General features: G+C 52.0%; 51 protein-coding genes, 3 tRNA genes and 1 other annotated feature (2 of these 55 only partly in view). Of the genes, 31 read left to right on the top strand and 23 right to left on the bottom strand.

From position 1 onward, the window contains the following. Together ETV65_RS13375 and ETV65_RS13370 are read right to left on the bottom strand one after the other, a co-directional pair. On the bottom strand, positions 1 to 311 hold the beginning of the coding sequence (locus ETV65_RS13375) for a diguanylate cyclase (RefSeq protein ID WP_129953299.1). Its footprint begins 970 nt before the window's first position; 311 of the gene's 1,281 nt are visible here — the first part of the coding sequence; the start codon lies at positions 309 to 311; the stop codon falls past the left edge of the window. 2 nt (positions 312 to 313) lie between these two features. Beyond that, a complete protein-coding gene (locus ETV65_RS13370; RefSeq protein WP_238483146.1) occupies positions 314 to 901 on the bottom strand; it encodes a YfiR family protein in 588 nt (195 codons plus the stop codon). Between the two features lie 582 nt (positions 902 to 1,483). Between ETV65_RS13370 and ETV65_RS13365 the strand changes: the two genes are divergently transcribed. The 3 genes from ETV65_RS13365 (at position 1,484) to ETV65_RS13355 (ending at position 6,049) form a co-directional block, all read left to right on the top strand. Then, entirely contained in the window at positions 1,484 to 2,767 is a 1,284-nt protein-coding gene (locus ETV65_RS13365) for an HAAAP family serine/threonine permease (RefSeq protein ID WP_129953297.1), read from the top strand. A gap of 104 nt (positions 2,768 to 2,871) precedes the next feature. Continuing rightward, on the top strand, positions 2,872 to 4,239 hold the full coding sequence (locus tag ETV65_RS13360; protein ID WP_129953296.1) for an L-serine ammonia-lyase: 1,368 nt from the start codon (positions 2,872 to 2,874) through the stop codon (positions 4,237 to 4,239). A 157-nt stretch (positions 4,240 to 4,396) separates the two neighbouring features. Further along, positions 4,397 to 6,049, top strand: a complete 1,653-nt coding sequence (locus tag ETV65_RS13355; protein WP_129953295.1) for a dihydroxyacetone kinase subunit DhaK — start codon at positions 4,397 to 4,399, stop codon at positions 6,047 to 6,049. A 73-nt stretch (positions 6,050 to 6,122) separates the two neighbouring features. Here ETV65_RS13355 and ETV65_RS13350 read toward each other — a convergent pair whose 3' ends face one another. Continuing rightward, a complete protein-coding gene (locus ETV65_RS13350) occupies positions 6,123 to 7,598 on the bottom strand; it encodes a solute carrier family 23 protein (RefSeq protein WP_129953334.1) in 1,476 nt (491 codons plus the stop codon). A 428-nt stretch (positions 7,599 to 8,026) separates the two neighbouring features. Here ETV65_RS13350 and ETV65_RS13345 point away from each other — a divergent pair, with 428 nt between their 5' ends. After that, positions 8,027 to 10,201, top strand: coding sequence for a YgiQ family radical SAM protein (locus ETV65_RS13345; protein WP_129953294.1), 2,175 nt, complete (start codon positions 8,027 to 8,029; stop codon positions 10,199 to 10,201). On the opposite strand, the gene rhaM is transcribed toward ETV65_RS13345, so the two are convergent. From rhaM to rhaB, 5 genes are all read right to left on the bottom strand, one after another. Then, on the bottom strand, positions 10,176 to 10,490 hold the full coding sequence (gene rhaM / locus ETV65_RS13340) for an L-rhamnose mutarotase (RefSeq protein WP_013577125.1): 315 nt from the start codon (positions 10,488 to 10,490) through the stop codon (positions 10,176 to 10,178). The two genes, ETV65_RS13345 and rhaM, sit on opposite strands and share 26 nt — an antisense overlap. A 93-nt stretch (positions 10,491 to 10,583) precedes the next feature. Next, entirely contained in the window at positions 10,584 to 11,732 is a 1,149-nt protein-coding gene (gene fucO / locus ETV65_RS13335) for a lactaldehyde reductase (RefSeq protein ID WP_129953293.1), read from the bottom strand. Between the two features lie 136 nt (positions 11,733 to 11,868). Continuing rightward, positions 11,869 to 12,693, bottom strand: a complete 825-nt coding sequence (rhaD, locus tag ETV65_RS13330) for a rhamnulose-1-phosphate aldolase (RefSeq protein ID WP_129953292.1) — start codon at positions 12,691 to 12,693, stop codon at positions 11,869 to 11,871. A 52-nt stretch (positions 12,694 to 12,745) separates the two neighbouring features. After that, positions 12,746 to 14,002 carry an L-rhamnose isomerase gene (locus tag ETV65_RS13325; protein WP_129953291.1) on the bottom strand — a complete coding sequence of 419 codons (1,257 nt, stop codon included), beginning with the start codon at positions 14,000 to 14,002 and terminating at the stop codon, positions 12,746 to 12,748. Then, positions 13,999 to 15,483: a rhamnulokinase gene (gene rhaB / locus ETV65_RS13320; RefSeq protein ID WP_129953290.1), complete on the bottom strand. Its 1,485-nt coding sequence runs from the start codon at positions 15,481 to 15,483 to the stop codon at positions 13,999 to 14,001. Before rhaB ends, ETV65_RS13325 begins: the two co-directional genes overlap by 4 nt. A 339-nt stretch (positions 15,484 to 15,822) precedes the next feature. Between rhaB and rhaS the strand changes: the two genes are divergently transcribed. Both rhaS and rhaR read left to right on the top strand, forming a co-directional pair. Continuing rightward, the gene (gene rhaS / locus ETV65_RS13315) at positions 15,823 to 16,650 is read left to right on the top strand and encodes an HTH-type transcriptional activator RhaS (RefSeq protein ID WP_129953289.1); all 828 of its coding nucleotides are present in this window, start codon (positions 15,823 to 15,825) and stop codon (positions 16,648 to 16,650) included. Positions 16,651 to 16,733: 83 nt separating this feature from the next. After that, complete coding sequence (gene rhaR / locus ETV65_RS13310) at positions 16,734 to 17,606, top strand: HTH-type transcriptional activator RhaR (RefSeq protein ID WP_129953288.1); 873 nt, start codon at positions 16,734 to 16,736, stop codon at positions 17,604 to 17,606. A gap of 28 nt (positions 17,607 to 17,634) precedes the next feature. Here the strand turns inward: rhaR and rhaT are convergent, their stop codons facing one another. Further along, positions 17,635 to 18,669, bottom strand: coding sequence for an L-rhamnose/proton symporter RhaT (gene rhaT, locus ETV65_RS13305; RefSeq protein ID WP_129953287.1), 1,035 nt, complete (start codon positions 18,667 to 18,669; stop codon positions 17,635 to 17,637). A gap of 587 nt (positions 18,670 to 19,256) precedes the next feature. Then, on the bottom strand, positions 19,257 to 20,351 hold the full coding sequence (locus tag ETV65_RS13300; RefSeq protein ID WP_129953286.1) for a GGDEF domain-containing protein: 1,095 nt from the start codon (positions 20,349 to 20,351) through the stop codon (positions 19,257 to 19,259). Between the two features lie 301 nt (positions 20,352 to 20,652). Between ETV65_RS13300 and ETV65_RS13295 the strand changes: the two genes are divergently transcribed. After that, positions 20,653 to 20,937 carry a DUF1435 domain-containing protein gene (locus ETV65_RS13295; RefSeq protein ID WP_129953285.1) on the top strand — a complete coding sequence of 95 codons (285 nt, stop codon included), beginning with the start codon at positions 20,653 to 20,655 and terminating at the stop codon, positions 20,935 to 20,937. Positions 20,938 to 21,049: 112 nt separating this feature from the next. Here ETV65_RS13295 and ETV65_RS13290 read toward each other — a convergent pair. The 4 genes from ETV65_RS13290 to ETV65_RS13275 all read right to left on the bottom strand — a co-directional run bounded on the left by ETV65_RS13290 (position 21,050) and on the right by ETV65_RS13275 (position 22,518). Next, positions 21,050 to 21,136 (bottom strand) — tRNA-Leu (locus ETV65_RS13290). Between the two features lie 41 nt (positions 21,137 to 21,177). Next, a tRNA-Leu gene (locus ETV65_RS13285) sits at positions 21,178 to 21,263 on the bottom strand. Positions 21,264 to 21,299: 36 nt separating this feature from the next. Further along, positions 21,300 to 21,385: transfer RNA gene (locus ETV65_RS13280), tRNA-Leu, on the bottom strand. Between the two features lie 194 nt (positions 21,386 to 21,579). Continuing rightward, entirely contained in the window at positions 21,580 to 22,518 is a 939-nt protein-coding gene (locus ETV65_RS13275; protein ID WP_129953284.1) for a LysR family transcriptional regulator, read from the bottom strand. Positions 22,519 to 22,642: 124 nt separating this feature from the next. Here ETV65_RS13275 and ETV65_RS13270 point away from each other — a divergent pair, with 124 nt between their 5' ends. Next, the gene (locus ETV65_RS13270) at positions 22,643 to 23,635 is read left to right on the top strand and encodes an aldo/keto reductase (RefSeq protein WP_129953283.1); all 993 of its coding nucleotides are present in this window, start codon (positions 22,643 to 22,645) and stop codon (positions 23,633 to 23,635) included. 4 nt (positions 23,636 to 23,639) lie between these two features. Here the strand turns inward: ETV65_RS13270 and rsmC are convergent, their stop codons facing one another. Further along, positions 23,640 to 24,686: a 16S rRNA (guanine(1207)-N(2))-methyltransferase RsmC gene (gene rsmC / locus ETV65_RS13265; protein ID WP_015698767.1), complete on the bottom strand. Its 1,047-nt coding sequence runs from the start codon at positions 24,684 to 24,686 to the stop codon at positions 23,640 to 23,642. A 113-nt stretch (positions 24,687 to 24,799) separates the two neighbouring features. On the opposite strand from rsmC, the gene ETV65_RS13260 reads away from it, so the two are divergent. The 12 genes from ETV65_RS13260 (at position 24,800) to deoD (ending at position 36,145) form a co-directional block, all read left to right on the top strand. After that, positions 24,800 to 25,213 carry a DNA polymerase III subunit psi gene (locus ETV65_RS13260; protein ID WP_129953282.1) on the top strand — a complete coding sequence of 138 codons (414 nt, stop codon included), beginning with the start codon at positions 24,800 to 24,802 and terminating at the stop codon, positions 25,211 to 25,213. Then, the gene (gene rimI / locus ETV65_RS13255; RefSeq protein WP_129953281.1) at positions 25,182 to 25,625 is read left to right on the top strand and encodes a ribosomal protein S18-alanine N-acetyltransferase; all 444 of its coding nucleotides are present in this window, start codon (positions 25,182 to 25,184) and stop codon (positions 25,623 to 25,625) included. The genes ETV65_RS13260 and rimI overlap by 32 nt, the downstream gene beginning before the upstream one ends. A 4-nt stretch (positions 25,626 to 25,629) precedes the next feature. Then, the gene (locus tag ETV65_RS13250; RefSeq protein ID WP_240782837.1) at positions 25,630 to 25,791 is read left to right on the top strand and encodes a hypothetical protein; all 162 of its coding nucleotides are present in this window, start codon (positions 25,630 to 25,632) and stop codon (positions 25,789 to 25,791) included. Between the two features lie 165 nt (positions 25,792 to 25,956). Continuing rightward, positions 25,957 to 27,546 (top strand): peptide chain release factor 3, encoded by a 1,590-nt coding sequence (prfC, locus tag ETV65_RS13245; protein WP_129953280.1) that lies wholly within the window; start codon positions 25,957 to 25,959, stop codon positions 27,544 to 27,546. A 432-nt stretch (positions 27,547 to 27,978) separates the two neighbouring features. After that, on the top strand, positions 27,979 to 28,572 hold the full coding sequence (gene osmY, locus ETV65_RS13240; protein ID WP_129953279.1) for a molecular chaperone OsmY: 594 nt from the start codon (positions 27,979 to 27,981) through the stop codon (positions 28,570 to 28,572). 321 nt (positions 28,573 to 28,893) lie between these two features. After that, a complete protein-coding gene (locus ETV65_RS13235; protein WP_013577105.1) occupies positions 28,894 to 29,055 on the top strand; it encodes a DUF1328 domain-containing protein in 162 nt (53 codons plus the stop codon). Positions 29,056 to 29,268: 213 nt separating this feature from the next. Further along, entirely contained in the window at positions 29,269 to 30,501 is a 1,233-nt protein-coding gene (locus tag ETV65_RS13230; RefSeq protein ID WP_240782836.1) for a patatin family protein, read from the top strand. Continuing rightward, complete coding sequence (locus tag ETV65_RS13225; protein ID WP_129953277.1) at positions 30,498 to 31,283, top strand: TatD family hydrolase; 786 nt, start codon at positions 30,498 to 30,500, stop codon at positions 31,281 to 31,283. Before ETV65_RS13230 ends, ETV65_RS13225 begins: the two co-directional genes overlap by 4 nt. A 548-nt stretch (positions 31,284 to 31,831) precedes the next feature. Beyond that, the gene (deoC, locus tag ETV65_RS13220) at positions 31,832 to 32,611 is read left to right on the top strand and encodes a deoxyribose-phosphate aldolase (protein ID WP_129953276.1); all 780 of its coding nucleotides are present in this window, start codon (positions 31,832 to 31,834) and stop codon (positions 32,609 to 32,611) included. A gap of 90 nt (positions 32,612 to 32,701) precedes the next feature. Further along, positions 32,702 to 34,030, top strand: coding sequence for a thymidine phosphorylase (deoA, locus tag ETV65_RS13215; RefSeq protein ID WP_129953275.1), 1,329 nt, complete (start codon positions 32,702 to 32,704; stop codon positions 34,028 to 34,030). Between the two features lie 88 nt (positions 34,031 to 34,118). Further along, positions 34,119 to 35,342 (top strand): phosphopentomutase, encoded by a 1,224-nt coding sequence (deoB, locus tag ETV65_RS13210; RefSeq protein WP_129953274.1) that lies wholly within the window; start codon positions 34,119 to 34,121, stop codon positions 35,340 to 35,342. An 83-nt stretch (positions 35,343 to 35,425) separates the two neighbouring features. After that, complete coding sequence (deoD, locus tag ETV65_RS13205; RefSeq protein ID WP_015698752.1) at positions 35,426 to 36,145, top strand: purine-nucleoside phosphorylase; 720 nt, start codon at positions 35,426 to 35,428, stop codon at positions 36,143 to 36,145. Between the two features lie 204 nt (positions 36,146 to 36,349). On the opposite strand, the gene ETV65_RS13200 is transcribed toward deoD, so the two are convergent. Continuing rightward, the gene (locus tag ETV65_RS13200) at positions 36,350 to 37,138 is read right to left on the bottom strand and encodes a YtjB family periplasmic protein (protein WP_129953273.1); all 789 of its coding nucleotides are present in this window, start codon (positions 37,136 to 37,138) and stop codon (positions 36,350 to 36,352) included. A 246-nt stretch (positions 37,139 to 37,384) separates the two neighbouring features. Between ETV65_RS13200 and serB the strand changes: the two genes are divergently transcribed. The 3 genes from serB to nadR all read left to right on the top strand — a co-directional run bounded on the left by serB (position 37,385) and on the right by nadR (position 41,216). Next, positions 37,385 to 38,350: a phosphoserine phosphatase gene (gene serB / locus ETV65_RS13195; RefSeq protein WP_129953272.1), complete on the top strand. Its 966-nt coding sequence runs from the start codon at positions 37,385 to 37,387 to the stop codon at positions 38,348 to 38,350. 151 nt (positions 38,351 to 38,501) lie between these two features. Further along, complete coding sequence (radA, locus tag ETV65_RS13190) at positions 38,502 to 39,884, top strand: DNA repair protein RadA (protein ID WP_129953271.1); 1,383 nt, start codon at positions 38,502 to 38,504, stop codon at positions 39,882 to 39,884. A gap of 72 nt (positions 39,885 to 39,956) precedes the next feature. Next, complete coding sequence (gene nadR, locus ETV65_RS13185; protein WP_129953270.1) at positions 39,957 to 41,216, top strand: multifunctional transcriptional regulator/nicotinamide-nucleotide adenylyltransferase/ribosylnicotinamide kinase NadR; 1,260 nt, start codon at positions 39,957 to 39,959, stop codon at positions 41,214 to 41,216. 118 nt (positions 41,217 to 41,334) lie between these two features. Here nadR and ETV65_RS13180 read toward each other — a convergent pair whose 3' ends face one another. Then, on the bottom strand, positions 41,335 to 42,336 hold the full coding sequence (locus ETV65_RS13180; RefSeq protein WP_129953269.1) for a zinc-binding alcohol dehydrogenase family protein: 1,002 nt from the start codon (positions 42,334 to 42,336) through the stop codon (positions 41,335 to 41,337). Positions 42,337 to 42,436: 100 nt separating this feature from the next. On the opposite strand from ETV65_RS13180, the gene ETV65_RS13175 reads away from it, so the two are divergent. Beyond that, a complete protein-coding gene (locus tag ETV65_RS13175) occupies positions 42,437 to 43,345 on the top strand; it encodes a LysR family transcriptional regulator (RefSeq protein WP_129953268.1) in 909 nt (302 codons plus the stop codon). 63 nt (positions 43,346 to 43,408) lie between these two features. Here ETV65_RS13175 and ettA read toward each other — a convergent pair whose 3' ends face one another. From ettA to ETV65_RS13160, 3 genes are all read right to left on the bottom strand, one after another. Continuing rightward, complete coding sequence (ettA, locus tag ETV65_RS13170; protein WP_129953267.1) at positions 43,409 to 45,076, bottom strand: energy-dependent translational throttle protein EttA; 1,668 nt, start codon at positions 45,074 to 45,076, stop codon at positions 43,409 to 43,411. A 203-nt stretch (positions 45,077 to 45,279) separates the two neighbouring features. After that, the gene (gene rcsA, locus ETV65_RS13165) at positions 45,280 to 45,960 is read right to left on the bottom strand and encodes a transcriptional regulator RcsA (RefSeq protein WP_129953266.1); all 681 of its coding nucleotides are present in this window, start codon (positions 45,958 to 45,960) and stop codon (positions 45,280 to 45,282) included. Positions 45,961 to 46,293: 333 nt separating this feature from the next. Further along, entirely contained in the window at positions 46,294 to 49,032 is a 2,739-nt protein-coding gene (locus ETV65_RS13160; RefSeq protein WP_129953265.1) for a cation-transporting P-type ATPase, read from the bottom strand. Positions 49,033 to 49,616: 584 nt separating this feature from the next. Between ETV65_RS13160 and sltY the strand changes: the two genes are divergently transcribed. Next, complete coding sequence (sltY, locus tag ETV65_RS13155) at positions 49,617 to 51,545, top strand: murein transglycosylase (protein WP_129953264.1); 1,929 nt, start codon at positions 49,617 to 49,619, stop codon at positions 51,543 to 51,545. A gap of 56 nt (positions 51,546 to 51,601) precedes the next feature. Next, a complete protein-coding gene (gene trpR / locus ETV65_RS13150; RefSeq protein ID WP_129953263.1) occupies positions 51,602 to 51,937 on the top strand; it encodes a trp operon repressor in 336 nt (111 codons plus the stop codon). A 22-nt stretch (positions 51,938 to 51,959) separates the two neighbouring features. Here the strand turns inward: trpR and yjjX are convergent, their stop codons facing one another. Further along, the gene (yjjX, locus tag ETV65_RS13145) at positions 51,960 to 52,493 is read right to left on the bottom strand and encodes an inosine/xanthosine triphosphatase (RefSeq protein WP_047609789.1); all 534 of its coding nucleotides are present in this window, start codon (positions 52,491 to 52,493) and stop codon (positions 51,960 to 51,962) included. A 51-nt stretch (positions 52,494 to 52,544) separates the two neighbouring features. On the opposite strand from yjjX, the gene gpmB reads away from it, so the two are divergent. After that, complete coding sequence (gpmB, locus tag ETV65_RS13140; RefSeq protein ID WP_129953262.1) at positions 52,545 to 53,192, top strand: 2,3-diphosphoglycerate-dependent phosphoglycerate mutase GpmB; 648 nt, start codon at positions 52,545 to 52,547, stop codon at positions 53,190 to 53,192. Positions 53,193 to 53,204: 12 nt separating this feature from the next. Here the strand turns inward: gpmB and robA are convergent, their stop codons facing one another. Continuing rightward, a complete protein-coding gene (gene robA / locus ETV65_RS13135; RefSeq protein WP_129953261.1) occupies positions 53,205 to 54,068 on the bottom strand; it encodes an MDR efflux pump AcrAB transcriptional activator RobA in 864 nt (287 codons plus the stop codon). A 208-nt stretch (positions 54,069 to 54,276) separates the two neighbouring features. Between robA and creA the strand changes: the two genes are divergently transcribed. Then, on the top strand, positions 54,277 to 54,759 hold the full coding sequence (gene creA / locus ETV65_RS13130) for a protein CreA (protein ID WP_129953260.1): 483 nt from the start codon (positions 54,277 to 54,279) through the stop codon (positions 54,757 to 54,759). Positions 54,760 to 54,850: 91 nt separating this feature from the next. Here the strand turns inward: creA and arcA are convergent, their stop codons facing one another. Then, complete coding sequence (arcA, locus tag ETV65_RS13125) at positions 54,851 to 55,567, bottom strand: two-component system response regulator ArcA (RefSeq protein WP_013577079.1); 717 nt, start codon at positions 55,565 to 55,567, stop codon at positions 54,851 to 54,853. A gap of 665 nt (positions 55,568 to 56,232) precedes the next feature. On the opposite strand from arcA, the gene ETV65_RS13120 reads away from it, so the two are divergent. The 3 genes from ETV65_RS13120 to thrA all read left to right on the top strand — a co-directional run. Then, complete coding sequence (locus ETV65_RS13120) at positions 56,233 to 56,919, top strand: tRNA/rRNA methyltransferase (RefSeq protein WP_129953259.1); 687 nt, start codon at positions 56,233 to 56,235, stop codon at positions 56,917 to 56,919. 215 nt (positions 56,920 to 57,134) lie between these two features. Continuing rightward, positions 57,135 to 57,203: a thr operon leader peptide gene (gene thrL, locus ETV65_RS13115; protein WP_071823645.1), complete on the top strand. Its 69-nt coding sequence runs from the start codon at positions 57,135 to 57,137 to the stop codon at positions 57,201 to 57,203. Then, positions 57,142 to 57,258 (top strand) — a sequence feature (Thr leader region). (Overlaps the previous gene by 62 nt.) Before the next feature lie 34 nt (positions 57,259 to 57,292). Then, positions 57,293 to 57,671 carry the beginning of a bifunctional aspartate kinase/homoserine dehydrogenase I gene (gene thrA, locus ETV65_RS13110; protein ID WP_129953258.1) on the top strand. It continues 2,081 nt past the right edge of the window, so 379 of the gene's 2,460 nt are visible here — the first part of the coding sequence; its start codon is at positions 57,293 to 57,295; its stop codon lies beyond the right edge, outside the window.

The raw sequence follows: 57,671 nt of genomic DNA, 5'->3' as shown, positions 1-57,671 counted from the left end.
CCGGCAGGCGTCAGAATTTTAGCCTGGGTGAAATCGCCTCTTTTGGCGATGAACTCCAGCGAATCATGCGCGGCAGCAGGGTCGTTAAACACCAGCGCAGCTTCGGTGGTGTAGCTGATGGCACGCGCGGTCAGTTGCAGATTATTTTCGGCATGCGAACGCAGGGCGATCAGGGCCAGCAAAATCAGTAAAAAACCGGCAAGGCCAATCGCGGTCAGAATCACAATCATATGGATTCTGTTCAGTGCGGCGCTTAGCGTCGGGCGCTGGCGCGGCTGTTCTTTGTCAGGAACAGGAATTTGATTTTCCATAGTTACTCCTTTTCCCTGGCAAGTTGTAATACGGCGGGATTAACCCGCACACCGCTGCGGGACAGCGTGTCCAGATTCAGTTTGAATCCGGTATGAAGGGGCGTGATCACCAGACAAAATGCGTTCAGTAATGCGCAGGCATCGTCCTGCTCACTGAGGGTCAAAATGGCGTGGCCTTCCAGACGCAGATGCAAATCGTTTTGCTGCTCTGTCGTTGTACTGCCGGAATAAATCGCATCGCATTGCGTCGTCAGCAGCGGACTCTCAAAAGGCAACGTCATCACTTTGAGCGGCCTGCCGGTAAAAGCGCTGCCATCGGGCGTGAGTAATGCGGCGTATTTGACTGGCGGAATGATGCACAGCGTTAAAGAAGAAGAGGCCGTTTTGTCAGGCCAGCGCGAATAACTGAGGATTCCGTTAACGGTCTGGGCGACGGCGGCATCAGGTGACGTCTCGCTGGTTTCGGCGATAACCGGTTTTAACGGCGCGATCAGAAGCACCGTTAGTAGCGCAAAGCCATACGCGGCCTTAAACAAATGGCCGGCAGGTATCCTCCCTGACAGGTAAAAAGGTGATCGGGCTTTTTCCATTGCGTCGCTCTGCGTTTCTTCCGGTTGAAAGTGTTTCACCGGAATAAGAATAACTTTATCGGCATAACTTCGGAAAGCGTCAATAAAAAATTTTCGCCCTGAAAACGCATGCCTTTTGTGTCGATTTTTTTACAGGAAACAGAAAAGTTGCGAATACTAAAGGAAAACTAATGGATTGTGTAATTTCGGCGAGATTTTTTTTGAGCAGAGGCAGGCGAGGGGCGCCGATAAATAACTCACATTGTCGGTATTTCAACCGTTATTTAAATAATAGTCACGGTGATAACAAAATATGACAAAAAATAAATGTTATCGTAATCACTATTTGATGAATTTAAATTACAGGAAATGTTAATAGATTGGAATTTAAAGGAATAATAGACGCCATTTTATCAATATTCGTGACCATGATCTCAAAGCCACACCGTTAGGCAGATTTTTATGCTGCTGATAGGTATCATGCCCGCATTAATGGTATGTTTTAACCGTCAGGATGGTTTTTTCGATGACGGGTGCAGTAAAAAAACATCAACCATTCCTGGGGAAAACGGAATTATTTTTATAATTAGGTACTGAGGAATCATGGATAATACAACAATCGGGACACTGTCTAAAAAATCAGTAAGTTCCTGGCGTAAAACTGACACCATGTGGATGTTAGGTTTATATGGAACGGCAATTGGTGCAGGCGTTCTTTTCCTTCCTATTAATGCGGGGATTGGCGGGTTAATACCGTTAATTATTATGGCCATCCTCGCTTTCCCAATGACTTTCTTCGCTCACCGCGGCTTAACCCGTTTTGTTTTATCGGGTAAAAATGCCGGTGAAGATATTACGGAAGTGGTGGAAGAACATTTTGGTATTACAGCCGGTAAATTAATTACACTGTTATATTTCTTCGCCATTTATCCTATTTTACTGGTTTACAGCGTGGCGATCACGAATACGGTTGAGAGTTTTATTACTCATCAGATGCATATGAATGCGCCGCCGCGTGCGTTGCTGTCTCTGATCCTGATCCTCGGATTAATGACGCTGGTGCATTTTGGCCAGGATATCATTGTGAAGGCGATGAGCATTCTGGTGTTCCCGTTTGTGGCGGTATTGATGGCGCTGGCGCTTTACCTTATTCCTAACTGGAATACGTCAGTGTTTGAAAACGTCTCGCTGTCCGGGAACGGCGTGGGTCACGGTATGCTGATGACGCTGTGGCTGGTGATCCCGGTCATGGTGTTTTCGTTCAACCACTCGCCAATTATCTCCTCTTTTGCTGTAGCAAAACGCAAAGAATACGGTGATGACGCGGAGAAGAAATGCTCGCGCATTCTGGCCTTTAGCCACATCATGATGGTACTCACGGTGATGTTCTTTGTCTTCAGCTGTGTCCTGAGCCTGTCTCCGGCCAACCTGATGGAAGCCAAAGCACAAAACGTGTCTATTCTGTCTTATTTAGCTAATCACTTCTCTAATCCGGTGATTGAATATATCGCGCCGTTTATTGCCTTTATCGCCATTACCAAATCTTTCCTCGGCCATTATCTGGGGGCGCGTGAAGGTTTTAATGGCATGGTGATTAAATCTCTGCGCAGCAAAGGCAAAACAATTTCCCTGCCAACGCTGAACCGTTATACCGGTATCTTTATGTTATTAACCACCTGGTTAGTCGCAACCCTGAATCCAAGTATTCTGGGTATGATCGAAACGCTGGGTGGTCCGATTATTGCGATGCTGTTATTCCTGATGCCAATGTATGCCATCCGTAAAGTCCCTGCGATGAAAAAATACAGCGGCCATATCAGCAACGTCTTCATTGTTATTATGGGTTTGATTGCGATGTCAGCCATTGTATTCAGCCTGATGGGCTAATTATTAACGTTATCTGAAATAAAGTGAGCGGGAATATCCCGCTCCTTTCTCTCCCGTTTCCCTTTTTATTCTGCCCGTAAATAATTTCACATGGAGTGCCCACCGTGATCAGCGTCTTCGATATTTTCAAAATTGGTATTGGTCCATCCAGTTCGCATACTGTTGGTCCGATGAAAGCCGGGAAAATATTCACTGATGAGCTTATCTCTTCAGGTTATATAACCCAAACGACCCGCGTGGCGGTTGATGTTTACGGGTCATTATCATTGACCGGTAAAGGACACCATACTGATCTGGCTATCATTATGGGGCTGGCGGGTAATATGCCGGATGATGTAGACATCGATGCGATCCCGGCGTTTATCCGTCAGGTAGAAAATACCGGACGTCTGATGCTGGGCAAGGGCGTAAAAGAAGTGGATTTTCCGGCCGGTTCAGGCATGAATTTCCATTCCGGCAATCTGCCGTTGCATGAAAATGGTATGAAAATCAGCGCATTCAGCGGTGATGAACTGCTGTATACGCAAACTTATTATTCTGTCGGCGGTGGCTTTATTGTCGAAGCCAGCAAGTTTGGTGTGCAGGATGAAAATCCGGTGCTGCGTCCGTATCCGTTCCGCTCGGCCAGCGATTTGCAGAAACATTGTACGGACACCGGTCTGTCATTGTCGGCACTGATGCTGCAAAACGAACTGGCGGGGCATACACGCACAGAAATCAGCGATCACTTTGCGGCCATCTGGAATGTGATGAGCGAAGGCATTACGCGCGGTATCCATACCGAAGGTTTGCTGCCGGGGCCGATGAAAATCAACCGCCGTGCTGCCGCGCTGCGCCGCATCCTGGTAACGCAGGATAAAAATAATGTCGATCCGATGGGCGTCGTGGACTGGATCAATATGTACGCGATGGCGGTTAACGAAGAAAATGCGGCGGGCGGCCGTGTGGTTACTGCTCCCACCAACGGCGCGTGCGGCATCATCCCTGCCGTGCTGACATATTATGATCAGTTTATCCGCCCGGTCAGTCCTGACTCTTACAGCCGTTTCTTCCTGGCTTCCGGCGCGGTCGGCATTCTGTTCAAAATGAATGCGTCGATTTCCGGTGCGGAGGTGGGCTGTCAGGGTGAGGTCGGCGTGGCCTGTTCGATGGCGGCGGCAGGCCTGACAGAACTGCTGGGCGGCAGCACCGCGCAGGTATTTATGGCGGCAGAAATCGCGATGGAACATCACCTCGGGCTGACCTGCGATCCGCTGGCCGGGCAGGTTCAGGTGCCATGCATCGAGCGCAACGCCATTTCGGCCGTGAAAGCGGTCAATGCATCACGTATGGCATTACGCCGCACCAGCGAACCGCGTGTGTGTCTCGATAAAGTCATCGAAACCATGTACGAAACCGGCAAGGACATGAACTCGAAATACCGTGAAACCTCGACAGGAGGTCTGGCGATTAAAGTTCTCGCCTGCAATTGATTTCTTTTCTCATCCTTTCCTAAAAGGCGGGAAACCGCCTTTCTCGTCTCCTTCCTGATTTTTGTCCTGTGCTATGTTTTCAGATACCTGCATTACGCAGAGGTATGTTTTTTCTGCCTCACAACACCTGGAAAACAGTTAAAAGGAAAGGTTCGGTATGTCTAAATTCTTCATGAATGACCGCAAGACTCTGATTAACGATGTTATCGAAGGGGTGATCCTGACCTCTCCCTATAAAAACCTGGCAAAACTGGATATCGATCCGGCCATCCGTGTGGTCGTACGGCGTGACTGGGATAAGAAAAAGGTTGCACTGATTTCAGGGGGTGGCTCGGGTCATGAACCGGCGCATGTGGGGTTTGTTGGCAAAGGCATGCTCACGGCGGCAGTGTGCGGCGAAGTGTTTGCTTCCCCGAGCGTGGACGCCGTGCTGAATGCGATTGTGGCGGTCACCGGTAAAGCCGGCTGTTTGCTGATCGTCAAAAATTATACCGGCGACCGTCTGAACTTTGGTCTGGCTGCTGAGAAAGCGAAAGGCATGGGCTATGACGTCGAGCTGGTGATGGTCTCCGACGACATTTCCCTGCCGGACAACAAGCAGCCGCGCGGCATCGCCGGGACGGCGCTGGTGCATAAAATTGCCGGTTACGCGGCTGAGCAGGGCAAATCTCTGAAAGAGGTCGCCAAAATTGCTCAGCAGGCGATTGATGCCACTGCCAGTATCGGTGTTGCGGCGGCGGGGTGCAGCCTGCCAGCTGGCGGTGAAGATGAGGAAGAACAACGTATCGAATCCGGCCACGTTGAGCTGGGCTTAGGCATTCACGGCGAACCGGGTGTGTCGACCCTGAAAACCCAGAACAGCAAAAAAGTGGTGGATACGCTGGTTGGTAAGCTTGCGGAACACGTGAAAAAAAGCGACAAGCTGGCGGTACTGATCAATAACCTCGGTGGCGTTTCTCCGCTCGAGATGAATCAGATCACCAAAGAACTGGTGCATTCGGCGCTGGGCAGTTCGATCCGTTATCTTATTGGCCCGGCATCGCTGGTCAGTGCGCTGGATATGAAAGGTTTCTCGCTGTCGGTAATTGCCCTTAAAGGCGGTATTGAAGAAGCCCTGCTGGCAGAAGTGGAAGCGTCCGGCTGGCAGCCTCTGGTGAAGCTGGAAAAACTGGCGACCAAAAAAGGCAAGAAAATCAGCGATAAAAAAGCGGTGAAAGCGTCTTCGAACGCGCAGGTCGGCAAAATCGTTGAAACCATTACTCAGACACTGTCTGATCTGGAAGATGAGCTGAATAAACTTGATGCCAAAGTCGGTGACGGTGATACCGGTTCGACCTTTGCCACCGGCGCGCGTGATATTCAGAAAGAAAACAAAGGCAATAAATTACCACTGAACAATGTGGCCGATCTTCTGAGCGTAGTCGGTGATCGTCTGGCGACCGTGATGGGAGGATCCAGCGGTGTGCTGATGTCGATCTTCTTTACCGCCGCCGGTAAGAAAGTCGGCGAGGGTGAAAAATTACCGAAAGCGCTGTTGTTCGGCCTCGAACGCATGAAGCATTACGGCGGGGCTGATCTCGGCGATCGCACGATGATCGACGCACTGCAACCGGCGCTGGAAGCCCTTGGCAAAAAAGATGCGCTGAAAGGGGCGGCTAAAGCGGCGGCTAAAGGGGCCAAAGACACGGCCAGCATGAAGAAAGCCAATGCCGGGCGTTCTTCTTATCTCAGCAGCAACAGCCTGAAAGGGGTGAAAGATCCCGGCGCGGTGGCCGTTGAAAAAGTGTTTGAGGCGCTGGCGAAGAAATAAGATTTACGCCAGCAAAAGAAGAAAGGCCTGCGGGAAACCGGCAGGCCTTTTTATTATTCTCAGCCCTTTGAAATCAATGTCCGACCGGCCAGCGATCCAGCGTGATATTGCGCTCCGGTGCTTTCGCCACGAAATCTGACAGCACCGCTTTCACATCAGGGTCGATATAACCGACATTCTCACGTTCGACACGGACCACGCTGTTATCGGGGATTTCCGCCAGCAGGCTCTGTAAACGCGGGTTATGCAGGAACGTCAGGTTTTGGTGAAAACGCATCACATAATGATTTTCGTCGCGTGTAAGCTGCATCGCATTGTGATGGCTTTTGTAGGTGCTCGACAGCAACTGCGCGAGCAACCCGATGCCGATCCCGGCCAGCATACCGAAGAGCAGAATACCCGCCAGCGTGGCGATAAACGGCAAAAACTGCGGCAGGCCAAGCCGCCACTGGGTCAGGAAAAGTGCCGGTGAGGCCAGTTTATAGCCGGTATACAGCAGCACCGCTGCCAGACAGGCCAGCGGAATGGTGTTAAGCATATCGCTGAAAAACATGCCGCACAAAAGCAATAACACACCGTGAAGCAGGATCGATACCTTACTGCGCGCGCCGGTATTCACATTCACCGAACTGCGTACGATCACAGCGGTGATCGGCATGCCGCCGAGAAATCCGCTGATCAGATTCCCGATCCCTTGCGCGCGCATTTCTTTATCGGGCGAAGGCGCGGGTGTTTGCTCTTTCAGCTTCTTCAGCGCTTCCTGGCTAAGCAGCGTTTCCAGGCTGGCGACCAGCGCCAATGTCGCGGCAATCACATAAATCTGCGGATTGTTCCACGCGCTCCAGTTCGGTTTTTCCAGCTGCGAGGTCACTTCATCTACGCTGTCGAATTTCGGCAGCGCAATACGCGGCATGGCCTGTATCGAATCCGGTACGATACGGTCACCGAAAATCACCGCCAGGCTTCCCCACAATACCGCCACCAGCGGGCCGGGCACATAAGTCATCAGCTTGATGCGCTTAAACGGCGGCGTCGTCCATAGCCACAAAATCAGCAATGCCACAGCCGGGACGATCAACGCTGTGGGCGACAAACTGAAGGCCGGATCGCTGAAAATGCCGCGTAATCCCTCTTCTCCCTGATAGCCCAGTGCGACCGGGATCTGCTGCATGATCAGTAAAATACCGATCGCTGCCAGCATGCCCTGGATCACCGAACCAGGGATCAGCGAGACAAAGCGTCCGGCTTTAATGATCCCAAAGACGATTTGCAGAACGCCCGCCAGCATCAGCGCCAGCAACAGAGAGGAAAAGGATCCGAGTGTTTCCATCGCGCCAACCACAATCGTCACCAGCCCGGCAGCCGGTCCGCTGACTGCAAAACGCGACGGACTGAGCAGGGTGACGATCACGCCGCCGATAACGCCGGTCAGCAGGCCGACAAAAGGTGGCAATCCGCTGGCCTGCGCAATGCCAAGACTCAGCGGCAGCGCAACCAGAAACACGACAATCCCGGCCGGGATATCGTAACGCAGAAAATTCATGTTCAGATTTTCAGGGGATTTCATCGTCATGAAGCGCTCTCCACTGCGTATGAGGGGGTGAGGACGGGGCGTGGGAATAATGCGGTCACAATAGGCTTCTCTCTGTCAGGGGGCGGCGAAAATGCGCGATGGCCCGGTGGCGGTCAACGTCTAAAGTTAGAAATTCTTTAGTTACGATTTGAAGCTTTCTGATGCACTTTCTAACATGGTAGTCGGCAATTCCGCATAAGGAAAATCTTAGAGTGTTGCGGTGGTGATCACGGAAAATGGGATTTACGGCCTGAAAAGCTTGATCTGACGCATGACAAACCCACTTGTCGCAGCAGCCGTTTTTTCGCCCAAGTATAATCTCCGGCCTTGATTTTCTGGCTGCGAAATCACGATGTATTAGCCGTGCTTAAGCAAAATTCCTCTTTTTTCAGCGAAAACTCTTTATGCCAATCAGCCTGATCCAACCCGAACGCACCCTGTTTTCTTATCCGCGCTACTGGGCCGAATGCTACGGCACGGCACCGTTTTTCCCGATGAGCCGGGCGGAAATGGATGAACTTGGCTGGGACAGCTGTGACGTGATCGTGGTGACCGGCGATGCGTATGTCGATCATCCGAGTTTCGGCATGGCGATCATTGGCCGCATGCTGGAAGCGCAAGGTTTTCGTGTCGGGATCATTGCGCAGCCGGACTGGAGCAACAAAGAGGATTTCATGCGGCTCGGGAAGCCGAATCTGTTTTACGGCGTGACCGCCGGCAATATGGATTCGATGATCAACCGCTATACTGCCGACCGGAAATTGCGTCATGACGATGCCTATACGCCAGGTAACGTGGGCGGTAAACGTCCCGATCGCGCCACGCTGGTCTACACCCAGCGCTGTAAAGAAGCCTACAGCGATGTCCCGGTTTTGCTCGGCGGTATCGAAGCCAGCCTGCGTCGTATCGCACATTACGATTACTGGTCCGATACCGTGCGCCGCTCGGTGCTGGTGGATTCCAAAGCGGACATGCTGATTTACGGCAATGGTGAAAGGCCGCTGGTGGAAGTGGCGCACCGCCTGGCCGCGGGGGAATCCATCAGTGACATTCATGATGTGCGTAACACCGCCGTGATGCGCAAAACGGCGCTGACCGGCTGGAGCGGTGTCGATTCCACACGCCTTGATAAACCGGGGCGCATTGAGCCGATCATGAACCCGTACGGTGAGGATCTGCCGTGTTCAGAAGGGGAATTACCTGCGCCGGATGCCCCGCAGCCGGTAACGGTGCGCGCGCCAAAGCCGAAACCGTGGGAGAAAACCTACGTTCTGCTGCCGTCATTTGAAAAAGTGAAGGGCGATAAAGTGCTGTACGCGCATACTTCGCGCATTCTGCATCACGAAACCAACCCCGGCTGTGCGCGTGCGCTGATGCAAAAACACGGCGACCGCTATGTGTGGATCAATCCACCGGCTATCCCGCTGTCTACCGAAGAAATGGACGATGTATTTGGCCTGCCGTTCCAGCGCGTACCCCATCCGTCTTACGGCAAGGCGAAAATTCCGGCATATGACATGATCCGTTTCTCGATCAATATTATGCGTGGCTGTTACGGCGGTTGTGCGTTTTGTTCGATCACCGAACATGAAGGGCGGATCATTCAGAGCCGCTCTGAAGCGTCGATCGTCCGGGAAATAGAAGAGATCCGCGACAATGTTCCGGGATTCACCGGTGTGATTTCCGATCTGGGTGGCCCGACCGCCAACATGTATATGCTGCGCTGTCAGTCGCCGAAAGCGGAGCAAAGTTGTCGCCGCGCGTCCTGTGTGTATCCGGAAATTTGTACACACATGGACACTAACCATGAGCCGACGATCAACCTTTACCGCCGTACGCGCAGTCTGAAGGGGATCAAGAAAATCCTGATCGCGTCAGGCGTACGTTATGATCTGGCGGTGGAAGATCCGCGTTATATCAAAGAGCTGGCCGAGCATCACGTGGGCGGGTATCTGAAGATCGCGCCGGAACATACCGAAACCGGGCCGTTGTCCAAAATGATGAAACCGGGGATGGGCAGTTATTACCGGTTCAAAGAGCTGTTTGACAGTTATTCGAAACAGGCCGGGAAAGAGCAATATCTGATCCCGTATTTCATTTCTGCGCATCCGGGCACACGCACTGAAGACATGATCAATCTGGCGCTGTGGCTGAAGAAAAATCGTTTCCGGCTGGATCAGGTGCAGAATTTTTATCCGTCGCCGCTCGCCAGTGCCACCACTATGTATTACAGCGGTAAGAATCCGCTCGGCAAAGTGGATTATAAAAGTGAAGATGTGGTCGTGCCGAAAGGCGATCGTCAGCGGCGGTTGCATAAAGCCTTACTACGCTATCACGATCCGGTGAACTGGCCGGTGATCCGTGAGGCACTGACTGCGATGGGTATGCGCCGCCTGATAGGGATTCGCCCTGATTGTCTGGTGCCCCCGGACGGTTTTGATCCGCAATTTGCGGCCTCACGTTCAGGCAAAGCGAAACCGGCTGCCACACGTTTTACCCCCGCAAAAACGCAAAATCCGGCGGCCGCAAAAGCAAAACCCGCCGGACAGAGGGTTAATCGAGGTAAAAGACCGGTTTAAGGTCGTTGCTGACCGGACTGTTATCGGCATTGGCAGGCATTACGTCTGCCATATGCTTCCACCATTTCTGGCATATTTCCGTTTTCGCCACCGCGTTCCATCTTTCTTCTGATTCAATTTCCACATAGCCAAACAGCAGATTACGTTTTTCATCGAGGAAAATGCTGTAGTGATGCGCCCCGTGGGCTTTCAGGGTTTCCGCCAGTTCCGGCCAGATTGGCGAGTGTCGGCGCTGATATTCATCGTGTGCATTTGCATTAACCTGCATCACGAAGGATTTACGGATCATATTTTCTCCTGTTGGGTAACGTCCCCCTGCGAAGGGGAGGAGTAAAGAAATGACAACTGCTTTCTTCCCCTTCACAGAGGCAGAAGCTAAAAACTACATGGCTTTCAGATACAACTCGCGCACTTCTTCACGGGTTGCGGTGCGCGGATTGCACGGCGCACATGGGTCAGCGAGAGCCTTGTCGAGCCAGCCTTCGATATCCGCTTCACAAATGCCCAGTTCTTTGAAACCGGAAGGGATCCCCACACGGGTGGACAATTGGCGAATAGCGTCAATGGCCGCAATACTGGCCTGCGTTTCGCTGATACCTTGCGTCTGTACGCCCATCGCGCGGGCAATGTCGGCAAAGCGGTGAGGCGCACTCGCGCGGTTAAACGCTTCGACGACCGGCAGCAGGATCGCATTACAGACGCCGTGCGGCAGATTATGTGTCGCGCCAGGCTGATGCGCCAGTGCGTGAACCAGCCCCAAACCTGCGCTGTTAAATGCCATACCGGCCAGATATTGCCCCTGCGCCATTTTCTCGCGGGCTTCGATATCATCGCCGTGATCGACGGCTTTTGGCAGCCATTGCGTGATCGTTGAAATCGCGGCAAGTGCTGTCGGGTCAGTCAGCGGATGCGCGCCGACGGAAACATAGGCTTCGATGGCGTGGGTCAGCGCATCCATGCCGGTCGCGGCGGTGACACTGGCCGGAATTTTGAGCATCACTGCCGGATCGTCCACGGCGATATCCGGGATCAGACTGGTGTCGATGATCACTTCTTTCACCTGACGCTGGCTGTCGATGATCACCGCATTACTGGTGAGTTCTGCCGCTGTGCCTGCCGTAGTATTAATCGCCACCAGAAAGACACCCGGTTTACTGACTTTGCCGATACCGGAATACAGGGTGGCAGGGCCCGGATTGGCGGTCAGAATTTTGATGCCTTTTGCGGTATCAATCGGGCTGCCGCCACCGAAAGCAATCAGATAATCGCACTGGTTTTCCTGATACAGACGGAAGCCTTCATCAACATGGGCGGAGGTTGGATTCGGCACTACGCCGCCGTAAATGGCATAAGGCAGTCCGGCCTGTTTGAGTGCGGAGAATAAATTGTCGAGCAGACCCAGTTCGATTAACTGACCATCGGTCACGATAAGGGCTTTACCCTGTGGTTTAGTCGCCAGCATTGCAACCATATCTTCGATTGCGCCCTGACCGTGGAGGCTGATTTTAGGTAAGGCCAACATGAAACTCATAAAAATTCCCTCTATAGAGTAAGTAAAATAGGTGTTCTGCTGCCTGCTGCTCCGGGGTCTTTGCCATTTCCTGCTACGGGGAACATCCGCTGTCCCCCGTGCATGATTTATGATGTCAGGAGCATAAAGTGCCTGATCAGGCTTTTAATGCGGCCTCGAAAGGTGTGACTTCAAAACGTTTGCCGAGGGCAATCAGCTCTTCAGTCTGGATAGTTTGTTTCATCCCCCCCATGGAAATCACTTTCACCAGGATCTCCGCTGATTTTTCGGCGGTGTCGATCAGGCCAAAAGCGTCGTCCAGCGTCGGGCCGCAACCGAAGATACCGTGGAACGCCCACAGCACCAGGCTGTGATGTTGCATCCGGTCGGAAGTCGCTGCTCCGATACCATCGGTGCCCGGCACCATCCACGGTACAATCCCCACGCCGTCGGGGAAGACCACCAGACATTCCGTGCTGCATTCCCACAATTTGCGGGTGATCTTGGCGCTGTCGAGTTCAAGCACGTACGTCAGTGCGATCAGGTTGGTCGCATGGCAGTGCATGATGACGCGATCCTGACCGTTGGTGACACGTTTACGTACGGCATGAGATTGCAGATGGGAGGCCAGCTCCGAAGTTGGCAAGCCGCCTGCGGTCAGACCCCACAGGATTTTGTAACTGGCACCTTTATCATCGAGCTGAATAACGGTCAGCGCTTCTGACGGGGCCAGTTGCACATTACGGAAAAACTTACCGGAGCCGGTCACGATGAAATATTCGTTGGCCAGATCGGGCGCGTGCTGAGTCAGCTCAACCTGACGTGGCTGCGCGTAAAAATCATTTATATAAGGTGCGACGTCTTCCGGTAACAGACGCATGCTGACGTTGCCGCCGTTACGTTCATCCCAGCCTTTCAGCCACATATCGGTGGTCGCCTTGACCATACCTTGTACAAACCACGAGCTAAATAATGTTTTCATCGGTGCTTTCCTGCGAATAAGGTGAATGCGTTTCTGGTGTGTTCAGCGGCACTTAACGTTTTGCCAGCACGCTGGTTTCGTAATGACGAATGGTATCCAGCCACTGACCGCCAACCGGTACGTCGTGACGCTGGCAATACATGTCCCATACGGCCTGCCACGGCAGGGATTTTTGTTCTTCCAGCAGGGCCAGACGCGCGGTGTAATCGCCTTCTGCTTCCAGCTGTTTCAGTAAACTGGTTGGTTCGAGCAGGGCTTTCAGCAGGGCTTTTTTCATATTGCGGGTGCCGATAACCCAGGCTGCGATGCGGTTGATCGAAGCATCGAAGAAATCCAGGCCGATATGCACGCGGTTGAACAGATTATGGCGCACGATTTCGCTGGCGATGGCTTGTGTCTCGTCGTCCAGCAGCACCACGTGATCGCTGTCCCAGCGTACCGGACGGCTGACGTGCAGCAGCAGGCGGGGCACATATAGCATCGCCGCAGAGATTTTGTCGGAAATCACTTCGGTTGGATGGAAGTGACCGGCATCGAGGCACAGCGCAGTGCCGCGACTGGCAGCGTAACCGAGATAGAATTCGTTTGAGCCGACGGTGTAGCTTTCAGAACCGATGCCAAACAGTTTGCTTTCGACGGCATCGATGTGTTCGGTGATATCAAACTTCTCAGAAATCACTTCATCAAGTGCGCTCATCAGGCGCTGGCGCGGTGCCAGACGGTCTACGGTGATGTCTTTCATGCCATCCGGCACCCAGATATTCATCACTGACGGTGTGCCCAGTGCACGGCCAAACGAGGCGGAAATGCGGCGGCTGGCCTGGCAATGTTCAATCCAGAACTGACGAATTTCCGGGTTCGCGTGTGACAACGTGAAGCCGTCTGCGCTCATCGGGTGTGAGAAACAAGACGGGTTGAAGTCCAGACCCAGTTTGTTTTTCTTCGCCCAGTCAACCCAGCCGGTGAAGTGCTTCGGCTCGATTTCATTACGGGCTACGGGTTGATCGGACTCCAGATAAATCGCATGCAGATTCAGACGGTTAGGGCCGGGTATCATGGAAACTGCCAGTTCCAGATCAGCGCGGAGTTGCTGAGCGTTACGCGCTTTGCCGGGATAATTACCGGTCGCCTGAATGCCGCCGGTCAGGCTGCCTTCAGGGTTTTCGAAGCCAGCGACATCATCCCCCTGCCAGCAATGGATAGAAACGGGCAGGGTATCAAGTTGTCTGATTGCAGCTTCGGCATCAATACCCAGCTGTGCAAAGCGTTCTTTGGCAAGTGTCCATGCTTGATCGATAGATGAAGTCATACTGCGAGTTCCTCATTGGCGTGACAGAGCGCCTGAAAGCGGCGCCAGTGAATAGCGAAATCCGCGTGAATACGGGGAAGGTAATGGTGTTGCTCAAAATTCGTGGCAACAATGCGACGAAATTCAGCGGTATCGTTGACGGCGTTCAGCGCCATCAGCTGGCAACCGATATTGCCCAGCGTTGAGGCCTCGACCGGGCCTGCGCTGACGCGTACCTGACAGACATCAGCACAAAGCTGGTTCAGGAACTGGTTCTGGCTGCCGCCGCCAACGATATGGATATCTTCCAGCGGTGCCCCTTGTAACTGAGCAAGTTGCAATGCAATTTTGCGGTACAGCATGGCAAGGCTGTCGAAAATACAGCGAGCCAGTTCAGCCGGGGACTCCGGTACCGGATCACCCGTTTGACGGCAGGCATCACGAATGGCAGCGACCATGGAGGGAGGATTGATAAAGCGATCTTCATTCGGGTTAATCAGATAAGTGAACGGCGTGACGTTTTTAGCCAGCGTGATGAGTGACGGTAAATCCTGGATGTTCAGTTCGCGGCAAACCCGCTGAAACAACCATAATCCCATGATATTTCTTAATACACGATAGCTGCCATCAATGCCGCCTTCGTTAGTGATATTGTCGTGAAGTGCCTCAGCATGGTTAAAGGCTTGCGGGCTTTCAATGCCCATCAGCGACCAGGTGCCGGAACTGAGGTAGGCGCTGTGTGAACGGGTCAGCGGGGCGGCAACCACCGCGCTGGCAGTATCGTGCGTCGCGACGCTGAATACCGGCACGCTGCGGCCGCGGGGGCTTTTCCACACTCCCCGGGAATGACCCGGCTGGGTGGGTTTTTGTAACCAGCGGCGTGGTACACCCGCCAGTTTCAGCAAGTCTTCGTCCCAGTCACCGGTGGCGAGATTGAGCATTTGCGTGGTGCTGGCGTTGGTGTATTCCCAGTTCAGTTTGCCGGTGAGGCGGTAAAAGAAATAATCCGGGATCATCAGCATGTGAGCCGCTTTATTGACGATGTCAGGCTGCTGTTCGCTCAATGCACGCAGTTGGTAAAGTGTATTAAACGGCATGAACTGGATGCCGGTTTTCTGGTACAAATTTTCACGGCCAAATTGCTGTTCCACCCGCGCCATCACGCCTTCCGTGCGGTTGTCACGATAAGCAACCGGCAAACCGACCCGCTGCCCCTGAGCATCAAGCAGGACGTAATCCACCCCCCAGGTATCAATCCCGATACCGTCAAGCTGAACACCGGACGCATCAAGGCGATTCAGCCCTTCAAGAATGTGTTTTTCCAGCGCATCAAGGTCCCAGGTATCGTGACCATCAACGCGGATCAGGTTATTAGGAAACCGGTGGATTTCTTTCAATGTCAGCGTTGCTGCCGGATCGGGATCCTGACGGGTAAATGTCGCCAGCATCACCCGGCCGCTGGAAGCGCCGAGGTCAATAGCGGCAAGATGGTGAGTTGTCATAGCGGCCATTCCTTATCGAAGATATGGCCAGTGTAGGAGGAGCGCCTGAAAGGCACCTTCCGGTGATTGCCACCGGTTTTGGCAGGATGGCAGCATTAAAAAGGTAGATGCGAGGCAGATCACATAATGCTCCAAAGCTGGCTGAAACAGGGCTATCCGCAGCTGAGTAATGCGGCATAAGCGATTGTGATCTTTGCCGCAGATCTGCATCAGGGCAGAGGGAATCTTTGAAATATGACCGTTTATGATGCTTTTACTGCCGTGGTTTGAAGGCAGGAAAGCAGGCCGCAGGGTAGGGTTGTTCCCCGAAGCACAGTGATTTTGAACCGGAGGTGATACATGACGTTACTGAGAGGTGATGATTATTTTGCGGCGCCTGAGCTGACCGTGACGGTTGAGCGCCGGCTCCCACAAGATGTATTCCCGGAGCACTACCATGATTTCCATGAAATTATGCTGGTGGAAAGCGGATCAGGTGTGCATATCTTTAACGACAACCCTTATACACTGACGGCCGGTGCGGTCTGTTTCGTGCGAGCCAGTGATCATCATCTGTTTGAAAATGTTGATAACTTACGTCTGACCAATGTGTTGTTCCGCTCACCAAAGGCGTTCCGTTTCATTCAGGACGTCAGCCACTTCCTTCCTCAGGAACATCACTATCAGTCGCAGATCCACTGGCAGCTCAGCCCGTGTGTACTTTCACAGGTGCTGAACTGCATTACACAACTTGAAGCACTGCCGGACAGCGTTGAAATGGAACATATCGCGACCCGTGAAAGTCTGTTTTTACAATTGCTGATCCTGCTTTATCAGGATTGTTTCCAGCCACAATTGCGAGATACCTCGGAAAACAGGGTCAATCAACTTTTGCAATGGCTCCAGTCGCATTACAGTGAGGAAGTCAACTGGACCGAAGCTGCAGAACGCTTCTCACTGGCGCTGCGAACATTACATCGTCAGATGAAGCATTACACTGGCATGACGCCGCAGCGGTATCTTAACCGGCTGAGGTTGCTGGAAGCGCGCCGTCGTTTACATCATAGCGATCAAAGCATTACCGATATCGCTTATGCCTGCGGGTTCAGTGACAGTAACCACTTCTCGACACAGTTTCGTCGGGAATTTTCGGTGTCGCCAAAACTCATGCGTGATCAGTTGCGTTAAACGGCACCTCTCGCAGTTTCCGGTATGTTTACCTGAGTACTGCCTCGTTTATTTTGTCGTCAAACGGGTGAGAGATTGCAAATATGTCGTTGAAATTGAATAAAAATGATTTCTTTCTGACCGACATGAATTCGGTGGTGGTGGCTGAACGCCATCCCCAGGCCGACTTTCCGAGTCATGACCATGATTTTGATGAACTGGTTATTGTCTGGCGCGGTAATGGTCTGCATGTCTGGAACGATATCCCTTATCCCATCACCTGCGGTGACCTGTTTTATATTAATTCACGGGACCGGCATAGCTATGAGTCAGTCAACGAACTGGCACTGGATAATGTGCTGTTTTGCCGTGAGCGTTTCGGGCTGGCGGCCGACTGGTCGCAATTATTGCCGGGCGAGAATGTCAGCCAGGAACAACGTTACTGGCGGCTGAGTACGCTTGGCATGTCAGTTTTGCGTGATAAAGTGGATGAGCTTGCTAAAGAGTGTATGAAATCGGAGCCGCTTTCGGTGCAACTGAGCGAAGCCCTGCTGATGCAGCTGGCACTCTTGTTATTACGCTTTCGCCAGCGGCCGGACAGTGGCGCGTTACCGGATGCGCATCAGCTGGATTTATTGCTGATGGCCCTGCGGGCAAATATCGCCGCTCCCTTCCACCTTGAAACGTTTTGCCTGCAACATCAGCTTAATCCGCGTGCTTTACGTTCGCTGTTCAAGCAGCACACCGGCATGAGTGTGACCCATTATTTACGTCAGCTGAGGCTTTGCCGGGCGATGAGTTTGCTGCGTTATGGCAACATGACAATCAGTGATGTGGCCGCTGAATGCGGCTTTGATGACAGTAACTATTTTTCTGTGGTGTTCAGTCGGGCAAGTGGTGTTTCGCCGCGTGACTACCGGCAACGTTTTACACAGCAGGCCGGTAAAATCCTTTTATCCTCAATGACCGCAGAATAAATTCTGCGGTCATTAAGCGATGCAGCGCTTACAGTGCCATACCCAGACCGACAATATTTGCCGCCAGAATAATCACCAGCGCACCGATGCAAAGCACACGTACCGGTTTTTTGCCTACACCGAGCCATTCTTTCAGCACCAGACCGACGATGCCCCCGCACAAGACGTAGAAACTCATGTGCAGCATCCAGCTCATGTAATCATATTCTGCCGGAATGCTGGCATGACCCCAGGCGTAGAAGAAGAACTGCAGATACCACATTACGCCGCCAATAATGGAGAAGATCGCATTCGTAAGCAGCAGGGATTTCGCCACCGACATATCGGCGCGCAAAGAGAGGGTTTTACGTGTTGCCAGACGGATAAAGCAGAAGCCGAGGTTAACTACCGCACCGCCGCCCATGATCACCACATAACTCGGCAGGGCGACATACAGCGGATCAATCCCGAGCGCGCGCGCCGCTTCGTGCATGGGCACTGCAGCGCTCATGGCGAAAGACATCCCCGCAGAGAAAATTCCGCACATTACAGCCAGAATCAGCCCTTTACGCAGATTGAACTCTTCAGCTTTAATACCTAATGCTTTTTCTTTCAGGAAGCCCGCATAGCTGACAATGGCTACACCAATGACCGCAACAAATACGCCGAGCAGGGTGAGCTGGCCACCTAAGGTGCCAAACAGAATGCCAATTTTGCCCTGCAAAACAGGCGTCATTAGCGTCCCGATAATCAGGGTAATGCCAATGGCGATGCCTATCCCCATCGACATGCCGAGATAGCGCATGGTCAGACCGTAATTGATGTTACCGATCCCCCACATGGCGCCAAACAGAAAAACGGGCAACAGAGTGGCAAAACTGAATGAACCGTAATAGGCCCGGAAATCAGGCAATAGCACGTAGCTGACCGCCCAGGGCAGAATGATCCAGGAAAAAAAGCCGCCAAGCGACCACATGGTTTCCCATGACCAATGTTTCACTTGTTTGAATGGCGCATAGAAGCAAGCTGCGCTGGCTGCCCCTATCAGATGCCAGATGATCCCTAACACTATCGAACTGTTCATACACCGGACCTTTTATTATGTAGAGTAATGGGTAAGCAAAAGCGCTGCTGTTAGCTGATCCTGCAGAAATCCGGGCAGCGGGTGGCGGTAGTGTAAGAAGTGTCCGGCAGGGGAGCCTTCCGGTCAGTGCCACCGGAAAATCAGCGCTGGCACTCGCCGGAAGATGCACATGAGTCAGTTCACAAATCCGGTGGTCGAATTAATAATCACATTAAATCAACAAATTAAAGAATTTTATGAGATAGAGAGAGACCGTTTACAGAACAGGCTGAGAACATGCGGGAAGGCGACATAAAGATGTGCTTTAGGATTATTTTTATCTGTCAATATTTCGGGGCAATCGGGGGGCGTGAAGGGCTTATTTAAATAGAATTAAAAAGTTATAAAGTAACAAGGAAGAGTAACATTCATTATTTAAGTCAATTTGTTTACTTTCAGCCAGAACCCTTAATCTGGCCGAAAGTTGAATGCTTATGCAGCGAAACTGAATGGCAGGTTATTTTTATGATGAACCGGCAAAACGCTGAACATCATTCGCAAAAATTATGAACGCTAAATAAGTTGTTAATCGGACATACAAACAATCGTCAGGCTATTTTTTCTTCGACGGTTTGCTGAATCTCTCCGGGTTGATCCCAGGCATAAAATATTTTATTACGACCACTGTTTTTTGCGTTATAGAGTGAGGTATCAGCTTTACCCAGAGCCTGAATAAAGTCACCTTCCTCCAGCGCAGCCAGCCCGGCACTGACCGTGACATGTGTGGAAACTTCAGCATTAAACAAATGCGGGATATTCAGCCCGAGGACTTTATTCTGGATACGCTCAGCCATGCGAACCGCATGCTCCTGCTGAACGTTGGACATCAGCACCAGAAACTCTTCTCCGCCATAACGGACAACCACATCCCGCGAGCGCACTGCATCGCGGATAGCGGCAGAAACACGCACCAGTGCCTGATCGCCCATCGTATGGCCATAGTTATCGTTATAGGCTTTGAAATGGTCGATATCGAGCAACATGACGTAATGCCCGGAGGCCTGATTAAACAGTGTTTCCAGCTTATTCTGTAACCCCCGGCGGTTATACAGGCCGGTCAGGGGATCAAGCATACTCAGGTCGCTGAATTTTTCCCGTTCACTGTAGAGATTGGCCACCATCCTGCGCGTGAATTCGTCACTGCGCCTCAGCATCAGATGATGCAGCCACAGGCCAATCAGTGGTAATGAAACTGAGAAAAGGATACGGCTGACATGTTGAAACTCGTCCAAAAAAATCACACAAAGAGTGGAAGGTACTGCATGCAGACAAAAAGCCAGAAAATTATCTGATAAAGCGATGGCGCTGATAAATAATATACTGAGCAAGCTGATCAAAAGATAATTTTTATCTAAATGGCTGGTTGCTTCAAAGCGGAAGGCTATTTGCCAGGCCCATAACAGGCCGACGGCAATGGAACAGATATTCAGATGGGCAGAGTAATTTTTCTTACTGAAAAAAGAAAATATCAGCCCTGAAAAACAAAGCACAAAAATCAGCACCAACGGTAATGGCGCAGGGGCTGCATTCTCTGGCGGGTAAGCCATAGAAAATAATGCTGTTGCGCTATTTAAAAAAAAGAATAGCAACATCGCCAGACGATGTTTGCTTTTAAGCAGCTCATCATAGGAATGAGATATCATCAAATTTACTCTATTTAGCTTGTGTTGTTCTGAATAGATAAAGTGCTTTAGCGCCTTGCACCGCATAATTATCCTAAACGGGCAGGCTAATAGTACTAATATGTAATTATTAGAATGCAATAAATATCGTTTTTAAGTGACTGTCTTAATGGAGACTTTACGGGTTTGGTTTAACCGCCCCAAAACTAGCACTTTTGCTGTCAGGTGTCACCCAAACGAAGAGCGTGACCGCAAATAGGTGGTAAATGAGAAAAAATCCTATATGATATTGGTTCTCATTATCATTATTTGGAGCAGGGTTATGATTCCGGCAATTGTCATAGCATGTGGGATCTGGGCGGTTGTAGGGATGTTTGGTAAACGTCTCACCAGCGGCTGGGGGATATTATTGCCTTGCGCACTGATGCCGCTGCTTGCCCTGACACATATGTCACTCGATCAGTTGCGTATGCTGATCGTGGTTGCGATGCTGGTCACACTGGGCATGCTTTTTCACCGCACATTACGCCATTATATGTTGCTGCCATCATTCATGGCGCTGGCAGGCAGTCTGGCTGCGGTAACGTTGAATTTTACTATTTTGTAATATAAGGATTTTGAGATGAAAAACAGGAGACACAGTAAAGCTGCCGGTCTTTTTTATTTTTTGAAACTGAAAGAAGTATCGCAGGAAGGAAAAGCTGAGGAGCATAATCACGTGGTGCGAAGAGAGGGACTTGAACCCTCACGTCCGTAAGGACACTAACACCTGAAGCTAGCGCGTCTACCAATTCCGCCACCTTCGCACAGATGATTTCTGCTTACTGCTGATTTATAGTTGCCGGAGTGGTGCGAAGGGAGGGACTCGAACCCTCACATCCGAAGGACACTAACACCTGAAGCTAGCGCGTCTACCAATTCCGCCACCATCGCGTACCGTGCCGGGCAATATAAATCTTGTGATTGTATTGGTGCGAAGGGAGGGACTCGAACCCTCACATCCAAAGGACACTAACACCTGAAGCTAGCGCGTCTACCAATTCCGCCACCATCGCGTTCCAATTGATTACTGTGTTGACGCATTCATCGGAATGTCATCAGCAAGTAACACAACCACGGGGGCGAATTCTAGAGATTTTCCCACAGGCGTCAATAGTTATTTCCCCCATTCCGGACGTTTGATGTAAAAAACAGCATATTCAGGATGAATGGTTCAATGTCACAGAGAGTCATCAGGTTAATCGATGGTTTAATCAACGGTTTTTCCAATAATGCGGTTCTGGCTCAGCGGATCAGCAGGGACGGAAAACAGCGCGATCAGCCAGTCCAGCAGCACGCGGATCCTCGGTGCCAGGAAACGGCCGGGCGGATACATGATGTATAACGGCATCGGTGGCGGAAGATACTGATGCAGTACTTCCACCAGTTCTCCCTGTGCCAGTTCCTGCGTCATCGCCAGTTGCGATGCCTGAATCAGCCCAAAGCCCGCTTTTGCGGCGGCGACATACGCGTCAGCGCCGCTAACGGTCAGTTTGCTGGCGAGCTGACACTTTTCAATCTTTCCGTCAGTCACAAACTCCAGATGCGACTCTGTCCGCTGGTGGGCAAAGAAATAGCCCACGGCCTGATGCCCGGTGAGATCATCCGGCGTCTGCGGCGTACCGAATTTCGCTAAATAGCCGGGAGAAGCGCAGGTAATTTGTTTCAAATCCGCCAGATGGCGTGACTGCAAATTATCATCTTCTGCAGGCCACGCGCGCACCACACAATCTACCCCCTGATCCAGCAGATTGATGGCGTTATCATTGGCACTGACGCTCAGGGTTATCTGCGGATAGCGCTGGTAAAACGCTGGCAGCGCGGGGATCACCTTCGCACGTGCCAGTGAATGGGGCATGTCGATGCGGACAATGCCTGCGGGCTGGGTTTTGTGATGCGCAAACAGAGCGTCCGATTCTTCCAGCGCCGAAATCAATTGCAGACAGCGTTGATAATAGATTTTGCCTTCGTCAGTGATTTTGACCTGGCGTGTCGTGCGCAGAAACAGGCGGACACCCAGTCGCTGTTCCAGACGTTTCAGGGTGGTACTGACCGTGGCGCGTGGCACATTAAGATCTTCTGCCGCCCGGCTGAAACTTTCCAGTTCGGCAATGCGGATGAAGGTTTTCATCGCCTGAATGTGATCCATAACGTTCTCTGTGATTGTTTGCAATTTATGAACAGTGTTGCACGTTTTTGCTGATTTATCTTTCCTGAAAGAACAACCACACTTAATCCGATTACTTCTCACTCTGTGTCATAAGGAAAATCCGATGAAACAACGTCAGTTGGGTAAAAATGGTCCGATGGTGTCAGCGCTGGGGCTGGGTTGCATGGGCATGAGCGACTTCTACACCACCGGCCTCGACGATAAAGAATCGATGGCAACGCTTGCGCGCGCGCTGGAACTGGGCGTCACAATGCTCGATACCGCCGACATGTATGGCCCGCATACCAATGAAGAACTGTTGGGACGCTTCCTGAAAGGGCGTCGAAATCAGGTTTTTTTAGCCACCAAATTCGGCATTGTGCGTGACCCGTCCAACCCGCAGGTTCGTGGGACAAACGGCCATCCGGACTATGTCCGCCAATCCGTAGAAGGCAGCCTGAAGCGTCTGGGGACGGAGGTTATCGATCTCTATTATCAGCACCGCCCTGATGCGACGGTGCCGGTTGAAGAAACGATCGGCGCGCTGTCGGATCTGGTGCATGAAGGCAAGATCCGTTATATCGGGCTGAGTGAAGTGCCGGTGAGCATTCTGGAGCGTGCACACAAAGTGCATCCGGTCACCGCGTTGCAAACCGAATATTCGCTCTGGTCGCGTGATGTGGAAGCTGACATTTTACCGGCGTGTGAGCGCCTGGGGATTGGTTTTGTGCCTTACAGTCCGCTGGGACGGGGTTTTCTGACCGGACAAATCCGTTCAGTGGACGATCTGGATTTGGATGATTACCGTCGCGAGAGTCCGCGTTTTCAGGGAGAAAACTTCGCGAAAAATCTGCAACTGGCGGAAAAAATCAGTGAACTGGCGCAGGACAAAGGAGTGAAACCCTCGCAGCTGGCGCTGGCGTGGGTATTAGCGCAGGGCGATAACATAGTGCCGATCCCTGGCACTAAACATCGTCATTATCTTGAGGAAAACATCGCCGCGCTTGATGTCTCCCTGAGTGAAGCCGAAATCGCGGCGATCGAAGCAGTATTTCCTTTCCGCGTGGCAGCGGGTGATCGCTACAACGCAGAACTGATGCGTTTCCTCAGTGCCTGACTGATTAACGTTTTTTCTTTTTCAGATCGCGCGGCGGACGTCCACGTACGGCCCGGTACACCTTGAAGCGACCGTTTTGTGCCAGTACTTCGTGGCTGCCAAAGGTGTCATCAAGCAGGGCGGCGTAAGGCAGGAAGGCGTTCGCCACAATGCGCAGTTCGCCGCCGATATTCAGATGACTTACCGCACCACGGATCAACTGCTCCGCCGCCGTCAGGCTGGTTTGCAGACCTTCGTGGAATGGCGGGTTGGAGATGATCATATCGAAACGACCGGCAATGTCGGAATAGACGTTGCTGGCGATGACTTCGCCCGGCAAATCGTTCGCCGCCAGTGTAGCGCGGCTGGCTTCAATAGCGGCCGCGCTCACATCACTGAGCGTGATTTTCATCTTCGGCGAGTACATGGCCAGCACAGAAGCCAGCACGCCGGAACCACAGGCGACATCCAGCACTTTACCTTTAACCGGTTCTTCGAAGCTGTTGATCAGCAACAGGCTTCCGCTGTCCAGACCTTCCCGGCTGAAGACGCCCGGCAGGGTTTTAATGGTCACTTCTTCGACCATGTACTGATCCCACCAGCCATCAGCATCAAACTCAGGCTGCTTTTCCAGACGGCCATGGTACAAACCGCAACGACGCGCACTGTCGATTTTGCTCAGTTCGCACAGACCTTCGAGCGTGGTTTCCGCGCTGCGCACACCACTGCGGTTTTCACCGATGACAAACACATCAATGCCAACTGGCAAGTGTGACAGTAAGTTGAACAGCTGGAATTTTGCTTCCAGTTTGCTCTTTGGCCAGTAATAGACGAGCACATCGCACGGCGCGATGAATTCAGCGTCAGCAACTAAGCCAAACTGAACGTTTTCTCCCAGCGCTTTGCTGAGCATCTGCCAGTGGTGATACATATTGGTGTGGACGCGAACTTCTTCGGCGTCAATTTCAGCAGGCAGGCTGTCTTGTAAGTCACCGGCGAACAGGACGCGGCGGCCTTCAAATTCTTCGCTGTGGCGCAGTATGACTTCACTGGCCGGAGTTAATGCAGACATCAGGGTGTGGCTCCTCAAGGATTAGCGGGCGATTATAGAGGTTTATTGGCGCATGTTCGATGTGTTTGCTAGCATAGCCGGGCTTTTCGTACTTCAACCGGCAGGGAACAGGCATGGCATCCAGACGAGATACGCTGTTACAACAACTGGGCATTACCCAGTGGACGCTGCGCCGGCCTGCTGTATTACAAGGCGAAGTGGCGGTCAGTCTGCCTGCGGAAACCCAGTTGCTGATTGTTGCCGCCGTTCCGCCAGCGGAGGATGATCCGCTGGTCAGGGATGTTTTGCGCAGCCTGGCGCTGACAGAATCACAAGTTTACCGCCTGACACCTGAACAGGTCACTATGTTACCTGAAGATACCCGCTGCAATATCTGGCGACTGGGGTTAAGCGAACCGCTGACTCTTGCTGGCCCGCAGCTCTCCAGTCCGGCCCTGGCCGAACTCTATCAAGACGCCGGCGCCAAACGTGCGCTCTGGCAGCAGATCTGTGAAAATGAACAACATTTCTATCCTGACGCCCGCTGATCTTCCCCGTGCATTTGCCATCGAACAAGCCAGTCATGCCTTTCCGTGGACTGAAAATACGCTTGCCAGCAATCAGGGCGAACGCTACCTGAACCTTAAAATCATGCAGGGCGAGGTGATGGCGGGATTTGCGATTACCCAAATTGTTCTCGACGAAGCCACCTTGTTTAATATCGCTATCGATCCGGCTTTTCAGCGACAGGGCTTAGGTCGCAGGTTGCTGGAAGAAGTGATACAACTGCTTGAGCAGAAAGATGTTTTTACGTTATGGCTTGAAGTCCGTGCTTCCAACGCCAAAGCTATCGCGCTGTATGAAAGCCTCGGTTTTAATGAACTCTCCGTTCGCCGTAATTACTATCCCGCCGCACAAGGCCGCGAAGATGCCATCATGATGGCGTTGCCGCTGGGCTGAAAGAATGGGGGTACCCTGGTCTGCCGTTAAAGTGCATCCTGATGAAACCATTGAAATTGCGCGTGAACGCTGGCCAGATTTGCTTACGGAGTTACCGATGCTTGAAGAACATAAAATAGTTCTGCGAGAACACTGGGCCGCACTTTCAACCGACTTCCGTTTCTAACGCGCTCTCTTAGTCACACCATACAAAAAAACCATTGATTGCCCATACCGTCTAAATCAGTGAAAATAGCCGGCTATAACTTTTATTACCGCTTTGCCTGACGTCACCTTCTGACGTGATGTGAAATCCTATGCAGGGCGGACCAACAGCAGAAACGTGAAAAACATGTCTCCAAGTGAATACGCCCTTGAAGTGGCTAAGCGCCGCACATTTGCCATCATCTCTCACCCCGATGCCGGTAAAACCACCATTACTGAAAAAGTTTTGTTATTCGGACAGGCCATTCAAACCGCCGGTACAGTAAAAGGCCGTGGCTCCAGCCATCACGCCAAATCCGACTGGATGGAAATGGAGAAACAACGTGGTATTTCCATCACCACGTCCGTGATGCAGTTCCCGTACAAGCAGTGTCTGGTTAACCTGCTCGACACCCCAGGGCACGAAGACTTCTCCGAAGATACCTACCGTACGCTGACCGCCGTTGACTGCTGTCTGATGGTGATCGATGCCGCAAAAGGTGTCGAAGATCGTACCCGTAAACTGATGGAAGTCACCCGTCTGCGCGATACGCCGATCCTGACTTTTATGAACAAACTCGACCGTGACATCCGTGACCCGATGGAAGTGATGGACGAAGTGGAGCGTGAGCTGAAAATCGCCTGCTCTCCGATTACCTGGCCAATCGGCTGCGGTAAATTGTTCAAAGGGGTTTATCACCTTTATAAAGACGAAGTGTATCTGTACCAGACCGGTAAAGGTCACACCATTCAGGAAGTTCGCGTGGTCAAAGGCCTGAACAATCCTGAGCTGGATGCTGCCGTTGGCGAAGATCTGGCCGCACAATTGCGTGATGAGCTGGAACTGGTGCAGGGCGCGTCGCATGAATTCGACCATGAGGCTTTCCTGCAGGGCGAACTGACACCGGTCTTCTTCGGTACGGCACTCGGTAACTTTGGTGTTGACCATATGCTCGACGGTCTGGTGGACTGGGCGCCTGCGCCGATGCCACGTAAAACTGACCTGCGCGAAGTGAAAGCCGATGATGAGAAATTCACCGGTTTTGTTTTCAAAATTCAGGCCAACATGGACCCGAAACACCGTGACCGCGTGGCGTTCATGCGAGTGGTGTCCGGTAAATATGAAAAAGGCATGAAACTGCGTCAGGTGCGTACCGGCAAAGATGTAGTGATTTCCGATGCGCTGACCTTTATGGCCGGAGACCGTTCGCACGTTGAAGAAGCCTATCCTGGCGACATCATTGGTCTGCATAACCACGGCACAATTCAGATTGGCGACACCTTTACTCAGGGTGAGAACATGAAATTCACCGGCATTCCTAACTTTGCCCCTGAACTGTTCCGTCGTATTCGTCTGCGTGACCCGCTGAAACAGAAACAGTTGCTGAAAGGGCTGGTACAGCTTTCAGAGGAAGGTGCGGTACAGGTCTTCCGTCCGATTGCCAACAACGATTTAATCGTCGGTGCGGTCGGGGTGTTGCAGTTTGAAGTGGTGGTGGCGCGTCTGAAAAGCGAATACAACGTGGAAGCGATTTATGAATCTGTGAACGTCTCGACTGCCCGTTGGGTTGAATGCAGTGACGTGAAGAAATTCGAAGAATTTAAACGCAAAAATGAAACCAATCTGGCGCTCGATGGTGGTGATAATTTAGCGTACATCGCACCAACAATGGTGAACCTGAATCTGGCGTCTGAGCGTTATCCGGAAGTTAAATTCCGCAAAACCCGCGAACATTAATTCTTCTATTATCAGGTTCTGAAACAGAAAGACGGTAAATTGGCCGTCTTTTTTTTCGCCTTTCGCCTGCCCGGAACAGTTTATCCTCTTACCCTCCCTGATTATTTAATCACCGCCCTGGCTGAAAAATGGGCGCAAACCGCCCCCGGCACTAAGACTTGTCTGCATTAGAGGCCATATTCGACGATCTCCCTACTAATCTGATCATTCTTGACTATATTAAATGTGTGTTCAGGACGGGTGGCTTAAAGCACTACTTTGAAGTCACGTTGCAGAGTGTTATGTCGTATGGCGATCATAAGCCAGAATAAAACGATGTACTCTGCTACAAGGAAAGTAAAAACAGCAGCAATACAATTTGTTAGAAGGCGTCACCAAGAATGTGACGTGTAGAGCCGCAATCAAGGCTCATAAACCGAAAGGAAGAAATCGATGAAAAATTCTAAATTTGCCTATTCCATGATGGCTGTAGTTCTGGGTACCGCACTGATGAGCGGTAGCGCTTTGGCTGCAACGACGACTACAGATAGCGCAGGTGCAAAAATCGATAGTTCCATGAAGAAAGTTGATAACTACATGGGCGACAGTGCCATCACAGCAAAAGTGAAAAGTGCTCTGGTAGATGATAAAGCGATTAAAAGCAACGATATCTCCGTCACGACCAATTCCGGCGTTGTCACGCTGAGCGGTTTTGTGGGTTCACAGGCTGAAGCTGAGCAGGCTGTGGCAGTAGCCACTAAAGTTGAAGGTGTTAAATCCGTCAGCGACAAACTGCATACCAAAGACAGCAAAGATCAAAGCGTTAAAGGCTATGCCGGTGACAGCGCGACCACGGCCTCTGTAAAAGCTAAATTGCTGGCTGATGACATCGTCCCATCACGTAACGTGAAAGTTGAAACTACCGACGGCGTGGTACAGCTTTCCGGTAACGTGAAAGATCAGGCACAGTCTGACCGTGCTGAAAGCGTCGCCAAAACCGTTGATGGCGTGAAAAGCGTCAAAAATGATCTGAAAGTCGCACCGTAACGATCATCTGCTGTAGCTGTTGTCTATAGCGCCCTCCTCAGGGCAGGGCGCTTTATTTTCGGAATAACGCATAACTATATTTATTTATGTGCCTGCTGAATATTCGGGATGAACGGAATTGCCTGCAGTTGGGAAAAATATCGTGTCGGAAACGCTAACACTTTCATTTTTCGACTACCTTTATTAAGTAATTCGTTTTTTTGTTACTGGCTGTAGCCGGTTGATAAAGCGTCAGAAGGCAATATTTCACAGTGAGTCCGGCCCGAGGCGGGGCACAACCTTTTAAAATGGCAAAGTGAAAATAGGGTAAAGGAGAAGCTTATGTTTCGTTGGGGCATTATTTTTCTAATCATCGCGTTGATCGCGGCGGCTCTTGGTTTCGGTGGTTTGGCGGGTACAGCTGCCTGGGCTGCAAAAATCGTCTTCGTAGTCGGTATCATTCTGTTCCTGGTCAGCCTGTTTACGGGTCGTAAGCGACTTTGACCACATCACTTCAGTGATGCCAAAAAGCGTTAGTTAATCACATCGCCCCCTTCAGTGAAGGGGGCGATTTTTTTATGCAGGTATCCTGGCCGTTAACAGGACGTAACGATTTTGTCGTCCGATTTTGGCAAGAAATTCACCCAAAGCAGGAAGACGAGGTATGCTCAGAAATGAAGGCTAACCGGGTGGAGCCATTTGCGTGAGGACGATGCGTTGGGATACAGAATACCTGTCACGCTGGGGAATATAGAAGCGCTGGCGTACAAACCCTATACGCCGGGGAAGATTGCCCTGGTGTGCGAAGGCGGCGGACAGAGAGGCATTTTTACGGCAGGTGTGCTGGATGAGTTTCAGCGCGCGCGTTTCAACCCCTTTGATTTATATCTGGGTACCTCTGCGGGTGCGCAAAATCTCTCTGCCTTTGTCTGCGGGCAGCCCGGCTATGCCAGAAGGGTGATTACCCGTTATACCACCAGTCCTGAGTTTTTTAACCCGCTGCGATTTGTGCGGGGCGGACATCTTATCGATCTCGACTGGCTGGTTGAAGAAACGGCTAAAAACATGCCACTGGCGATGGAAAGCGCAGAAAAGTTGCTCATTGATGGCCGTGAGTTCCTGATGTGTGCCTGTCGCAGTGATGACTACACGGCTAATTATTTTTCACCGACGCGGGAAAACTGGCTGCCGGTGATCAAAGCCTCCAGCGCTATTCCGGGTTTTTACCGCCTGGGGGTGGATCTGGAAGGTATCAGCTATCAGGACGGCGGCATCAGCGATGCGATCCCTGTTGAGGAAGCTTATCGCCGTGGCGCGGATACCATTGTAGTGATCCGTACCGTTCCCTCTGCGATGTTCTATACGCCGCAGTGGATGAAACGTATGGAACAATGGCTGAGCGAAAGCAGTCTGCAACAGCTGGTGCGCATGATGCAGCATCATGAAGAGAGCTATCACCGTATCCAGCAGTTCATTGAGAATCCGCCGGATGATGTGCGTATTTTTGAAATCTTCCCACCCAAACCGCTGGCCAGCCATGCGCTCGGTAGCCGTCTGCCTGCGCTAAATCAGGATTACCATCTCGGCCGCCGTTGCGGACGGTATTTTTTGTCTGCCGCAGCACACTGGCTGTTACCGCGTGAAAACGAGCGTCCTTATCCGCTGATCGAACCGCGCGTGACACGCCGTCCGCAACGGATCGTGGTGCCGCAGGACGAGCCAGAAAATGTGATCCCGTTGGCGGCATCTGCCAGCACGGCGGAGCAAATCATTCTCGATCCCGCCGTGCTGACGGACATGGTCGCCGACGGAGGGATAGTGCGTCCGGCTGCGTTTAAAGACAGCGTAGTCAGTGTGTCTTCACCGCAACGCGCCGCATCAGACAGGCTACAACCGGAAAGCTCCGCGCCATCAGAAAATTATCCATCCAGTGAGGGCGAAAAGTTGTGAGTTACACCTTCATCGATACGCACTGCCATTTCGATTTTCCACCGTTTACAGGGGCGGAAACCGAAAGTTTGCGCCTCGCCGGACAGGCTGGTGTGCGGCAGATTATTGTTCCCGCTGTCACGTCTGATCGTTTTAACGGCATTCTCTCGCTGGCAAAAAAATTTCCGCCGTTGCATGCCGCGCTGGGGTTACATCCCCTTTATGTTGCACAACACCAGGACAGTTGCGTGGAATTACTGGATTCGCTGCTCAGTCGCCGGGATCCTCATCTGGTGGCCGTCGGGGAAGTTGGCCTGGATTTATACATGGAAGAGCCGAGATTTGAGCAACAACAACGGTTGCTGAAAGCGCAGTTTGCTCTGGCAAAACGTGAGACGCTGCCGGTGATCCTGCATTCCCGGCGCAGCCACGATCAGCTGGCAGCGATGCTGCGTCAGGCAAAACTGCCGGCGACCGGGGTGGTACACGGATTTGCAGGCAGTCTTTCTCAGGCACAGGCGTTTATTAAACTGGGTTTTGCGATAGGCGTCGGCGGCACCATCAGCTATGAGCGTGCGCAGAAAACCCGGCATGTGATGGCCGGATTACCCCTTTCCTCTTTGCTGCTCGAAACCGATGCGCCCGATATGCCGTTGCAGGGTTTTCAGGGGCAGCCTAACCGCCCTGAGCGTGCGGCTAATGTATTCGACATTTTGTGCAGCCTGCGCAGTGAAACGCCCGAACAGATTGCCGGCGCATTGCTCGATAATACCCGACGCATCTTTAATCTCCCTTCGCTGTGAACCCTGAGAAAGACTAAATTGTGATTTAAATAACATTCACATTGACGCGGCTGAGCCTGCATAAAAAGGTTTTCTGGTAATTCACGATTTAATTTCTCTTTAAAATGTTATTATTATAACATTACCTGCGCGATTGCCGCCGGGTGATTGCGGTGTAATCCCCCGAACTCCGTTTGTCATGATTCGGGTATACACTCTTATAAGGGTCGAATACTGAGCATAAAGGCTATGAAATGTGATTTATATCTCATTTCATCAAGCAACGTTGCAAACGGTTTTCATTTTGTGTGAAATACTGCACACAGGAACCTGATGTGACGTGTTCAAATAGTCACAACGTATTGGCGTCAGCCAATCCAAGCGCGGTGAGAAGGATCTCAGTTGCCACGTAAGCCACTACACGCCGCTTACGCACGCTATCTTCAAGGAACCAAGTCCGCTCGCCAACCGTGCAGAATTTTTTTCCCGAGGGTAAACGCGGGAAATAATTCATGACTGTATGCTCAGTTCTGGCCGGTCGCTGGAATTGAAAATTGTTGGAGAGTTATATGACCGATTTAACCGCCGCAGCGCAACGTGCGCTGAACCTGATGGATTTAACCACCCTGAACGAAGACGACACGGATGCGAAAGTGATCGCACTTTGTCATCAGGCGAAGAGCCCGGCAGGAAATACTGCTGCCGTCTGCATTTATCCTCGTTTTATTCCTGTTGCCCGCAAAACTCTGCGTGAGCAAGGTACGCCGGACATCCGCATTGCAACCGTGACCAACTTCCCGCACGGTAATGATGATCTTGAGATCGCGCTGGCAGAAACCCGTGCGGCAATTGCTTACGGTGCCGATGAAGTTGACGTGGTATTCCCGTACCGTGCGCTGATTGCCGGTAACGAGCAGATTGGTTTTGAGATGGTCAGACAATGCAAAGAAGCCTGTGCTGCCGCCAACGTCCTGCTGAAAGTGATCATCGAAACCGGTGAACTCAGGCAAGATGCCCTGATCCGCAAAGCGTCTGAAATTGCGATCAAAGCCGGGGCTGATTTCATCAAAACCTCCACAGGGAAAGTGCCTGAAAATGCCACGCTGCATAGCGCTGAGCTGATGATGAGCGTCATTGCAGAGATGGGCGTGGGCGAAACTGTCGGTTTCAAACCGGCTGGTGGCGTGAAAACCGCTGAAGACGCTGCGCAATATCTGGCGCTGGCTGACCGCCTGCTGGGCCGCGAATGGGCTGACGCACGTCACTTCCGTTTCGGCGCATCCAGTCTGCTGGCCAGTCTGCTCACCACGCTGGGTCACGCGGGTCAGAAAGCCACCAGCAGCTACTAATCATTGTTGTTATGCCGATGCCGTGGCGCTGTTTTACAGCGTCCGGTATTCGCATCCACATTTAGCGTTCAGCTCAGGCAGGGGGATACCTTGTTTCTCGCACAAGAAATTATTCGTAAAAAACGTGACGGTCAGCCTTTAAGCGACGAGGAAATTCGTTTCTTCATTAATGGTATTCGCGACAGCCAGGTTTCAGAAGGCCAGATTGCCGCGCTGGCAATGACTATCTATTTCAATGACATGTCTATGAAAGAACGTGTTTCGCTGACCATGGCGATGCGTGATTCAGGCACCGTGCTCAACTGGAAAAGCCTCGGCCTGAACGGTCCGGTCGTGGATAAGCATTCGACCGGCGGCGTGGGTGATGTGACCTCGCTGATGCTGGGCCCGATGGTAGCGGCATGCGGCGGTTATGTCCCGATGATTTCCGGCCGTGGTCTCGGTCATACCGGCGGTACGCTCGATAAACTCGAAGCGATTCCGGGCTTCGATATTTTCCCGGATGACAGCCGTTTTCGCAGCATCATTCAGGATGTCGGCGTGGCAATCATCGGCCAGACCAGCTCGCTGGCACCGGCAGATAAGCGTTTCTATGCAACCCGCGATATCACCGCAACCGTCGATTCCATTCCGCTGATCACGGCTTCGATCCTCGCCAAAAAACTGGCTGAAGGCCTGGATGCGTTGGTGATGGACGTCAAGGTGGGGTCCGGCGCGTTCATGCCGACTTATTCGCTGTCAGAAGATCTGGCGCAGGCGATTGTCGATGTGGCGAATGGTGCGGGTTGTAAAACCACCGCGTTGCTGACTGATATGAATCAGGTGCTGGCATCCAGCGCCGGTAATGCGGTTGAAGTGCGTGAAGCCGTGCGCTTCCTGACAGGTGAATACCGTAATCCGCGCCTGCTGGAAGTCACCATGGCGCTGTGTGTTGAAATGCTGCTGTCCGGCGGTCTGGCAAAAGATGACGCCGACGCCCGCCGCCAGTTGCAGGCTGTGCTGGATAACGGCAAAGCCGCCGAAGTCTTTGGCCGCATGATTGCTGCCCAGAAAGGCCCGGCCGATTTCATCGAGAATTACGATCGTTATCTGCAACAGGCCACGCTGAGCAAACCGGTTTATGCCGAAGGCAACGGGATTGTCAGTGCGATGGACACCCGTGCGCTGGGCATGACCGTCGTGTCACTGGGGGGCGGACGTCGCCGCGCCAGCGATGCCATCGACTACAGCGTCGGTCTGACCCATATGGCACAACTGGGCCAGCAGGTGGATACCCGTCAGCCACTGGCGATGATCCACGCCAACAGTGAAGCGGCCTGGCAGCAGGCGGCGCAGGAAGTGCGTGCGGCGATTGTCCTGAGCGACAACGCGCCGGAAAGCACGCCGGTGATTTACCGTCGGATCGGCAGTAACGCTTGATTTCAGGCCACATCGCCCCCATTTAAGATTGATCAGGTGCGCGGCAGTTCCGCGTGACCCAATGCGTAACCATTCGCAGGAGAGCAAAATGAAACGTACATTTATCATGGTGTTAGACTCATTCGGTATCGGTGCCAGTGAAGATGCCGGGCGCTTTGGTGATACCGGTTCTGACACATTGGGCCACATCGCGGCTGCCTGCGCGCGTGGCGATGCGGACAAAGGCCGTCAGGGCCCGCTGAATCTGCCTAACCTGACCCGCCTGGGGTTGGCGAAAGCCGCTGAAGAATCTACCGGAAAAATCCCTGACGGCATGGACGGAAATGCTGAAATTACCGGCGCCTATGCTTACGCCAGCGAGTTGTCTTCCGGTAAAGATACCCCGTCAGGCCACTGGGAAATCGCCGGCGTGCCTGTTTTGTTTGACTGGGGCTATTTCAGCGATACCACCAACAGTTTCCCGCAGGAACTGCTCGATAAACTGGTAGAGCGCGCTAATCTGCCGGGCTATCTCGGTAACTGCCACTCTTCCGGTACCGTTGTGCTGGATGAGTTGGGCGAAGAACACATGAAAACCGGCAAGCCGATTTTCTACACCTCTGCTGACTCCGTCTTCCAGATTGCCTGCCACGAAGAAACCTTCGGGCTGGATCGCCTGTACGAACTGTGCGAAATCGCCCGTGAAGAGCTGACCGAAGGCGGCTACAACATCGGTCGCGTGATTGCCCGTCCGTTCATCGGCGATAAAGCCGGTAACTTCGAGCGTACCGGTAATCGTCATGACTTAGCGGTTGAGCCACCGGCTCCGACCATCCTGAAAAAGCTGGTCGATGAGAAAAAGGGTCATGTGGTGTCTGTGGGTAAAATTGCAGATATTTATGCACAGGTTGGTATCACTAAAAAGGTGAAGGCCACCGGTCTGGACGCGCTGTTTGACGCCACCATCGAAGAGATGAAACAAGCCGGGGACAAAACCATCGTCTTCACCAACTTTGTTGATTTCGACTCCTCTTACGGCCATCGCCGTGATGTGCCGGGTTATGCTGCCGCGCTGGAGTTGTTCGACCGCCGCATGCCTGAACTGCTGGAGCTGGTGAAAGAAGATGACATCATCATTTTCACGGCTGATCACGGTTGTGACCCGACCTGGCGGGGTACCGATCACACCCGCGAGCACATTCCGGTCTTAATCTATGGCCCGAAAGTAAAACCGGGTTCATTAGGCCATCGTGAAACTTTCGCGGATATCGGCCAGACAGTCGCCAAATATTTCGATCTGTCGCCGATGGATTACGGTAAGTCGATGCTATAACGCTTTGTATACACGGCCAGTTCTTTATACTGGCCGCGTTTTTTATGATGAATATGACACCTCGCTGATTAAGGAATAAGAAGATGGCAACTCCACACATTAATGCTGAAATGGGCGACTTTGCTGACGTCGTGCTGATGCCGGGCGACCCGCTGCGCGCCAGGCACATCGCGGAAACCTTCCTTCAGGATGTTAAGCAGGTGAACGACGTGCGTGGCATGTTGGGGTTCACCGGCACGTATAAAGGCCGCAAAATCTCAGTGATGGGCCATGGCATGGGCATTCCTTCCTGCTCCATTTATGCCAAAGAACTGATCACTGAATTCGGCGTAAAAAAAATCATCCGCGTGGGTTCGTGTGGTGCTGTTCGTGCCGACATCAAACTGCGTGACATTGTGATCGGCATGGGTGCCTGCACCGATTCCAAAGTGAACCGTATGCGTTTCAAAGACCATGACTACGCGGCTATCGCGGACTACGACATGGTGCGTAACGCCGCTGACGCTGCGAAAGCTAAAGGCATCAATGCCCGCGTCGGTAACATCTTCTCCGCCGACCTGTTCTATACACCGGACCCGCAAATGTTCGATGTAATGGAAAAGTACGGCATTTTGGGTGTGGAAATGGAAGCGGCCGGGATCTACGGTGTGGCGGCAGAATTTGGTGCAAAAGCACTGACTATCTGTACTGTCTCCGATCATATCCGTACGCACGAACAAACCACTGCCGCTGAACGTCAGACCACCTTCAACGACATGATCGAAATCGCGCTGGAATCTGTTCTGCTGGGCGATAAAGAATAAATTCTGCTGATATAGCAGAGACGAAAACGGGCACCAAATGGTGCCCGTTTTGCTATGCATTTTCCTGCTCATCACTGAGCCGCTCATGTCTGAACTTGTAGATTTACTGCGTCAGGACAGTCTGACGGCAAAAGAGATCACGGCGCAACTTCACGGAGCAACTCCACATCACCCCGTCAACGCTCTCAAGGCGGCTGGCCTGAATCACTTCGGCCGGCTGCGTTTCAGGCTGCGATAAGCAGCCTGTGCGGCTTCTTTGGTCTGCGCTTCGGTGGCAGGTTTAGCGGGCACCACATCGGATTCCGGCTCAGGAATATTGAGCACCGGTGGCGGGCCGAACTCATCCGGTTCGTCTTCCTGTTCATCATCTTCTTTTACCGGCTTACTGGCGGTCAGCAGGAACGGTGATTGCTGCCAGCGTGAACGGCGGCCCTGCAACAATGTTCGGGCCAGAATAATACCGACACCCAGCGCGGCGAGCATCATCAGGCGCAACAGGTTAGTGGTGTTATCCACCTGCTTGGACTCTGTTGCCAGCACATGCGTGTCGAGTGTGATGCGTAAAAATCCGCCCGGCCCGTTTTTATCTTCTATCGGTACCACAATCTGATGATTGAAGTAGCTGCCCGCACGTTTGCCATCGAGCGACAAACGGTCGCGAACCGGCACCTGTTCACCGGCATGCGCCACCAGGGAACCGTCAGACTCATAAACGCTGGCGTCAAGAATGCGACTGCTCTCGGTAAGCTGACTCAAAATAGTGGAAATTTGTGCGATATCAGCGCCATCATTATCGCTGTCCATCAGGGGTGCGAGCGAAAACGCCACCTGTCGGGCGAGCGTTTGCGCAAGCTGTTCCACCTGCGTCGAACGTGCCAGTTGATGTCCCAGACTGAAATAAGATGCGCCCTGCATCAGAATGACGAGTAATGCGAGACTTATCAATACGATAGCTGCGCGGTGCAGGCGAAATTTAAGTTTGGCCTTGGCCATTCTGTTTCCTTGCGTATTTCGATGACTTTATGTTGCCAGAAGACGCCACGATAAGGTAGCTTGATGCCTCATTTTACCCTGCATCCTTCAAGCTGCCTCTGCGTTGGCTGCCTTCATTCACTCCGGTCGCTGACCTGTGTCAGTTCCCGGAGATTCATTCCGTTGCCGCCTTGATGCAACTCGAATGATTTTGGGTAAATAGTGATATTTGTTTTCCTAATACCATAACGCCCTACAGGAGCCATCATGCCAAACAGTCTGACCTATTGCGATCTTCCTGCGGAGATCCACCAATGGCCGGGACTTCCCCTTTCATTGAGCGGTGATGAAGTCATGCCGCTGGATTACCGGGCGGGACATACCGGATGGCTTCTGTATGGTAGAAAACTTGATAAAACCAGCATTACGCTGTTCCAGCGCCGGTTAGGCCGCGCTCTGGTGATTGTCAGCGCATGGTCAGTGGAAGGTTATCAGGTTGTGCGCCTCGCAGGCTCACTCACTGCCGACGCACAGTTTCTCGCCGAATCTTTTGAATTTGATGTCGCTCAGCTGGGGAAAGTGCCGTATCTGCGTTTGCCAGGCCTGCTGGTCATGGACATGGATTCTACCGCGATTGAAATTGAATGCATCGATGAAATTGCCAAACTGGCAGGCGTCGGTGAGCAGGTCGCGGAAGTCACCGAACGCGCGATGCGCGGCGAGCTGGATTTCTCCGCCAGTCTGCGTCAGCGCGTGGCGACATTGAAAGATGCGGATGCCAGTATTCTACAGCAGGTGCGTGAAACCCTGCCGCTGATGCCGGGTCTGACGGTGATGGTTCAGCGTTTACAGGAAGCGGGCTGGCACGTGGCGATTGCCTCCGGTGGCTTTACATATTATGCCGAATACCTGCGCGACCAGCTGAATCTGATCGACGTGGCCGCGAACGAACTGGAAATCCGTGACGGCAAACTGACAGGCCGTGTGATCGGGCCGATCGTTGACGCGCAATATAAAGCCGATACTCTGCTGAAACTGGCAGAAAAACTGGGTATTCCCCACGCGCAAACCGTGGCTATCGGTGATGGGGCGAATGACCTGAAAATGATGGCGGTTGCGGGCATGGGCATTGCTTATCACGCCAAACCGAAAGTTTATGAACAGGCTTCAGTCTGCATCCGACATGCCGATCTGCTTGGCGTGTTGTGTATTCTCAGCGGTAGCCAGTCTTAAATACCCGCCATACTTCAAGCCGCATCTGCGTTAGCTGCAATCACTCACCCGAATCACTGACGTATGTCAGCTCATCGGGATGAGTGCTCTGGCCGCCTTGATGCAACTCGAATTATTTAGGGTATTCACTATTATTTTGAAGAGGTAAGTTGTGGCAAAAGCAGCAAAACGTGCATTTGTGTGTAATGAATGTGGCGCAGATTATCCGCGCTGGCAAGGGCAGTGCAGTGCCTGTCAGGCCTGGAACAGCATTACTGAAATCCGTTTGGCCGCTTCCCCTACGGTGGCGCGTAACGAACGTCTGACCGGTTATGCCGGGGATGCCGGGGTCAGCCGCGTGCAGAAACTGTCGGATATCAGCCTTGATGAACTTCCGCGTTTCAGTACCGGTTTTAAAGAGTTTGACCGGGTATTAGGTGGCGGCGTGGTACCGGGCAGTGCCATTCTCATTGGCGGTAACCCCGGTGCCGGTAAAAGTACGCTGTTGCTGCAAATTCTGTGTCATCTCAGTGAAAACATGAAAACCCTTTACGTTACGGGTGAAGAATCATTGCAACAGGTTGCGATGCGCGCGCATCGTCTGGGTTTACCAACGGCTAACATGAATATGCTGTCGGAAACCAGCATCGAACAGATTTGTGAGATTGCAGATGCGGAACAGCCGAAGCTGATGGTGATCGACTCCATTCAGGTGATGCATATGGCCGATATTCAGTCGTCGCCGGGTACGGTCGCTCAGGTGCGTGAAACGGCGGCGTATCTTACCCGTTTCGCTAAAACGCGCGGCGTGGCGATTGTCATGGTCGGTCATGTCACTAAAGACGGTTCACTGGCGGGGCCCAAAGTACTGGAGCACTGTATTGACTGTTCCGTACTGCTCGACGGTGATGCCGATTCGCGTTTCCGTACATTGCGCAGCCACAAAAACCGCTTTGGCGCGGTGAACGAACTGGGCGTATTTGCTATGACCGAGCAGGGGCTGCGTGAAGTCAGCAACCCGTCGGCAATTTTCCTCAGCCGGGGAGATGAAATTACCTCCGGCAGCTCCGTCATGGTGCTATGGGAAGGAACGCGTCCGCTGTTGGTTGAGGTTCAGGCGCTGGTCGATCATTCGATGATGGGCAATCCCCGTCGTGTGGCGGTCGGTCTTGAGCAGAACCGTCTGGCCATATTACTCGCGGTGCTGCACCGTCATGGCGGCTTACAGATGGCGGATCAGGATGTCTTTGTTAACGTGGTCGGTGGCGTGAAAGTCACCGAAACCAGTGCCGACCTGGCGCTGTTGCTGTCGCTGGTATCGAGCCTGCGTGACCGTCCGCTGCCGCAGGATTTGGTGGTGTTCGGTGAGGTCGGGCTGGCGGGGGAAATCCGTCCGGTGCCAAGCGGTCAGGAGCGTATAACTGAAGCGGCGAAACACGGTTTTAAACGCGCCATTGTGCCGTACGCTAACGTGCCGAAAAAAGTGCCCGCCGGTATGCAGGTATTTGGCGTCAAAAAACTGGCTGATGCGCTGGCGATCCTCGATGATTTGTAACGGTTAACCGCTGTCGCTGCTGAGGGCCTTTGTGCTATTTTTTGTTTAGTACAGAAAACCTGAGGACAAGGCATGTCACAGTTCGACTATCTAAAAACCGCGATAAAACAACAGGGACGCACGCTGCAACAGGTGGCCGAAGCCAGCGGGATGACCAAGGGTTATCTCAGCCAGTTGTTGAATGCAAAGATAAAAAGCCCCAGCGCCCAAAAACTGGAGGCATTGCACCGTTTCCTGGATCTTGAGTTTCCCCGTCGTGAGAAAAATATTGGCGTGGTGTTCGGTAAGTTTTATCCGCTGCACACCGGCCACATTTATCTGATTCAGCGCGCCTGTAGTCAGGTCGATGAGCTGCATATCATCATGGGTTATGACGAACCACGCGACCGCGAGCTGTTTGAGAACAGCTCAATGTCTCAGCAACCCACGGTCAGCGACCGCCTGCGCTGGTTATTGCAGACCTTCAAGTATCAGAAAAACATCCGCATTCATGCCTTTAACGAAGAGGGGATGGAGCCGTATCCGCACGGCTGGGATGTCTGGGGGCGTGGCATTAAAGAGTTTATGGATCAGAAAGGCATTGAACCGAACACTATTTATTCCAGCGAAGAAGCTGATGCGCCACAGTACCGGGAACATCTCGGTATTGAAACGGTGCTGATCGACCCGAAACGTTCGTTTATGAATATCAGTGGCCGTCAGATCCGTCAGGATCCGTTCCGTTACTGGGATTATATTCCGACTGAAGTTAAACCGTTTTTCGTACGCACGGTGGCGATTCTGGGCGGCGAATCCAGCGGGAAATCGACGCTGGTGAATAAATTAGCCAACATCTTCAACACGACCAGCGCGTGGGAATATGGCCGCGATTATGTGTTCTCGCACCTCGGTGGCGATGAAATGGCGCTGCAATATTCCGATTATGACAAAATTGCACTCGGGCAGGCGCAGTACATTGATTTTGCAGTAAAATATGCCAATAAAGTGGCGTTTATTGATACCGACTTCCTGACCACCCAAGCCTTCTGTAAAAAATATGAAGGGCGTGAGCATCCGTTTGTGCAGGCGCTGATGGATGAATACCGGTTTGATCTGGTTATTTTGCTGGAAAACAATACACCGTGGGTTGCGGATGGCCTGCGTAGTCTGGGCAGTACGTCTGACCGGATGTCTTTTCAAAATCTGTTAATTGAAATGCTCAGGCAGAACCAGGTGGAATATGTTCACGTGGAATCATCAGATTATGATCAGCGTTTTCTCGAATGTGTGGAACTGGTGCAGAACATGCTGGCGGCGGACACCAGCCGGTTAAATGAACCCCCTGTACGCTGATCAAAAATCAGCAATCAGAGCTGCGGGCATACATAGCGTTCACACGTGAACGAAAACACGTGAATGAAAAAGCCCCGTCATGAAAATGCGGGGCTTTGCATATAAGGCCACAGCGGACTTAGAAAGCGACGACCACTTTACCCTGCATATGGCCGTCGAGTACTTTGGCATGCGCGGCTTCGATGCTTTCCACGGTCAGGCCATGCAGGGTGTCGCTCAGGGTGGTCCGGACTTTCCCTTCGTCAACCAGCGCGGCGACGCGTTTGAGAATTTCGCCCTGTTCGGCAATATCCGGCGTGGTAAACATACTGCGGGTGTACATCAGCTCCCAGTGCAGGGCGGCACTTTTCAGCTTCAGTTTATTCATATCCAGCGGATGTTCGTTTTCAACGATGGTACAGATATGACCCATTGGCGCGATCAGATCAGCGATTGTCTCCCAATGGCCGTCGGTATCGTTCAGACACAGAATAAAATCTACCTGCCTGATGTCGTGTTTCGCCAGTTCACCTTTCAGATCTTTGTAATTTACGGTCAGATCGGCACCGCGATCCAGACACCATTTTGCTGATTCCGGGCGCGAAGCGGTGGCAATGACTTTCACGTTGCTGCGCAGTGACGCGAACGGGATCGCAAGCGAACCTACGCCACCGGCCCCGCCGATGATCAGCAGCGTTTTATCCGCAGACGCGTCCTGAATTTTCAGATGCTCGAACAACGCCTCCCAGGCGGTCAGTGTGGTCAGCGGCATGGCGGCGGCTTCAGCCCAGTTCAGGCTTTGCGGTTTGAGGGACACAATGCGTGAGTCGATGAGATGTTCAGCCGCGTTACTTCCGGAACGGGTGATATCTCCGGCGTACCAGACTTCATCGCCGGGTTTGAAATTTTTCACCGCGCTGCCCACGGATTTAACAATGCCGCTGGCATCCCAGCCCAGCACTTTCGGTGCATCCAGACCGCTTTTCTGCACACCTTTGTGTACTTTAGTATCGACCGGATTGACCGACACGGCTTTCACTTCCACCAGCAAGTCATAATCTTTCGCGACGGGTTGCGGTAATTCGACGGCGATGAAATGGGCCGGATCTTTCGGGTTCACTGCAATAGCGTTAATTGTCATGTTTTCTCTCTCCGTTAGGTATACGCAAAGTCTAGCCCGCATCCGTGAAGCTGATAAGATGGACAATAACTAACAAAGTGTTCGTCTTAGGTGAACAATCATGTTTAAGCAGTTACAGGATATGGCGCTGTTTGCGCTGGTGGCCGAATGCGGCAGTTTTACTCAGGCCGCCGGCCGGGCCGGTTTGCCCAAATCCAGCGTCAGTCAGCGCATCAGCCAGCTCGAGAAATCCGTCGGACTGCGCCTGCTTAACCGTACCACACGCCAGCTGAATCTGACGTTTGCCGGTGAACGTTACCTGATCCACTGTCAGGAAATGATGCAGGCCAGCGAAAGGGCGGAGCTGGCCATCCGCCGGTTACGCGATAATCCGAGCGGGCGGTTGCGGATCACCAGTCCGGCAGGGCTCGGGGCGACGTTACTGGCGCGCATGAACGTCGAGTTTCAGAAACGTTATCCGGATGTTTCGCTGGAGGTGTCGGTGTCCGATGCGATGGTCGATCTGGTGCAGGAAGGGTTTGATATCGCCTTGCGTACGGGTAAACCGCAGGATTCCTCGCTGATCGGCCGCGAACTGGGGCACAGCCCGCGTTACCTGCTGGCGTCGCCGGCGTATCTGGCACAGCAGCCATCCCTGGATTCGCCGCAGCAACTGGCGTCGCATCACTGCATCGCACACCGGGCATGGTCTGAGTGGGTACTGCATCGCGGCGATACCTGGCACCGTTGGTTGCTGCCTTCGGCGCATACCACCGACAATCTGCTGTATGCGCGGGAGTGCGCGCTGGCAGGTGCAGGCATCACATTGCTGCCTGCATTTTTATGCCATGACGAAGTCGCGAAAGGCACGCTGGTGCGCGTGTTGCCGGAATGGGAAGCAGAAGGGAATGATTTGTATCTGGTTTATCCGGGACGAAAGCTGAATTCGCCGGCACTGGTCTGTTTTATTGAGTTTATGCTGGAAGAATATAGGTTTTCAGAAAGCTACAGCGAGGCGCTGACGGGATAGATTTGAGTGAATTGCCGCCATAAAAAAGGCCCGTTTCCGGGCCTGATATTCGGCTGAAGACGATTATTTGATCATCTTTTTGTACTTAATGCGCTTTGGTTCCAACGCATCGGCACCTAAAGTCCGTTTTTTGTATTCTTCGTATTCGGTGAAGTTACCTTCGAAGAACTCGACTTTGCCTTCATCCTGATAATCGAGGATGTGCGTCGCGATACGGTCGAGGAACCAGCGGTCATGGGAAATGACCATCGCGCAGCCCGGGAATTCCAGCAAGGCGTTTTCCAGTGCACGCAGGGTTTCGATGTCGAGGTCATTGGTCGGTTCATCGAGCAGCAACATGTTACCGCCAACCTGCAGCAGTTTTGCCAGATGCAAACGGCCACGTTCACCACCGGACAGTTCGCCAACACGTTTGCCCTGATCAACCCCTTTGAAGTTAAAGCGGCCCACGTAGGCGCGGCTTGGCATTTCAGTGGTGCCGATGCGCATGATGTCCTGACCACCGGAGACTTCTTCCCAGACGGTTTTGCTGTTATCCATTGAATCACGGAACTGATCCACAGACGCCAGTTTCACGGTATCGCCCAGCTCGATGGTGCCGCTGTTAGCGTCTTCCTGACCTGACATCATACGGAACAGCGTTGATTTACCGGCGCCGTTCGGGCCGATAATCCCGACGATCGCGCCTTTCGGTACGGAGAAGGACAGGTCGTCGATCAGAATGCGATCACCGTAAGACTTGCTCAGGTTTTTCACTTCGACAACTTTGTCGCCCAGGCGGGGACCCGGTGGAATGAACAGTTCGTTGGTTTCGTTACGTTTCTGGTATTCGGTGCTGTTCAGCTCCTCAAAGCGTGCCAGACGGGCCTTGCCTTTAGACTGACGGCCTTTCGCGCCCTGACGAACCCACTCCAGTTCCTTCTCGATAGATTTACGGCGTGCGGCTTCGGAAGAGGCTTCCTGCGCCAGACGTTCGTCTTTTTGTTCCAGCCAGGTGGAATAGTTGCCTTCCCACGGAATACCTTCACCGCGGTCAAGTTCGAGGATCCAGCCAGCCACATTATCAAGGAAGTAACGGTCGTGGGTAATTGCCACTACGGTACCTTCGAAGTCGTGCAGGAAGCGTTCCAGCCATGCCACGGATTCTGCATCCAGATGGTTGGTCGGTTCGTCGAGCAGCAGCATGTCTGGTTTTTCGAGCAGCAGGCGGCAAAGTGCCACACGGCGGCGCTCACCACCGGACAGGTTAGCCACTTTCGCATCCCAGTCTGGCAGACGCAGCGCATCAGCAGCACGTTCCAGCTGGCTGTTGAGGTTGTGACCATCGTGTGCCTGGATGATCTCTTCCAGCTTACCCTGTTCAGCCGCCAGTTTATCGAAATCCGCTTCCGGCTCAGCGTACAGTGCATACACTTCATCGAGACGTTTTAACGCGCCAACGACTTCAGAAACAGCTTCTTCCACGGACTCACGCACGGTGTGTTCCATGTTCAGCTGAGGTTCCTGCGGCAGGTAACCGATTTTCAGATCAGGCTGCGGACGTGCTTCACCTTCGATGTCGGTATCGATACCGGCCATGATGCGCAGCAGGGTGGATTTACCCGAACCGTTCAGACCCAGAACACCGATTTTAGCGCCAGGGAAGAAACTCAGGGAGATGTTCTTAAGAATATGACGCTTCGGCGGAACAACTTTGCCGAGGCGATGCATGGAATATACGTATTGAGCCACGTTGTTTTGAGCCTCTTTCTCTGCGGGCCGCGCGCTGTCTGCGAAGGGCAGGCGCTGCGGCAAATTAAAGTCAGCCCCGCCTGACTGCGGCATGACTGATAAGGGTTCCGACTGCGAAGTTTAGCGTGTTTCAGCCGGGTTCCCAACCATCAGGTTCACAGTAAGGCAAGAATGTTGCCGGCGGGTAGCAGGTGGCGGAGAGATTAGCCAAACGGAATGTTGAATTCATCCGGTTCGCCTGACGGGCGCAGTGGCCGGTTGCGACCGACAAACATCCCGGTTGTCAGAATATCGGTGAGTTTAACAACATGATAAATGGCCTGTTTATTTTGCGTTTTTACTTTGCGCTTGATATTGCCTTTATGCGACGCCACCGTTTTTTGTTTGATATTCAGGTGCTGGGAAATATTTTCTGTGTTCAGCCCTGACATCCACATTTTCAGAATACTGGATTCAGTCCGGCTCAGGCTGACCGGTGTGAGATCCAACAATTGTTCCGCTTCTGCCGGGCGTGACAGCAGCAGGTTACGGGCAATCAGCTGATAAATGGTGGTTGTCCGGATGGATTTGGACAAAATAATGATGTTTTTACGGATCGGCACATAGCTCTGATAATTCAGGTTTTCTTTGGAAATGAAAACAAAGAACAGCGTACCGGGATGCGCGTCTATCATATCCCGCAGGGTGTGGCCTGACTGAGCATCAGACGTAAAGCAATCTTCATTCACAAAGATGATTTCAGGCGTCAGGGAATGGCATGTTGCGTGCAGTTCGTCGATATCCTTAAGCGAAAGAATGTCTTTCTGCTGTTGTCCGTTTAATTGCAATAACGAATGCAATGCCAGCTGCGTGTAATAGCATCTGTCTACAATCATCGATGACATTGTGTTCACCTGTTTGTTGGCTTCTGTTCGGCTGCAAAGCAGCCAGAGAGCTCGTTTTTTATAAAACTGGTCCTACAGCGATGGGGCATTCCTGTAAAAACTGCCGTAAAAATTGATGGTTGCCGGCAATATTCGTTTGCTGTGAAAAGGGATACCCTGGCGAGAGTAATAAGGCGGTAAGGGATTGATGTAAATCAGCAAAACGGGCATTGGGACGTTTTGTGAGATCTTTGAGACGAATTGAGCGCGGAAAATATTAAAGTTTCAGAATGATGACATTTTTTATCGTAAAATGCCGGGCTACAAAAGGTAACCCGGCATCCGGATAAATCATCAAGCTTTCTGGCGAATGAAGCGGTTAACCAGCCATTTTTCGATTTCGACAATCACGAAGATCATCGCGCCGACTACCAGCGTGATGCCCCAGAATTTCAGCGGCATCGGTACGGTGCCGAACAGCTGGTTCATGACCGGCAGATAAATCAGCGCCAGTTGCAGGAGCAGCAGGACAGCGGAAACTACCCACAAGCCTTTATTAACAAACACTTCACGCGTCAGCGGGAAACGATCCATCACGCGGCAGTTAAACATATACACCCACTGCGCGGTGACCAGTGTCTGCAGCAGTACGGTGCGGATCAAATCGCTGCTGTAACCGCGCGGTTGCATCCAGGCTTCCAGCACGAACGCACTGCAGGCAATCAGAATGCCCACGAAGGCAATACGCCAGACAGCATGCAGATCGAGTACGTGCTGACCCGGTGCGCGCGGGCGGCGGGTCATCATGCCTTTCTCGCCCGGCTCAAAGGCCAGACCGAAGGACAGCGTGGTCGATGTTGCCATGTTCATCCATAAGATCTGAACCGGCGTCAGCGGAATGACCGCACCGGCCAGAATCGCCAGGATAATCAGCAGCCCCTGCGCGAGGTTGGTCGGCAGGATAAACAGAATGGTTTTCTTCAGGTTGTCGTAAACGCGACGGCCTTCTCTGACGGCGCTGGCGATGGTCGCGAAGTTATCATCGGTCAGTACCATATCAGCGGCTTCTTTGGTCACTTCGGTGCCTTTAATGCCCATGGCAATGCCGACGTCAGCCTGTTTCAGCGCGGGCGCATCGTTGACCCCGTCGCCGGTCATGCCGACGACTTCGCCGCTATCCTGTAATGCCTTGACCAGACGTAATTTATGCTCAGGGCTGGTACGGGCGAAAATATCGTACTGGCTGGCGGCCACAGCCAGTTCAGCATCGTCCATATGTTCGAGCTGGTAACCGGTGATCGCGTCTGCGCTGTTGCCGATCCCCAGCATTTTGCCAATTGCCATCGCGGTTTCCTGGTGGTCACCGGTGATCATCTTCACGCGGATCCCGGCCTGCTGACACTGAGCAATCGCGTCAATCGCTTCAGGGCGCGGCGGATCCATCATGCCGGCGATACCGGCAAAAATCAGGCCCTGTTGCAAATGACTGTGGTTCAGGTCACCGTCGATTTCCGGCTCATCTTTCAGCGCCGCAGCAACCATACGCAGGCCCTGGCGGGCGTAGCGCGCCATCTCTTCTTCCCAGTATTCGCGGCGGAAAGGCTGCACGCCGTTTTCGGTCAGTTCAAGCGAGGCTAAGGAGAACAGAACGTCCGGTGCGCCGGTCACAAACAACCGGGTTTTGCCATTGATACGTTGCAGGGTGGACATGTATTTATGTTTAGAATCGAACGGAATTTTATCCAGTGGTTCGACTTTACCGGTATTCAGGTTTGATTTAGCCGCCAGCACTTTCAGTGCGCCGGACGTCGGGCCGCCGGTTATGCCCCAGTGGCCTTTATCGTCCTGCAGTAATTGGCTGTCATTACATAAATCTACCGCGGTGATGAAAGTGTTAAGTACAGGTGTATTGATAACATCGATCTGCTTGCGGCTTTGCGTGTCAGTAATCCGGCCTTTAGGCTGATAGCTTTCGCCTTCTACCTGATAAGCGCGGTCTGCCAGAATGACGGCTTTCACGGTCATTTCATTCATGGTCAGCGTGCCGGTTTTATCCGAGCAAATTACTGTCATAGAACCGAGTGTTTCGACCGTTGGCAGCTTACGGATAATGGCGTGATTACGTGCCATCGTTTGCACACCGAGAGAAAGGATGATGGAAATTATGGCCGGTAAACCTTCCGGCACGGAGGCCACGGCCAGGCTAATCAGCGACAGCAACAGTTCGCCCAGCGGCATGTCGCGCAGAATGAAGGCGAAAATAAACAGGAATGCCATCATCAGCAAAATCAGGGCGAAAATGCCTTTGCCCAGTTTGTCGATTTGCTGCAGCAGCGGGGTGCGCTGTGGCGTGATCGACGACATCATTTGGTTGATGTGACCCAGTTCTGTGTCTTTACCGGTGGCACAGACCACACCGGTCGCGGTACCGCCACTGATCATGGTGCCGGAGAACAACAGGTTATGGCGGTCGCCGATCATGACTTCATCGTCAATGACCTGTGCGTTTTTGACCACTACGGTGGATTCGCCCGTCAGAATGGCTTCTTCGACCTGCAGGTTATGCGCACTGATGATACGCAAGTCCGCCGGGATCTTGTCACCGGGGCGCAACTGTACGATATCGCCAGGCACCAGTTGATCAGCGTTGATGGTTTCTATCTGGCCGTCACGCATGACAACTGCCTGACTTGACAGCATATTCTGAATGCTTTTCAGGGATTTTTCAGCGCTGTTTTCCTGCAAAAAACCAATCAGCGCATTGATGACGGCCACGCCCAGAATGACCAGCGTATCGACCCAGTGCCCCATGGCACCTGTCACAATAGCCGCCGCAAGCAGGATATAAATCAGGACATCATTGAAGTGCGCCAGAAAACGCATCAGGGCGCTTTTAGCCGCTTTTTCCGGCAGGGCATTGGGGCCGTACTCTTTCAGGCGTTCGCTGGCATCATGCCGGGTCAGGCCATTCTCGCCGGTTCCCAGACGCTGCATGGCGTCGTTACCACTAATCTGATACCAGTTTGTGTTTTCCGTCGCGGCAGAAGAAGAAGGGCTGGCATTAGTTTTTACTGATGAAGTTGAGTGAGTCATTTACTTTTCCATAAGCGATGAGCTGAGCCGCTATTCATATTTCACTTTCATAAGAAGAAATAGCGAATATCAAAAAATCAATTTTACATAGGGTGCGATCATAATTAATTATCTCCGGATAAATTTGATCTGAGCCAATAAATAGTTTTTTTGCATGGCTGTTAATAATTTTTATATTTAAAAACAATCAGGTAAGAGGATTAGGATTTTCGGTATTAATTACCTTTTATTTAGGGTTTGTTTAAAAATTAAATACCTGCGTAAATTACGGTAAGTAAATCTTAGTTTTGTCAGTGCGTTTATTTAATTTGAAACTGTAAGGGTGCTATCTATTGGGGTTTTACAGGATAATACCTGCTAATTAATTACGGATATCCTGTGGTGAGGAATTATTCCTGCCTGATATTCTGTGACAGAAAATAGATCTGCCGCTGTCTGGTAACTCTCCGTCGCTTGCACCACACTGTGTAAAGTTTGTGATGCTGTTCCTGCATCGCTTCAATTTTAAAAATGAATCGATTAGCGTAGTGGCTGTCTACAGAATGCAAAACAGTTCGGCACAACCCGTGAGGATAAAGGTAAGTATGGTCAAGGTGGACAAATGGCACTCTCTGGCGATGAGTGTGTTGCTGATAACAGTATCGGGCGTGGCGAAAGCTGACTCGCTGGACGCGCAACGCCAGCACTATATGCAGATTAAACAGGCGTGGGATAATAATCAGATGGATGTTGTCAGTGAGCTGATGCCAACGCTGAAAGATTATCCCCTTTATCCTTATCTGGAATACCGGCAACTGACGCAGGAGCTGGGCGATGCGACTCCGGCGCAGGTGAATGCCTTTGTGAAGGCTAATCCGACGTTGCCTCCGGCGCGTTCCCTGCCAGCACGTTTTGTAAACGAACTGGCGCGCCGTCAGGACTGGAACAGTTTGTTGTCTTTCAGCCCGCAGCCGCCGAAACCGGTTGCCGCCCGCTGTAACTACTATTATGCCAAATGGGCCACCGGCGATCAGAAAACGGCCTTTGATGGCGCAAAAGATATCTGGCTTACCGGCACTTCATTGCCGAACACCTGCGATAAGCTGTTTTCCGTCTGGCAGGGCGCAGGTAACCAGACCGCACTGACCACGCTACAACGCATCGGTCTGGCGATGAAAACCGGCAATACTAATCTGGTGAACTTCCTGGCAAAGCAATTACCGCCGGATTATCAGACTATGCGCGATGCGCTGCTGGATTTGCAAAATAACCCGAATACTCTTGAAAGTTTTGCGCGCAGCGTCGGGCCGACTGATTTTACCCGTAATGCCACCAGCGTTACGTTTGCGCGTATCGCCCGTGATGATGCTGAAAATGCCCGTTCGATGATCCCGGTTCTCGCGCGTCTGCAAAAGATGAGTGACAGTGAACGTCTGGATCTGGAAGAAGCCGTCGCCTGGCGCTATATGGGCAGCGACGCCACACCGGAACAGGCTGCATGGCGCGATAACGTCATTCTGCGCAGCCATTCCACCACACTGGTGGAGCGTCGCATTCGTATGGCGCTGGCCGCCGGCGATCGTCAGGGGCTGAGGCAGTGGCTGGATCGTCTGCCATCGGATGCGCTTCAGGAAGATGAATGGCAATACTGGCGTGCGTCAGTCATGATCGATAACGGTCAGCGCCCGCAGGGTGAGGCCATGCTGCGCACCTTAATGAAGGGACGCGGATTCTATCCGATGGCCGCAGCACAGAAGCTCAATGTGGCTTATCCGATGCAAATTTCTGTCGCGGTAAAACCGGATGCCAGTATTGCTAAATTGCCGGAAGTTGCCCGCGTCCGTGAGCTGATGTACTGGCAGATGGACAACCTGGCGCGGACCGAGTGGAGCTATCTGGTCAGCAGCCGCCCTGAATCTCAGCAGTCGGCACTGGCACGTTACGCTTTCGAGCAGAAATGGCCCGATCTCAGTGTACAGGCGACCATTACCGGCAAGCTGTGGGATTATCTGGAAGAGCGTTTCCCGCTGGCGTGGCCGGATGAATTCCGTCAGGCCACCAATGACAAAGGCATCACACAAAGCTACGCGATGGCGATTGCCCGTCAGGAAAGTGCGTGGAATCCGAAAGCCCGTTCACCGGTGGGAGCCGCCGGTCTGATGCAGGTGATGCCTGCCACCGCGCAACATACTGTGGACATGTTTGGCCTGCAGGGTTACAGCAATCCGGCACAGTTGCTGGATCCGCAAATGAATATCACGATTGGCACCCGCTATCTGGAATATGTCTATCAGATGTTTGGCCGCAACCGTATTTTATCCAGCGCCGCTTATAACGCCGGGCCTTCCCGTGTGAATACCTGGCTGGGCAACAGCGCGGGCAGGGTGGATTCGGTCGCGTTCATTGAGAGTATCCCTTTCTCTGAAACTCGCCGGTATGTTAAAAATGTGTTGGCATATGATGCGTTTTATCGCTATTTTTTACATCAACCGGCCAAGATTTTGACGGATGCCGAATGGCAGAGGCGTTACTGATCCCGAAGTGTTTATGATAAGCTGCTGTACTAGTTTAATAGTATGGCAGCCCGCTCATGACTCAACGATCCATCACTGACCCTGCTCTTTCCCAACAAGGTAATGAGGACTGGCAGTGCTTTCTGGCACTGCTACAGCAATCTTTTGCTGAAAATCTGCATCAGGATCTGCTGCAACTGCTTCTGACACCCGACGAGCGCGCCGCGCTGGGAACGCGGGTACGTATAATTCAGGAGCTGATGCGGGGGGAGATGAGTCAGCGTGAGCTGAAGAGCCAGCTGGGCGCCGGTATCGCCACGATAACCCGGGGATCGAATGGGTTAAAAACGGCACCGTCAGCGCTAAAGGATTGGTTGAGCGGGCAACTGCTTGAAGACAAAACGGGCGACTAAAGCGCCCGTATCAATCTTAAATTCAATGGGTCTGTGCGCGGGTTTGATAAACCGGATTATGGAAAGGTGCTAAAGCCAGCACCAGCGCCTGATGATAAACGCTGGTACGTGTCAGTTTTCCGGCGGTAAAAATGCCGATGGCGCCGCCTTTACGCTTCACTTCTGCAATGCCCGTCAGTTTTTCCATTTCATCTCCCAGTTCGCTGCCCTGGTTAATCCCCTGTAAAATGATTTCAGGTAACATTAAACTGGCTGAACGTGATTCGCCGCGCTGGTGCATATTCTCAATGACCATCCAGGCGAAGGTCATATTGTCTTCGATACCCGCTTCTACGCCGACCCAGAAGTCAGCTTCGGGACGAACCTGACGTGCGCCGATAACACGATGGCGCGCTCCGGTCCGGGTTTCATTACTGCCGATAGGTTGATTGGGTACGCCACTGTCGACGTCAACACCTTCAATGCGAAATGCCTCAGCGCCGAAAATATCTTCAAAAGCCATGGCGATCGCTTTGATTTTTGCCGGGTTAGTGGTTGCAGCGACAACATGATACATAGAGTTTTAGCATCCTTTAGCAAATTTCACGCAGTATAACGGAAAACACTCATGTTACAGGTATATCTCGTCCGTCATGGCGAAACAGAATGGAACGCCGCCCGCCGTATTCAGGGGCAGTCAGACAGTCCGCTGACGGCCAAAGGTCTTTATCAGGCCCGTCAGGTTGCTCAGCGCGTACGTAATGAAGGGATCACTCACGTTATCACCAGTGATTTAGGACGAACCCGCCACACGGCGCAGATTATTGCTGATGCCTGTGGGTGTGAAGTGATCGAGGAGCCCCGTTTGCGCGAACTGCATATGGGCGTGCTGGAAGAACGTATTCTGGATGGCCTGACGGAGCAGGAAGAAACATGGCGTAAGCAAATGGTCGATGGTTCACCAAAAGGGCGTATCCCCGAAGGTGAAACGATGACTGAACTGGCCGTGCGTATGCGTGCCGCGCTTGACAGCTGTCTGGATTTACCGGCGGGAAGCAAGCCGCTGCTGGTCAGCCACGGTATTGCGCTGGGCTGTCTGATCAGTACGATCCTCGGATTGCCGGCGTATGCGGAACGTCGCCTGCGTCTGCGTAACTGTTCATTGTCGCGTGTCGATCATCAGCAAAGCGCATGGCTGGCAAATGGCTGGATTGTGGAAACGGCGGGCGATGTATCACATCTTGATCTGCCCGCGCTAGACGAGTTGCAACGCTAACGCCGGGAGGCGTTAGCGGCGGATTGGGATCAGGTAATCACACCGTATTTCAGTTGGCTCGGTGCCTGGATCACGGCCATTGGTGTAAAAGCGTTCGATATCCTGTCCCTTTCTGCGAGTCAGTTTCAACGTTGGCAGACAGGTGCTGTACAACGTCAGAATAAACTCCTGCAGATGCTCCGGTGTGCCATCGTAGTGGAACATGGCATATTCACCGTGCTGTAACACAATCGGCTGACCTTCAACGTTTTCAGGCAGGTGCTGAGCTTCCAGCGCTGTTGTGTACAAGACTTCCTGCTCATCATCTTTCTCCTGGCTTGGACGAGAATGGTGCAGGCCATAAAGAATAGGTGGCAGCGTTTTCGCTTCGCCAATATATTGACGCCAGAAATGTCGACGCATCTCGTTGCGGTACGTGGTGATTTGCTCCAGCGTACATGAATAGCTTTGCGTCATGCCGATCAGATGCTGTTCCGGCAGGGAGATATATTCGGGTTGCGGCAGTGTGAATGCACCCAGGCGGATAGGCGGGCAAATACCAAATGAATGCCAGTCTTCAGCACGACGATACAGTGCTGGCGTCTGTGCGAACTGTTTTTTGAAAGCCCGGGTAAACGTTTGTTGAGAGTCAAAACGGTACTGAAGGGCGATATCTAAAATCGGGCGACTGGTGAGGCGCAAAGCAACAGCCGCTTTCGACAGACGGCGGGCACGAATATAAGCGCCAATGGCATTATTAGTGACGTCTTTAAACATGCGCTGCAGGTGCCACTTGGAATAGCCGGCCTTGGCTGCGACGTTGTCGAGTGACAAGGGCTGGTCTAAATGGGTTTCTAACCAGCTAAGAAGGTCACGAATGATTCCTGCTTGATCCATAGATCGTCCTCGTTGAACTAAGATAGATGCACAGAATGATGGGCGGCATAATAGCAACTTTTTCCCGATAAGACTTCTTAAGAATTTTTTGGCTATCTGTGCTATTCACAGGTGTTACAGAGTATTTCCTTCAAAAAGTGTGAATGCACGCTTTCTGATTAGGGTTTCTTTAGAAAACAACGTCATGCTAATGATGTGGAGTAACTTAATGAATAAATGTTGGATTTTTGTGTTTGGGATGTTTGTTTTTTGTTCCGGAGCAGCACACGCAGAGCAAGTAGGATCGGTGGATACAGTCTTCAAGTTATTCGGTCCGGACCATAAAATTGTGGTTGAGGCCTTTGATGATCCTGATATTAAAAATGTAACTTGTTATATCAGCCGTGCCAAAACCGGCGGAATTAAGGGCGGACTCGGTCTGGCCGAAGATACGTCCGATGCGGCGATTTCCTGCCAGCAGGTAGGACCTATTGATCTCAGCGATAAGATTAAGCAGGGGAAAGACAAAGGCACCGTGGTTTTCCAGAAACGGACTTCTCTGGTGTTTAAAAAGCTTCAGGTTGTGCGTTTTTATGATGACAAACGCAATGCGCTTATCTACCTGAGCTATTCCGATAAAGTCGTGGACGGGTCACCGAAAAACGCACTCAGTGCGGTGCCGATCATTCCGTGGGGACACAGTGAACCCTGAGTTTCAGTGGGGATCCCAATCAAAAGGCCAGCTTTCGCTGGCCTTTAACGTTTTATCACATTGACTACAGAGCGGTTGGCAACCTTCTGTATCAGTCTTCCAGGTCACCGCAGAAACGGTAGCCTTCACCATGGATGGTGGCGATGATTTCCGGCGTATCCGGCGTTGCTTCGAAATGCTTACGAATGCGGCGGATCGTCACGTCAACAGTACGGTCATGAGGTTTCAGCTCGCGGCCGGTCATTTTCTTCAGCAAGTCGCCACGGGTCTGGATTTTGCCTGGGTTTTCACAGAAATGCAGCATGGCGCGGAATTCACTGCGCGGTAATTTGTACTGTTCGCCCTGCGGGCTAATCAGTGAACGGCTGTTAATATCGAGTTCCCAGCCATTGAATTTGTAGCTTTCAACCAGACGACGTTCTTCACCGGTAGTACCCAGGTTCATCGTACGGGACAGCAGATTGCGTGCGCGGATGGTCAGTTCACGCGGGTTGAATGGCTTGGTGATGTAGTCATCAGCGCCGATTTCCAGACCCAAAATTTTATCTACTTCGTTGTCGCGGCCGGTCAGGAACATCAAAGCAACGCTGGCTTGTTCGCGCAGTTCGCGTGCCAGCAGCAGGCCATTTTTGCCTGGCAGGTTGATGTCCATGATAACCAGATTGATGTCATTTTCGGAGAGAATGTGGTGCATTTCAGCGCCATCATTGGCTTCATGAACCATGTAGCCTTCTGCTTCAAAAATGCTCTTTAACGTATTACGTGTCACTAACTCGTCTTCGACGATCAGAATGTGAGGGGTCTGCATGATTGCTACCTAAGATTGCCAACAAATAGAAAATAGGAGTACAGAAGTCCTTGTTATCCCAATGAATTTTGATGCCTTATTGGCCATCTCACTCGTTACATGACTAAAGTACGTAAACGCGTTCTCGATGCAATTTCCATCAACGGCAACAACATCGCAAGCTCGGTCAGGGATTCCACTTTCTGCAGTTCCACGGGGTCCTAAAGCGGCGCATATCCTAACCCTATTAACAGCAATATAACAGCCAGTGCCGAAATTACCACCCAACAAAATTACGGTTTGTTGACATATATCAAGTTCAATTGTAGCACGGTAACAGAACAGTGAAAAACACTTACAAGAATGCACGCTTGAGTCACATTTCGCCCTTTATTGTACACGATTCAGCAAATGATGAAGAAACAAAGATAAATGCAAAATCTGTATGTATCCTTATTATATATCCATATGAAAAATAATGACTAATTTTTTAACTTCGTATGCTTATCCTGACCAGCCGCTTTTTTACCTGTCGATTAAGCTTTTCCGATAAAATAAAGGAATATATCAAGTCGGCTGTTAAGTTCTTGTGAAGAATATAAACGATGAATAGATCTGAAACAGGGTAAAATTTCATCGCTGAAATACAGGCGACAAATTGTTCTCTCTTCCTACAAAGGCGTGATATGCAACTTCATATTATTTTAGTGTCACCGGCCCGCCCGGAAAATGTCGGTGCGGCAGCCCGCGCAATGAAAACCATGGGCTTTGCTTCCTTGCGTATTGTAGACAGTGGCGCACATCTGCAGCCTGAAGCCGGCTGGGTGGCGCATGGCTCGCAGGAAATCCTGCAAAATGCGCTGCATTTCAGCACGCTGGCAGAAGCGCTGGCCGACATCGATTTTACGGTGGCGACGACGGCCCGCAGCCGGGCCAAATTTCACTATTACTGTACACCTCAGGAATTACAGGGGCAGCTTGAAGAGAAAAGCCAGTGGGTGAATCATGCCGCGTTGGTGTTTGGCCGTGAGGATTCCGGGCTGACCAATGAAGAACTGGAACTGGCTGACGTGCTGACCGGCGTACCGATGGTAGCGGATTATCCTTCGCTGAATCTGGGGCAGGCAGTCATGGTGTTCTGTTATCAGCTCTCTTCGCTGAATCAGATAACGTCCGTGAAACCAGCACATGCCGAAGCCGGACAGTTATCGGCATTGCGTGCGCGGGTCGGACGTTTACTGGAAAATGTCGGGGCAGAAGATGACCAGAAATTGTCCGACTGGCTGCATCAGCGCCTCGGTCTTTTGCAACAGCGCGATGCGGCAATGTTGCATACATTGCTGCATGACATCGAAAAAAAGCTGACCCAATGATGTGAGGTGAATCCTTGCCGCTACAGTTCTATATCCGGTGCAACGAGAACAGAGTTATCGATCACACTGGAAATGGTTTTAAAGGCAGAGAATTATCCATTTGATTCTGTCCGTGATTAACCGGACGAAAACAGAAAAAAATTGACTTATTGTGCCTTATGCTTTAGCTAATAGAGGCAGACAGAGTACAAACCAAAGACAGACAGAAAATAAAAATGCGAATCATCAGCCTGAACACAACAATTATTACCACCACCGATACCACAGGTAACGGGGCGGGCTGACGCGTACAGGAAAAAGAAAAAAAGCCCGCACCTAACCAGTGCGGGCTTTTTTTTTACATTTAAACGAGAGCTTCAGGAGAGAACCAGAAATGCGAGTGTTGAAATTTGGCGGGACCTCGGTAGCAAACGCAGAACGCTTCATGCGGGTTGCGGAAATTATGGAAAGCAATGCGCGTCAGGGACAGGTCGCGACGGTATTATCCGCGCCTGCCAAAATCACCAACTATCTGGTCGCTATGATTGAACGGACTGTCGCAGGGCAGGACATTCAGACCATCATGAGTGATGCGGAAAACATTTTTGGTCAGCTGATCACCGGTCTGGCGGCAGTGCAGCCGGGCTTTGATTTGCCGAAAGTGAAAGCGTTTGTCGATCAGGAATTCGCTCAGCTTAAACAGTTGATGCACGGTATTACGCTGCTGGGACAATGCCCGGACAGCGTAAATGCCTCCATCATTTGTCGTGGCG

It is taken from the genome of Rahnella sp. RFA10(1/100), from assembly GCF_004195115.1.
In the GTDB taxonomy this organism is placed as follows: Bacteria; Pseudomonadota; Gammaproteobacteria; order Enterobacterales; family Enterobacteriaceae; genus Rahnella; species Rahnella perminowiae.
The sequence above is the reverse complement of the archived record's forward strand: the minus strand, read 5'-3'. Positions and strand labels throughout refer to the sequence as shown.

Excerpts from the sequence above, each read along its gene's own strand:
- ETV65_RS13370 (WP_238483146.1), bottom strand. The coding sequence starts at position 901 with ATGGAAAAAGCCCGATCACCTTTTTACCTGTCAGGGAGGATACCTGCC.
- ETV65_RS13365 (WP_129953297.1), top strand. The coding sequence starts at position 1,484 with ATGGATAATACAACAATCGGGACACTGTCTAAAAAATCAGTAAGTTCC.
- ETV65_RS13355 (WP_129953295.1), top strand. The coding sequence starts at position 4,397 with ATGTCTAAATTCTTCATGAATGACCGCAAGACTCTGATTAACGATGTT.
- ETV65_RS13345 (WP_129953294.1), top strand. The coding sequence starts at position 8,027 with ATGCCAATCAGCCTGATCCAACCCGAACGCACCCTGTTTTCTTATCCG.
- rhaM (WP_013577125.1), bottom strand. The coding sequence starts at position 10,490 with ATGATCCGTAAATCCTTCGTGATGCAGGTTAATGCAAATGCACACGAT.
- fucO (WP_129953293.1), bottom strand. The coding sequence starts at position 11,732 with ATGAGTTTCATGTTGGCCTTACCTAAAATCAGCCTCCACGGTCAGGGC.
- rhaD (WP_129953292.1), bottom strand. The coding sequence starts at position 12,693 with ATGAAAACATTATTTAGCTCGTGGTTTGTACAAGGTATGGTCAAGGCG.
- ETV65_RS13325 (WP_129953291.1), bottom strand. The coding sequence starts at position 14,002 with ATGACTTCATCTATCGATCAAGCATGGACACTTGCCAAAGAACGCTTT.
- rhaB (WP_129953290.1), bottom strand. The coding sequence starts at position 15,483 with ATGACAACTCACCATCTTGCCGCTATTGACCTCGGCGCTTCCAGCGGC.
- rhaS (WP_129953289.1), top strand. The coding sequence starts at position 15,823 with ATGACGTTACTGAGAGGTGATGATTATTTTGCGGCGCCTGAGCTGACC.
- rhaR (WP_129953288.1), top strand. The coding sequence starts at position 16,734 with ATGTCGTTGAAATTGAATAAAAATGATTTCTTTCTGACCGACATGAAT.
- rhaT (WP_129953287.1), bottom strand. The coding sequence starts at position 18,669 with ATGAACAGTTCGATAGTGTTAGGGATCATCTGGCATCTGATAGGGGCA.
- ETV65_RS13300 (WP_129953286.1), bottom strand. The coding sequence starts at position 20,351 with ATGATATCTCATTCCTATGATGAGCTGCTTAAAAGCAAACATCGTCTG.
- ETV65_RS13295 (WP_129953285.1), top strand. The coding sequence starts at position 20,653 with ATGATTCCGGCAATTGTCATAGCATGTGGGATCTGGGCGGTTGTAGGG.
- ETV65_RS13275 (WP_129953284.1), bottom strand. The coding sequence starts at position 22,518 with ATGGATCACATTCAGGCGATGAAAACCTTCATCCGCATTGCCGAACTG.
- ETV65_RS13270 (WP_129953283.1), top strand. The coding sequence starts at position 22,643 with ATGAAACAACGTCAGTTGGGTAAAAATGGTCCGATGGTGTCAGCGCTG.
- rsmC (WP_015698767.1), bottom strand. The coding sequence starts at position 24,686 with ATGTCTGCATTAACTCCGGCCAGTGAAGTCATACTGCGCCACAGCGAA.
- ETV65_RS13260 (WP_129953282.1), top strand. The coding sequence starts at position 24,800 with ATGGCATCCAGACGAGATACGCTGTTACAACAACTGGGCATTACCCAG.
- rimI (WP_129953281.1), top strand. The coding sequence starts at position 25,182 with ATGAACAACATTTCTATCCTGACGCCCGCTGATCTTCCCCGTGCATTT.
- ETV65_RS13250 (WP_240782837.1), top strand. The coding sequence starts at position 25,630 with ATGGGGGTACCCTGGTCTGCCGTTAAAGTGCATCCTGATGAAACCATT.
- prfC (WP_129953280.1), top strand. The coding sequence starts at position 25,957 with ATGTCTCCAAGTGAATACGCCCTTGAAGTGGCTAAGCGCCGCACATTT.
- osmY (WP_129953279.1), top strand. The coding sequence starts at position 27,979 with ATGAAAAATTCTAAATTTGCCTATTCCATGATGGCTGTAGTTCTGGGT.
- ETV65_RS13235 (WP_013577105.1), top strand. The coding sequence starts at position 28,894 with ATGTTTCGTTGGGGCATTATTTTTCTAATCATCGCGTTGATCGCGGCG.
- deoC (WP_129953276.1), top strand. The coding sequence starts at position 31,832 with ATGACCGATTTAACCGCCGCAGCGCAACGTGCGCTGAACCTGATGGAT.
- deoB (WP_129953274.1), top strand. The coding sequence starts at position 34,119 with ATGAAACGTACATTTATCATGGTGTTAGACTCATTCGGTATCGGTGCC.
- deoD (WP_015698752.1), top strand. The coding sequence starts at position 35,426 with ATGGCAACTCCACACATTAATGCTGAAATGGGCGACTTTGCTGACGTC.
- ETV65_RS13200 (WP_129953273.1), bottom strand. The coding sequence starts at position 37,138 with ATGGCCAAGGCCAAACTTAAATTTCGCCTGCACCGCGCAGCTATCGTA.
- serB (WP_129953272.1), top strand. The coding sequence starts at position 37,385 with ATGCCAAACAGTCTGACCTATTGCGATCTTCCTGCGGAGATCCACCAA.
- nadR (WP_129953270.1), top strand. The coding sequence starts at position 39,957 with ATGTCACAGTTCGACTATCTAAAAACCGCGATAAAACAACAGGGACGC.
- ETV65_RS13180 (WP_129953269.1), bottom strand. The coding sequence starts at position 42,336 with ATGACAATTAACGCTATTGCAGTGAACCCGAAAGATCCGGCCCATTTC.
- ETV65_RS13175 (WP_129953268.1), top strand. The coding sequence starts at position 42,437 with ATGTTTAAGCAGTTACAGGATATGGCGCTGTTTGCGCTGGTGGCCGAA.
- rcsA (WP_129953266.1), bottom strand. The coding sequence starts at position 45,960 with ATGTCATCGATGATTGTAGACAGATGCTATTACACGCAGCTGGCATTG.
- ETV65_RS13160 (WP_129953265.1), bottom strand. The coding sequence starts at position 49,032 with ATGACTCACTCAACTTCATCAGTAAAAACTAATGCCAGCCCTTCTTCT.
- sltY (WP_129953264.1), top strand. The coding sequence starts at position 49,617 with ATGGTCAAGGTGGACAAATGGCACTCTCTGGCGATGAGTGTGTTGCTG.
- trpR (WP_129953263.1), top strand. The coding sequence starts at position 51,602 with ATGACTCAACGATCCATCACTGACCCTGCTCTTTCCCAACAAGGTAAT.
- yjjX (WP_047609789.1), bottom strand. The coding sequence starts at position 52,493 with ATGTATCATGTTGTCGCTGCAACCACTAACCCGGCAAAAATCAAAGCG.
- gpmB (WP_129953262.1), top strand. The coding sequence starts at position 52,545 with ATGTTACAGGTATATCTCGTCCGTCATGGCGAAACAGAATGGAACGCC.
- robA (WP_129953261.1), bottom strand. The coding sequence starts at position 54,068 with ATGGATCAAGCAGGAATCATTCGTGACCTTCTTAGCTGGTTAGAAACC.
- creA (WP_129953260.1), top strand. The coding sequence starts at position 54,277 with ATGAATAAATGTTGGATTTTTGTGTTTGGGATGTTTGTTTTTTGTTCC.
- arcA (WP_013577079.1), bottom strand. The coding sequence starts at position 55,567 with ATGCAGACCCCTCACATTCTGATCGTCGAAGACGAGTTAGTGACACGT.
- ETV65_RS13120 (WP_129953259.1), top strand. The coding sequence starts at position 56,233 with ATGCAACTTCATATTATTTTAGTGTCACCGGCCCGCCCGGAAAATGTC.